At 54.7% G+C, this 56,518-nt stretch carries 57 protein-coding genes (2 of these 57 only partly in view); 27 read left to right on the top strand and 30 right to left on the bottom strand.

All coding sequences use genetic code 11. The features are described 5' to 3' along the window. Window positions 1–1,066 carry the 3' portion of a branched-chain amino acid ABC transporter substrate-binding protein gene (locus ACFPDR_RS08860; protein WP_026482583.1) on the top strand. Its footprint begins 59 nt before the window's first position, so only the last 1,066 of its 1,125 coding nucleotides appear in the window; its start codon lies beyond the left edge, outside the window; its stop codon occupies window positions 1,064–1,066. A gap of 88 nt (window positions 1,067–1,154) precedes the next feature. Here ACFPDR_RS08860 and ACFPDR_RS08855 read toward each other — a convergent pair whose 3' ends face one another. From ACFPDR_RS08855 to ugpB, 4 genes are all read right to left on the bottom strand, one after another. After that, complete coding sequence (locus ACFPDR_RS08855; RefSeq protein WP_021446598.1) at window positions 1,155–2,240, bottom strand: sn-glycerol-3-phosphate import ATP-binding protein UgpC; 1,086 nt, start codon at window positions 2,238–2,240, stop codon at window positions 1,155–1,157. A gap of 20 nt (window positions 2,241–2,260) precedes the next feature. Next, window positions 2,261–3,103 carry a sn-glycerol-3-phosphate ABC transporter permease UgpE gene (ugpE, locus tag ACFPDR_RS08850; protein WP_021446597.1) on the bottom strand — a complete coding sequence of 281 codons (843 nt, stop codon included), beginning with the start codon at window positions 3,101–3,103 and terminating at the stop codon, window positions 2,261–2,263. A gap of 21 nt (window positions 3,104–3,124) precedes the next feature. After that, on the bottom strand, window positions 3,125–4,009 hold the full coding sequence (ugpA, locus tag ACFPDR_RS08845; RefSeq protein WP_088452876.1) for a sn-glycerol-3-phosphate ABC transporter permease UgpA: 885 nt from the start codon (window positions 4,007–4,009) through the stop codon (window positions 3,125–3,127). A gap of 181 nt (window positions 4,010–4,190) precedes the next feature. Continuing rightward, window positions 4,191–5,498: a sn-glycerol-3-phosphate ABC transporter substrate-binding protein UgpB gene (gene ugpB, locus ACFPDR_RS08840; RefSeq protein WP_009453953.1), complete on the bottom strand. Its 1,308-nt coding sequence runs from the start codon at window positions 5,496–5,498 to the stop codon at window positions 4,191–4,193. 178 nt (window positions 5,499–5,676) lie between these two features. Here ugpB and proC point away from each other — a divergent pair, with 178 nt between their 5' ends. The 6 genes from proC (at window position 5,677) to ACFPDR_RS08810 (ending at window position 11,692) form a co-directional block, all read left to right on the top strand. Next, window positions 5,677–6,516, top strand: a complete 840-nt coding sequence (proC, locus tag ACFPDR_RS08835; protein WP_239054260.1) for a pyrroline-5-carboxylate reductase — start codon at window positions 5,677–5,679, stop codon at window positions 6,514–6,516. A 334-nt stretch (window positions 6,517–6,850) separates the two neighbouring features. Next, on the top strand, window positions 6,851–7,972 hold the full coding sequence (locus ACFPDR_RS08830) for a high-affinity branched-chain amino acid ABC transporter substrate-binding protein (protein ID WP_060185068.1): 1,122 nt from the start codon (window positions 6,851–6,853) through the stop codon (window positions 7,970–7,972). Between the two features lie 104 nt (window positions 7,973–8,076). Then, a complete protein-coding gene (gene livH, locus ACFPDR_RS08825; RefSeq protein ID WP_009453959.1) occupies window positions 8,077–9,006 on the top strand; it encodes a high-affinity branched-chain amino acid ABC transporter permease LivH in 930 nt (309 codons plus the stop codon). Beyond that, complete coding sequence (locus ACFPDR_RS08820) at window positions 9,006–10,229, top strand: high-affinity branched-chain amino acid ABC transporter permease LivM (protein WP_021446595.1); 1,224 nt, start codon at window positions 9,006–9,008, stop codon at window positions 10,227–10,229. The genes livH and ACFPDR_RS08820 overlap by 1 nt, the downstream gene beginning before the upstream one ends. Continuing rightward, on the top strand, window positions 10,226–10,990 hold the full coding sequence (gene livG / locus ACFPDR_RS08815; protein WP_035271558.1) for a high-affinity branched-chain amino acid ABC transporter ATP-binding protein LivG: 765 nt from the start codon (window positions 10,226–10,228) through the stop codon (window positions 10,988–10,990). Before ACFPDR_RS08820 ends, livG begins: the two co-directional genes overlap by 4 nt. Beyond that, window positions 10,991–11,692 (top strand): ABC transporter ATP-binding protein, encoded by a 702-nt coding sequence (locus tag ACFPDR_RS08810; RefSeq protein ID WP_060185069.1) that lies wholly within the window; start codon window positions 10,991–10,993, stop codon window positions 11,690–11,692. Window positions 11,693–11,938: 246 nt separating this feature from the next. Here ACFPDR_RS08810 and ACFPDR_RS08805 read toward each other — a convergent pair whose 3' ends face one another. Together ACFPDR_RS08805 and ACFPDR_RS08800 are read right to left on the bottom strand one after the other, a co-directional pair. Further along, window positions 11,939–12,553, bottom strand: coding sequence for a glutathione S-transferase family protein (locus ACFPDR_RS08805; RefSeq protein ID WP_060185070.1), 615 nt, complete (start codon window positions 12,551–12,553; stop codon window positions 11,939–11,941). 60 nt (window positions 12,554–12,613) lie between these two features. Next, window positions 12,614–14,524 (bottom strand): S9 family peptidase, encoded by a 1,911-nt coding sequence (locus ACFPDR_RS08800; RefSeq protein WP_376911010.1) that lies wholly within the window; start codon window positions 14,522–14,524, stop codon window positions 12,614–12,616. A 154-nt stretch (window positions 14,525–14,678) separates the two neighbouring features. Here ACFPDR_RS08800 and ACFPDR_RS08795 point away from each other — a divergent pair, with 154 nt between their 5' ends. The 5 genes from ACFPDR_RS08795 to ACFPDR_RS08775 all read left to right on the top strand — a co-directional run bounded on the left by ACFPDR_RS08795 (window position 14,679) and on the right by ACFPDR_RS08775 (window position 20,257). Beyond that, on the top strand, window positions 14,679–15,650 hold the full coding sequence (locus ACFPDR_RS08795) for a D-2-hydroxyacid dehydrogenase (protein WP_376911008.1): 972 nt from the start codon (window positions 14,679–14,681) through the stop codon (window positions 15,648–15,650). A 3-nt stretch (window positions 15,651–15,653) separates the two neighbouring features. Further along, a complete protein-coding gene (locus tag ACFPDR_RS08790; protein WP_035271564.1) occupies window positions 15,654–16,442 on the top strand; it encodes an SDR family oxidoreductase in 789 nt (262 codons plus the stop codon). Window positions 16,443–16,455: 13 nt separating this feature from the next. Continuing rightward, window positions 16,456–17,499 (top strand): type I glyceraldehyde-3-phosphate dehydrogenase, encoded by a 1,044-nt coding sequence (locus ACFPDR_RS08785; RefSeq protein ID WP_060185072.1) that lies wholly within the window; start codon window positions 16,456–16,458, stop codon window positions 17,497–17,499. 50 nt (window positions 17,500–17,549) lie between these two features. Beyond that, entirely contained in the window at window positions 17,550–18,947 is a 1,398-nt protein-coding gene (gene fumC / locus ACFPDR_RS08780; RefSeq protein ID WP_026482570.1) for a class II fumarate hydratase, read from the top strand. Window positions 18,948–19,075: 128 nt separating this feature from the next. Beyond that, the gene (locus ACFPDR_RS08775; RefSeq protein WP_376911007.1) at window positions 19,076–20,257 is read left to right on the top strand and encodes a PQQ-dependent sugar dehydrogenase; all 1,182 of its coding nucleotides are present in this window, start codon (window positions 19,076–19,078) and stop codon (window positions 20,255–20,257) included. Between the two features lie 4 nt (window positions 20,258–20,261). On the opposite strand, the gene ACFPDR_RS08770 is transcribed toward ACFPDR_RS08775, so the two are convergent. Continuing rightward, window positions 20,262–21,050 (bottom strand): class I SAM-dependent methyltransferase, encoded by a 789-nt coding sequence (locus ACFPDR_RS08770; RefSeq protein WP_376911006.1) that lies wholly within the window; start codon window positions 21,048–21,050, stop codon window positions 20,262–20,264. Window positions 21,051–21,225: 175 nt separating this feature from the next. Then, window positions 21,226–21,651: a universal stress protein gene (locus tag ACFPDR_RS08765; protein ID WP_026482567.1), complete on the bottom strand. Its 426-nt coding sequence runs from the start codon at window positions 21,649–21,651 to the stop codon at window positions 21,226–21,228. 250 nt (window positions 21,652–21,901) lie between these two features. On the opposite strand from ACFPDR_RS08765, the gene ACFPDR_RS08760 reads away from it, so the two are divergent. After that, the gene (locus ACFPDR_RS08760; protein ID WP_376911004.1) at window positions 21,902–22,240 is read left to right on the top strand and encodes a c-type cytochrome; all 339 of its coding nucleotides are present in this window, start codon (window positions 21,902–21,904) and stop codon (window positions 22,238–22,240) included. A gap of 47 nt (window positions 22,241–22,287) precedes the next feature. Here ACFPDR_RS08760 and ACFPDR_RS08755 read toward each other — a convergent pair whose 3' ends face one another. The 8 genes from ACFPDR_RS08755 to ACFPDR_RS08720 form a co-directional block, all read right to left on the bottom strand. Beyond that, window positions 22,288–23,175, bottom strand: coding sequence for an AraC family transcriptional regulator (locus ACFPDR_RS08755; protein WP_060185075.1), 888 nt, complete (start codon window positions 23,173–23,175; stop codon window positions 22,288–22,290). A gap of 147 nt (window positions 23,176–23,322) precedes the next feature. Next, window positions 23,323–24,096 carry an aldolase gene (locus tag ACFPDR_RS08750; protein ID WP_035271570.1) on the bottom strand — a complete coding sequence of 258 codons (774 nt, stop codon included), beginning with the start codon at window positions 24,094–24,096 and terminating at the stop codon, window positions 23,323–23,325. Window positions 24,097–24,170: 74 nt separating this feature from the next. Continuing rightward, entirely contained in the window at window positions 24,171–24,572 is a 402-nt protein-coding gene (locus ACFPDR_RS08745; protein WP_035271572.1) for a RidA family protein, read from the bottom strand. After that, complete coding sequence (locus tag ACFPDR_RS08740; protein ID WP_376911002.1) at window positions 24,550–26,028, bottom strand: aldehyde dehydrogenase family protein; 1,479 nt, start codon at window positions 26,026–26,028, stop codon at window positions 24,550–24,552. Before ACFPDR_RS08740 ends, ACFPDR_RS08745 begins: the two co-directional genes overlap by 23 nt. Then, window positions 26,021–27,544, bottom strand: a complete 1,524-nt coding sequence (locus tag ACFPDR_RS08735) for an FAD-dependent monooxygenase (RefSeq protein WP_081055305.1) — start codon at window positions 27,542–27,544, stop codon at window positions 26,021–26,023. Before ACFPDR_RS08735 ends, ACFPDR_RS08740 begins: the two co-directional genes overlap by 8 nt. A gap of 157 nt (window positions 27,545–27,701) precedes the next feature. Next, on the bottom strand, window positions 27,702–28,919 hold the full coding sequence (locus ACFPDR_RS08730; RefSeq protein WP_353639485.1) for a cyanate transporter: 1,218 nt from the start codon (window positions 28,917–28,919) through the stop codon (window positions 27,702–27,704). 54 nt (window positions 28,920–28,973) lie between these two features. Beyond that, the gene (locus ACFPDR_RS08725) at window positions 28,974–29,648 is read right to left on the bottom strand and encodes an ankyrin repeat domain-containing protein (protein WP_376911001.1); all 675 of its coding nucleotides are present in this window, start codon (window positions 29,646–29,648) and stop codon (window positions 28,974–28,976) included. Window positions 29,649–29,751: 103 nt separating this feature from the next. Continuing rightward, entirely contained in the window at window positions 29,752–30,705 is a 954-nt protein-coding gene (locus ACFPDR_RS08720; protein WP_026482563.1) for a LysR family transcriptional regulator, read from the bottom strand. 139 nt (window positions 30,706–30,844) lie between these two features. On the opposite strand from ACFPDR_RS08720, the gene ACFPDR_RS08715 reads away from it, so the two are divergent. Then, window positions 30,845–31,162, top strand: a complete 318-nt coding sequence (locus tag ACFPDR_RS08715; RefSeq protein WP_026482562.1) for a DUF4148 domain-containing protein — start codon at window positions 30,845–30,847, stop codon at window positions 31,160–31,162. Between the two features lie 15 nt (window positions 31,163–31,177). Here ACFPDR_RS08715 and ACFPDR_RS08710 read toward each other — a convergent pair whose 3' ends face one another. After that, entirely contained in the window at window positions 31,178–31,357 is a 180-nt protein-coding gene (locus ACFPDR_RS08710) for a hypothetical protein (protein WP_021446589.1), read from the bottom strand. Between ACFPDR_RS08710 and ACFPDR_RS08705 the strand changes: the two genes are divergently transcribed. After that, on the top strand, window positions 31,302–33,764 hold the full coding sequence (locus ACFPDR_RS08705; protein ID WP_376911000.1) for a heavy metal translocating P-type ATPase: 2,463 nt from the start codon (window positions 31,302–31,304) through the stop codon (window positions 33,762–33,764). The two genes, ACFPDR_RS08710 and ACFPDR_RS08705, sit on opposite strands and share 56 nt — an antisense overlap. 148 nt (window positions 33,765–33,912) lie before the next feature. Here the strand turns inward: ACFPDR_RS08705 and ACFPDR_RS08700 are convergent, their stop codons facing one another. From ACFPDR_RS08700 to ACFPDR_RS08680, 5 genes are all read right to left on the bottom strand, one after another. Next, window positions 33,913–34,353 carry a YtoQ family protein gene (locus ACFPDR_RS08700; RefSeq protein ID WP_060185080.1) on the bottom strand — a complete coding sequence of 147 codons (441 nt, stop codon included), beginning with the start codon at window positions 34,351–34,353 and terminating at the stop codon, window positions 33,913–33,915. A 170-nt stretch (window positions 34,354–34,523) separates the two neighbouring features. Continuing rightward, complete coding sequence (locus ACFPDR_RS08695) at window positions 34,524–35,492, bottom strand: cyclase family protein (RefSeq protein ID WP_376911061.1); 969 nt, start codon at window positions 35,490–35,492, stop codon at window positions 34,524–34,526. Window positions 35,493–35,594: 102 nt separating this feature from the next. Then, complete coding sequence (locus ACFPDR_RS08690; protein ID WP_239054265.1) at window positions 35,595–36,266, bottom strand: DsbA family oxidoreductase; 672 nt, start codon at window positions 36,264–36,266, stop codon at window positions 35,595–35,597. A 103-nt stretch (window positions 36,267–36,369) separates the two neighbouring features. Further along, a complete protein-coding gene (locus tag ACFPDR_RS08685; protein ID WP_203144630.1) occupies window positions 36,370–37,302 on the bottom strand; it encodes a LysR family transcriptional regulator in 933 nt (310 codons plus the stop codon). 147 nt (window positions 37,303–37,449) lie between these two features. Further along, window positions 37,450–38,649, bottom strand: coding sequence for a tyrosine-type recombinase/integrase (locus tag ACFPDR_RS08680; protein ID WP_239054266.1), 1,200 nt, complete (start codon window positions 38,647–38,649; stop codon window positions 37,450–37,452). A gap of 189 nt (window positions 38,650–38,838) precedes the next feature. Between ACFPDR_RS08680 and ACFPDR_RS08675 the strand changes: the two genes are divergently transcribed. The 4 genes from ACFPDR_RS08675 (at window position 38,839) to ACFPDR_RS08660 (ending at window position 43,908) form a co-directional block, all read left to right on the top strand. Further along, the gene (locus ACFPDR_RS08675; RefSeq protein WP_376910997.1) at window positions 38,839–39,906 is read left to right on the top strand and encodes a DNA-binding protein; all 1,068 of its coding nucleotides are present in this window, start codon (window positions 38,839–38,841) and stop codon (window positions 39,904–39,906) included. A gap of 582 nt (window positions 39,907–40,488) precedes the next feature. Next, window positions 40,489–42,078, top strand: coding sequence for a multicopper oxidase family protein (locus ACFPDR_RS08670; protein WP_376910995.1), 1,590 nt, complete (start codon window positions 40,489–40,491; stop codon window positions 42,076–42,078). Between the two features lie 150 nt (window positions 42,079–42,228). Further along, window positions 42,229–43,431, top strand: a complete 1,203-nt coding sequence (gene purT / locus ACFPDR_RS08665; RefSeq protein WP_115633666.1) for a formate-dependent phosphoribosylglycinamide formyltransferase — start codon at window positions 42,229–42,231, stop codon at window positions 43,429–43,431. Between the two features lie 18 nt (window positions 43,432–43,449). Beyond that, entirely contained in the window at window positions 43,450–43,908 is a 459-nt protein-coding gene (locus tag ACFPDR_RS08660; RefSeq protein ID WP_321386938.1) for a hypothetical protein, read from the top strand. Between the two features lie 74 nt (window positions 43,909–43,982). Here the strand turns inward: ACFPDR_RS08660 and pap are convergent, their stop codons facing one another. From pap to ACFPDR_RS08640, 4 genes are all read right to left on the bottom strand, one after another. Beyond that, complete coding sequence (gene pap / locus ACFPDR_RS08655; protein ID WP_376910994.1) at window positions 43,983–45,512, bottom strand: polyphosphate:AMP phosphotransferase; 1,530 nt, start codon at window positions 45,510–45,512, stop codon at window positions 43,983–43,985. A gap of 239 nt (window positions 45,513–45,751) precedes the next feature. After that, complete coding sequence (locus tag ACFPDR_RS08650; RefSeq protein ID WP_035271677.1) at window positions 45,752–46,513, bottom strand: glucose 1-dehydrogenase; 762 nt, start codon at window positions 46,511–46,513, stop codon at window positions 45,752–45,754. 290 nt (window positions 46,514–46,803) lie between these two features. Beyond that, entirely contained in the window at window positions 46,804–46,983 is a 180-nt protein-coding gene (locus ACFPDR_RS08645; RefSeq protein WP_240688292.1) for a hypothetical protein, read from the bottom strand. A 23-nt stretch (window positions 46,984–47,006) separates the two neighbouring features. Next, window positions 47,007–47,177 (bottom strand): hypothetical protein, encoded by a 171-nt coding sequence (locus tag ACFPDR_RS08640; protein WP_321290717.1) that lies wholly within the window; start codon window positions 47,175–47,177, stop codon window positions 47,007–47,009. Between the two features lie 295 nt (window positions 47,178–47,472). Between ACFPDR_RS08640 and ACFPDR_RS08635 the strand changes: the two genes are divergently transcribed. Both ACFPDR_RS08635 and ACFPDR_RS08630 read left to right on the top strand, forming a co-directional pair. Further along, window positions 47,473–47,913, top strand: coding sequence for an aegerolysin family protein (locus tag ACFPDR_RS08635; protein WP_302356823.1), 441 nt, complete (start codon window positions 47,473–47,475; stop codon window positions 47,911–47,913). Window positions 47,914–47,924: 11 nt separating this feature from the next. Further along, entirely contained in the window at window positions 47,925–50,036 is a 2,112-nt protein-coding gene (locus tag ACFPDR_RS08630) for a hypothetical protein (RefSeq protein WP_376910993.1), read from the top strand. A 154-nt stretch (window positions 50,037–50,190) separates the two neighbouring features. On the opposite strand, the gene ACFPDR_RS08625 is transcribed toward ACFPDR_RS08630, so the two are convergent. Together ACFPDR_RS08625 and ACFPDR_RS08620 are read right to left on the bottom strand one after the other, a co-directional pair. After that, window positions 50,191–50,652, bottom strand: a complete 462-nt coding sequence (locus ACFPDR_RS08625) for a GNAT family N-acetyltransferase (protein WP_251196550.1) — start codon at window positions 50,650–50,652, stop codon at window positions 50,191–50,193. Between the two features lie 73 nt (window positions 50,653–50,725). Beyond that, entirely contained in the window at window positions 50,726–51,850 is a 1,125-nt protein-coding gene (locus ACFPDR_RS08620) for a site-specific integrase (protein WP_115633717.1), read from the bottom strand. A 180-nt stretch (window positions 51,851–52,030) separates the two neighbouring features. Between ACFPDR_RS08620 and ACFPDR_RS08615 the strand changes: the two genes are divergently transcribed. Then, window positions 52,031–52,396 carry an SH3 domain-containing protein gene (locus ACFPDR_RS08615; RefSeq protein ID WP_376910992.1) on the top strand — a complete coding sequence of 122 codons (366 nt, stop codon included), beginning with the start codon at window positions 52,031–52,033 and terminating at the stop codon, window positions 52,394–52,396. Window positions 52,397–52,552: 156 nt separating this feature from the next. On the opposite strand, the gene ACFPDR_RS08610 is transcribed toward ACFPDR_RS08615, so the two are convergent. Continuing rightward, window positions 52,553–53,137 carry a hypothetical protein gene (locus ACFPDR_RS08610; RefSeq protein WP_035271683.1) on the bottom strand — a complete coding sequence of 195 codons (585 nt, stop codon included), beginning with the start codon at window positions 53,135–53,137 and terminating at the stop codon, window positions 52,553–52,555. 215 nt (window positions 53,138–53,352) lie between these two features. Here ACFPDR_RS08610 and ACFPDR_RS08605 point away from each other — a divergent pair, with 215 nt between their 5' ends. The 3 genes from ACFPDR_RS08605 to ACFPDR_RS08595 are packed head-to-tail and all read left to right on the top strand — an operon-like array spanning window position 53,353 to window position 55,108. Next, complete coding sequence (locus ACFPDR_RS08605) at window positions 53,353–53,922, top strand: cytochrome b (RefSeq protein WP_376910990.1); 570 nt, start codon at window positions 53,353–53,355, stop codon at window positions 53,920–53,922. Then, window positions 53,919–54,482: a YceI family protein gene (locus ACFPDR_RS08600; protein ID WP_203144570.1), complete on the top strand. Its 564-nt coding sequence runs from the start codon at window positions 53,919–53,921 to the stop codon at window positions 54,480–54,482. The genes ACFPDR_RS08605 and ACFPDR_RS08600 overlap by 4 nt, the downstream gene beginning before the upstream one ends. Before the next feature lie 53 nt (window positions 54,483–54,535). Continuing rightward, window positions 54,536–55,108, top strand: coding sequence for a YceI family protein (locus tag ACFPDR_RS08595; RefSeq protein ID WP_009454094.1), 573 nt, complete (start codon window positions 54,536–54,538; stop codon window positions 55,106–55,108). A 31-nt stretch (window positions 55,109–55,139) separates the two neighbouring features. Here the strand turns inward: ACFPDR_RS08595 and arsC are convergent, their stop codons facing one another. Continuing rightward, window positions 55,140–55,484: an arsenate reductase (glutaredoxin) gene (arsC, locus tag ACFPDR_RS08590; protein WP_115633723.1), complete on the bottom strand. Its 345-nt coding sequence runs from the start codon at window positions 55,482–55,484 to the stop codon at window positions 55,140–55,142. Between the two features lie 122 nt (window positions 55,485–55,606). On the opposite strand from arsC, the gene ACFPDR_RS08585 reads away from it, so the two are divergent. Together ACFPDR_RS08585 and ACFPDR_RS08580 are read left to right on the top strand one after the other, a co-directional pair. After that, window positions 55,607–56,305, top strand: a complete 699-nt coding sequence (locus tag ACFPDR_RS08585; protein ID WP_266107759.1) for a glutathione S-transferase N-terminal domain-containing protein — start codon at window positions 55,607–55,609, stop codon at window positions 56,303–56,305. 12 nt (window positions 56,306–56,317) lie between these two features. Next, window positions 56,318–56,518 carry the beginning of an RsiV family protein gene (locus ACFPDR_RS08580; RefSeq protein ID WP_035271694.1) on the top strand. 591 nt of this gene lie beyond the right edge of the window, so 201 of the gene's 792 nt are visible here — the first part of the coding sequence; its start codon is at window positions 56,318–56,320; the stop codon falls past the right edge of the window.

Below are 56,518 nucleotides of genomic sequence, written 5' to 3'. Positions count from 1 at the left end.
GTCCGGTGCTGCTCACGCTGACAACATCCGTATTGCACTGGCCGGTCCTTTCACAGGCTCGGTTACCCAATACGGTGACATGGTCAAACAAGGCGTCGATACGGCCATCGAACAGATCAACGCTGCCGGTGGCGTTCTGGGCAAACAGCTCGAACTGGTCACTGTTGACGATGCCTGCGAACCCAAGCAAGGTCCCGTCGCAGCCAACCGTATCGTGAATGACAAGATCCACTATGTTGTCGGTCACGTTTGTTCGGGCGCTACCATCGCGGCCACCGATATCTACAACAACGAAGGCGTGTTGATGGTGACTCCATCGGCAACAGCACCTGCTGTTACCGACGGCAAAGGCTACGAAATGATCCTGCGCACCATTGGTCGCGACGATCAGCAAGGTCCAGCCGCTGCCAAGTTCATCCTGGAACAGATCAAGCCCACGAAAGTTGCCGTCCTGCACGACAAACAGTCCTACGGCCAAGGTATTGCCGCTTCGGTTCGTTCCGAACTGCAAAAAGCCGGTACCGAAGTTGCCCTGTTTGAAGGCATTAACGCGGGCGACAGCGATTACTCCGCCGTCATCACCAAGCTGAAATCCACCGGCGTGGACTTCGTGTACTTTGGTGGCTACCACCCTGAAATGGGCCTGCTGCTGCGTCAAGCCGCCGAGCAAGGCGTGAAAGTCCACTTCATGGGACCGGAAGGCGTGGGTAACCCCGACATTAACGCCATTGCCGGCAAAGCCGTTGAAGGCATGCTGCTGACCTTGCCTGCGGACTTCTCGCAAGATCCGGACAACCAGGCCATCGTCCAGGCTTTCAAGGACAAGAAGCGCGATCCTAGCGGCGCGTTCCAGCTCTCCGCTTACGCAGCCACGATTGCGATTGCCGAAGGCATCAAGGGCGCTGGCGAGGACGATCCAGTCAAAGTGGCCGACTACCTGCACGCCAACAGCGTGAAAACGCCTATCGGTCAAATCAGCTGGAACAAGCAGGGCGACCTGAACGACTTCAAATTTGACGTCTTCAGCTGGCACGCTGACGGTTCCAAAACCGTCTACGGCAAGTAATCCCTGATTCTTGCTCGTAAAAAAACCGGCCTTCGGGCCGGTTTTTTATTATGTATCGCCTTGGAGCACCTTGCTTCAGGCAGGCTGCTCAGGCCTCGATACGCAAACCCGTATCGCGGTCGAACCAATGCAAAGGGTGGGGTGGCATGTAGCCAATCTGGATGGCCTCGCCAATTTGAATTGGATATTCGCGAGTCTGCTCAATCGGGCAGCGCACGATGATGCGATAGTCGCCACAACCCAGATGCAGTAACTGCTCGGAACCCAGAATTTCTACCATTTCCACCTGCGTAGTCACACCGGGCACATGCAGCTGGATGTGTTCTGGTCGTATGCCCAGGAACACCTTGCGGCCACGCACCGCAGCGGGCACCATTTCCGGGCCAAACTGCACGGGCTGGCCATTGTCTTGCGTGATCTGACCTTGTGCATCCACCTCTACTGGCAACAAGTTCATGGGCGGTGAGCCAATGAAAGTGGCCACAAAAACGGAAGCAGGCTTTTCGAATACCTCGGCGGGTGTCCCGATTTGCTCAGGCATGCCCTGATTCATCACAATCATGCGCTCGGCCAAGGTCATGGCTTCAATTTGATCGTGAGTCACATACAGGCTGGTGGTTTTCAGGCGACGATGCAGTTTCTGAATTTCCAGACGCATCTGCACTCGCAGCTTGGCATCCAGATTGGACAGGGGCTCGTCAAACAGAAACACCTTGGGTTCACGCACAATCGCACGGCCCATCGCAACACGCTGACGCTGGCCCCCCGACAGTTGCCCTGGACGGCGTTCCAGCAGGGCACCCAATTCCAAGATCGCAGCGGCGGCATTGACCCTTTGCTTGATTTCATCCTTGGAAAACTTACGGATTTTCAAGCCATACGCCATATTGTCAAAGACTGACATATGGGGGTAGAGCGCGTAGTTCTGGAACACCATGGCAATGTCACGTTCAGCCGGTTCCAGATCATTGACGACCTTGCCGTCGATCAGCACCTGACCTGCCGTGACAGATTCCAGCCCCGCCACCATACGCATCAAGGTCGATTTACCGCATCCAGAGGGGCCCACAATCACCACGAACTCGCCATCCTTCACGTCCACATCAATGCCGTGAATAACGACCGTCCCGTTCGGGTAGGTTTTCTTGACGCCTTCAAATCGTAAGCTAGCCATTCAATAAAGCCTGTAGAGAATTACTTTTCAGAGTCGATGAGACCTTTGACGAACCACTTTTGCATCAGCATCACCACCAGGGCAGGCGGGATCATGGCCAAAAGGGCCGTGGCCATCACCACGTTCCACTCGGTCACGCTGTCACCACCGGAAATCATGCGCCGGATACCAACCACGATCGGGTACATATCCTCTTTGGTGGTAATGATCAGCGGCCACAAATACTGGTTCCAGCCGTAGATAAACTGAATTACAAACAAAGCGGCAATGCTGGTCTTGGACAAGGGCAGCAGAACATCTTTAAAAAACCGCATCGGGCCGGCACCATCAATACGGGCGGCCTCGATCAATTCATCGGGCACCGTCAAAAAGAACTGGCGAAACAGGAAGGTCGCGGTTGCTGAAGCGATCAAGGGCAGGATCAGGCCCCCATAGCTGTCCAGCAACTGCAGGTCCGCCACGACCTTGTACGTGGGCATAATGCGCACTTCCACCGGCAGCATCAGGGTGACGAAAATCATCCAGAAAAACAGCATGCGGAACGGGAAGCGGAAATACACCACGGCAAAGGCCGAGAGCATGGAAATAATGATCTTGCCAACCGCGATGCCCAGCGCCATCACCATGCTGACCAGCAACATGCGTCCCACTGGTGGGGAGTTGGTGGCCGTCCCCTGCAAAGCGGTGATGTAGTTCTCTACCATGTGCGAGCCCGGCCAGAGCGACATGGGCGCACGGGCCACTTCCGCGCTGGTCTGGGTGGAAGCCACAAACGTGATGTACAGGGGCAGAGCAATCACGATCACACCCAGGATCAGGGTCAGATGCGTGAAAAAATCAAGAATAGGGCGTCGTTCAACCATGACTATGTTCCTTGCTGCGCATCAGCTGTACGTCACTTTGCGATCAATATAGCGGAACTGAATCACCGTCAGCGCCACAACCACCACCATCAGCACCACAGACTGGGCTGCCGAAGAACCAATATCCAGGCCACGGAAACCCGTGTTGTAGACCCGGTAAACCAGAATCGAGGTGGCTTCACCCGGCCCGCCCTGACTGACCACGTCAATAATGGCGAAGGTGTCAAAGAAGGCATAAATAATGTTCACGACCAGCAGGAAGAAAGTCGTCGGGGCCAGCAAAGGAAACACAATGCCCCAGAAACGGCGCATGGGACCGGCACCATCCATGGCGGCCGCTTCAATCAGGGAGCGCGGGATGGCTTGCAGGCCAGCCAGGAAAAACAGAAAGTTGTAGGAGATCTGCTTCCAGACCGAAGCAATTACCACCAGCAACATGGCGTCATTGCCATTCAAGCGTGGATTCCACTGAATGCCATGCTCCAGCAGGAACACGGCCACAATCCCTACAGAGGGGGAGAACAGGAACAACCACAACACCCCGGCCACCGCCGTAGCCACGGCATAAGGCCAGATCAGCAAGCTGCGATACAGCAGCGCACCTCGTATCACCCGGTTCGCCATCACGGCCAGAACCAAAGCCACGACCAGCCCCAACACCGACACGGCAAGCGAAAATACCGCCGTCGTCTTGAACGAGGCCATATATTCTGCACTATTGAACAGCTCGGCAAAGTTATCCAAGCCTACAAACTGCGAAGACAGGCCAAAGGGGTCTTCCAAATGAAAAGCCTGCCACAGCGCTTGACCGGCAGGCAGAAAAAAGAAGATCAGAGTAATGGCTAGCTGCGGAGCAAGTAGCAAATAGGGCAGTGTCTTATGACGAAAGACGACACGTTTTTCCATAGGTTTGCGCGCAATGGGAAGGGAGCGCCACCATCAGGGTGACAGACTTCAAGTGAAACGAAAAGCGTATGAGTGGCTTGGACGATAGGGTGACAGCTTACTGGCTTGAAGCCAAGACAGGACACCGTCCGCACACACTCATACGCTGGATTGTAAACCACCCGCCCAAGGCGGGTCGGGCTTACTTCACGCTCTTTTCAAAGCGCTCCAACAGTTCATTGCCACGGCTTTGCATGGCTTTCAGACCTTCTTCAGGGGTGACTTTGCCGGCAAAAATCTGTTCCATCACACCGTCTTCGATGTCACGAATCTGCGGCAAGGAACCCAGACGAATACCACGAGAGTTCTCGGTGGTGCTGGCGTCCAGCTGTTTGACGGCAACGTCTGCACCCACGTTCTTGGCGTAGAAATCGGAGTCCTTGGTCTTTTCAAAGCCCGCTTTGGTCACAGGCACATAACCGGTGTCCTGGTGCCAGGCGGCGGCTTGCTCAGGGCTGGAGATGAAGTGGAAGAATTCAGTCACGCCCTTGTAAACATCATCGGACTTCTTGGCAAAGACCCACAGGGAAGCGCCACCAATAATGGAGTTCTGAGGCGCGCCTTGTACATCGCTGTAGTAGGGCAGGCTGCTGGTGCCAAATTCAAATTCGCCGGTTTTGATGATGTTGGCGCGGTTACCGCTGGAGCCGGTAAACATGCCGCACTTGCCGCTGGTAAACAGGGCATTGGCCGTATCACCACGACCGCCGTAGGAGAAGGAACCATCCTTGGACATATTTGCCAGGAAAGTCATGTGCTTCAGGAACAGTGGGTTATCCAGCTGCAGGCGAGCGCTGGGGCCGCCAAAGCCGTTGTTCTCGCTGGCAAAGGGGATGTTGTGCCAGGCGGCAAAGTTCTCCAGCAGAATCCAGGAGGGCCAGGAAGAGGTGTAGCCACACTCTTGACCGGACTCACGCAGTTTCTTGGCGGCTTCGTGCAGCTCCTGCCAGGTCTTGGGCGGCTTCTCGGCATCCAGGCCAGCTTTCTTGAAGGCGTCCTTGTTGTAGTACAGCACCGGGGTGGAGCTGTTAAAAGGCATGGAAATCAGCTTGCCTTCGTTGGAGGAGTAGTAGCCGGCAACCGCACCCAGAAAGTCATCCGGGTTGATAGGTTTGCCCGCTTTCTCCGACATTTCCTGAACTGGTTGAATGGCGCCCTTGGCGGCCATCATGGTGGCAGTCCCCACCTCGAACACTTGCAAAATATCGGGGGCATTACCGGCACGGAAAGCGGCGACACCGGCGTTCATGGACTCGCCATAGTTGCCTTTATACGAGGCTTTAACCTGGTAGTCCGACTGAGATGCGTTAAAGTCTTTGACTAATGCATTAACCCGTTCGCCCAAGGCTCCTTCCATTGAATGCCAGAACTGAATTTCTGTGGCCGCTTGCGCAGTGCCGATAGAAGCAATCAGACCGGCTAGAGACAGAGCAAATAGTTTTGTTCGCATCAGGCTTTCTCCTGTATAAAAGGTGCCGCTAAGGTGTAGCAGGTTTTAAAACTCAAGCTTATGACTTGTTTATGACGCTCTCGTGAATGTATCCATGACAGCGTTATATAAGCAATGACTAATTACCCTCAAACGCTAAGAAAACGTGTCAGAGGACAGATTTTTAATGGGAGCGATGATGAATCCACACGATACCTCTTTTAAGCTGGCGTTTATCGGCGCGGGCAATATGGCCAGCGCCTTGGCGGCTGGTTTAATTGGGAAACGCTGCGGCGGCTCGGACGTTTTGGCGATTGATATTTACCCGCCCGCCCTGGAGTCGTGGGCCCAGCAGGGAGTACAAACCGCGTATGAACCCGGCCCAGCCTTGTCCAAGCAGCGTATCTGGGTTTTTGCCGTCAAGCCCCAGGTCATGAAAGAGACCGTACTGGCCTGCAAACCCTATCTGCAAGAGGACACCCTGGTGATCAGCGTGGCCGCTGGCATTCCGGCAACCGCTCTGGCCCAATGGCTGGGCGAACCCGGCCAGCCGTACCAGCGTGTAATCCGCTGTATGCCCAATACCCCGGCCTTTATTGGTTGTGGCATTACTGGCCTGATGGCCCTGGAACAAGTGGATGAAAGCGATAAAGCCATTGCGCAGCAATTGTTGAAATCCGTGGGGGAAGTGGTCTGGGTTGAAAATGATGCGGCCATTGATGCCGTCACGGCGGTTTCAGGCAGTGGTCCAGCTTACGTGTTTTTGTTCATCGAAGCTTTGATCAAAGCCGGTATCGAGCAAGGTTTGTCGCCAGAACAGGCCCGCCAGCTGTCCCTGGCAACGCTGCACGGCGCCACCCAGTTGGCCACCTTGTCGCCGGAAGAACCCTCGGTCTTGCGCGAGCGCGTCACCTCCAAAGGGGGGACTACGGCAGCCGCCCTGAATATCTTTAACGAAGGCGGCTTTACACCCCTGGTCCAAAAAGCAGTCAATGCTGCCAAAGTGCGTGCCAGAGAGCTGGCCCAAGAGTTTTCCTGATCCCCGGATTACTCCCTATAGCATCGTCAAAAATTGATATAGCGCAATAAAAAAGCAGTAAAACAAAGAGCAGGGGAGTTCTCAAGGGAGCTCCTCTTTTCTTTTATAAACAAGGCTTTTAGTATGCGAGCGGGTTTTGGAAACACCCTGTTAACAATGCCTCGTTATTTTCAAAATAAATAAGCAGGGCGCTAGGGCTTATACGAAGTGACAAGTTTTAGGCGGCTCCCCCAAAATGGGTTCCCCTGGAGCATAACAATGCCTATCCAGACCCCAGAATAAGCACTTTCTAAAAAGCAATGCCGGGAACCCCCGGCCTCGGGAGACAGCTGCTATGACCCTTACTCGACGCTTTACCCCCGCTCTGACCGCCTTGGCCACCGTACTGGCCATGGGCACCGCCTATGCGGCGGACACCATCAAAATTGGTATCCCTCAACCCATGACTGGTCCCTCCACCCAATATGGTGACCAAATCCAGGCCGGTGCATTGACCGCAATTGACGCGATTAACGCAGCAGGGGGTGTCAAAGGCAAAAAGCTGGAAGCCGTCCTGATTGACGATGCGTGCGAACCCAAACAGGCTGTGCCTGCAGCCAACCGTGTGGTCAACTCCGGCGCGAAATTCGCCGTGGCCCACGCGTGCTCGGGAACCACGGTGCCTGCCGTGAACATTTACGAGCAGGAAGGCATTGTGGCGATTACTCCCGGTGCGACCTCGCCTCTGGTCACCGACACTATCAAGCCCCATTACTTTTTCCGCACCATTGGTCGTGACGACCAGCAAGGCCCCTTTGCGGCCGACTACATTGCTGACGTCCTCAAGCCCAAGAGCATTGCCGTCCTGCACGACAAGCAGACTTATGGCTCCGGGGTTGCCACGCAAGTGCGTGACGCGCTCAAGAAAAAGAACATGAACATTGTCATGTACGAGGGCATTAACGTCGGTGACAGCGATTACTCGGCCGTAATCACCAAGCTCAAGGGCGTGAACCCCGATCTGATTTATTTCGGTGGTTACCACGCCGAGCTGGGCCTGCTGCTGCGTCAGGCGCGTGAACAAGGCATGACCAACACCTTCATGGGTCCGGAAGGCGTTGCCAACCGCGATCTGGTTGCCATTGCCGGTCCGGCAGTGGAAGGCTTGCTGGTGACCTTGCCAACCGACTTCACCAAGATGCCGGCCAACAAGGATGTGATGGAAAACTTCAGCAAATACAAGCGCAATCCTAACGGGGCCTTTACCTTCCCGGCCTACGCGGCCGTGCAAATTATTGCCGATACAATCAACGCGGTAGGCGAGGATTCGACCAAGGGGGCCGACTACATGCACGCAAATGCGTTCGATACCGCCATTGGCAAGGTAGAATACGACGCCAAGGGTGATTTGAAGCATTTCGAATTTGCCGTTTTCAAGTGGGATAAAGAAGGTAACTTTGATCTAGTTGAGAAATAAGACTGGATTATGTGCCCCCGCTCTTTACGAAGAACGGGGGCATTGCTTTTGGATGCCCACAAAGCCTCAGAACAAAACGACGGACTCAACGGAAAAAAACAAGCATGTCTGATTTACTCCCTCAGATCGTGCAGCAGCTGTTCAATGGATTATCCTTGGGCGCTATTTATGCACTGATCGCCATCGGCTACACAATGGTCTATGGCATTATCGGAATGATTAACTTTGCCCACGGCGAGATCTACATGATCGGCGCCTATGTCGGGCTGGTAACCCTGACTGCGATTGGCGTAGGCTCGGGTCTGCCCATCTGGCTGATCATTCTTATCATGTTGCTGGTTGCCATTCTGGTAACCGCCGTTTACGGCTATGCGATTGAAAAAGTCGCCTATGCGCCGCTGCGTGGCAGCCCTCGGCTGGTCCCGCTGATCTCGGCCATTGGTATGTCCATTTTCTTGCAGAACTGGGTTGCCCTGGGCCAGGGCGCACGCGATATGGCAGTGCCCACCTTGCTGTCCGGCTCCTTTCAGTTCAGCCTGGGCGCAGACGGCTTTACCGTCACGGCGCCATACTCACGCGTCATGATCATTGTCGTGACCGTGGTGCTGATGATCATGCTCAGCCTCTATATCAAGTACTCGCGTCTGGGTCGCGCCTCGCGTGCATGTTCACAAGACTTGCGCATGGCCAACCTGCTGGGTATCGACACCAATAAAATCATCTCCTTTACCTTTGTCATCGGCGCCATGCTGGCTGCCGTGGGCGGCGTGCTGATTGCCACCGCCATTGGCAAGCTGAACCCCTTCATCGGCTTTATTGCCGGTATCAAGGCCTTTACGGCAGCCGTGCTGGGCGGTATTGGCAGCATCCCGGGCGCCATGCTGGGCGGTGTCCTGCTGGGTCTGGCAGAAACCTTTGCCGCTGCCTTTATTTCGTCGCAGTACAAGGACATCGTGGCCTTTTTACTGTTGGTCTTTATCCTGCTGTTCCGCCCAACGGGCCTGCTGGGTAAACCCGAGGTGGAGAAAGTCTGATGATGAACCGCTTTAGCAATGCATTTATCGCCGCTGTCTTGGCAGGCATTATTGTGGCTCCCGTCTTTGGCCTGCAAATTGTGCGCGCCGGGATGAACACCCATCTGGAAAGCGATTGGCAGATCATTCTGATCGGTATGGCACTGGTCTTTGTGGTCCAGCTGATCCGTCCTAACGTCAATCGCACCAAGATACGTGAAAGCCGCTGGACGCTGCCCAAACTGAGCATGCAGCACAAGAAGATCCTGCTGTACATCGTGATCGCTTGTGCCGTGGTCTGGCCCTTTTTTGGTGGGCGTGCCCAGGTGGATATTGCCACCCTGGTGCTGATCTACATCATGCTGGGCCTGGGGCTGAATATCGTGGTGGGCTTTGCCGGCCTGCTGGACCTGGGTTTTGTGGGCTTTTACGCCGTGGGCGCCTACACTTACGCCTTGCTCTATCACTACGCAGGCTGGGGCTTCTGGGAAGCACTGCCATTAGCGGGTGGTATGGCGGCCCTGTTCGGCTTTCTGCTGGGTTTCCCCGTGCTGCGCTTGCGTGGCGACTATCTGGCTATCGTCACCCTGGGTTTTGGTGAAATCATTCGCCTCTTGCTCATTAATATGTATGACCTGACCGGCGGCCCGGATGGCATCTCCGGTATCCCCAAGCCAACCGTATTCGGTTTCCCCATGGCACGCCGTGCACCGGAAGGGCAGACCACCTTCCATGACCTGATGGGCTGGACCTTCAGTAACCAGGACGTGGTGGTGTATCTGTACTTGATGGCCCTGGCGCTGGCCCTGATCACCTTGCTGGTCTCCAGCCGTGTGGTGCGCATGCCTATTGGTCGTGCCTGGGAAGCCCTGCGCGAGGACGAGATTGCTTGCCGTTCGCTGGGCCTGAACCCCACTTCCATCAAACTGTCCGCCTTTACCATGGGCGCCATGTTTGCCGGTTTTGGTGGTGCTTTCTTTGCCGCCCGTCAGGGTCTGGTCAACCCAGAGTCCTTCACCTTTATTGAATCCGCCTTGATCCTGGCCATCGTGGTGCTGGGTGGTATGGGTTCACAAATCGGCGTCATTCTGGCTGCTATTGTGCTGACAGTGGTCCCTGAATTGGCCCGAGAGTTCGCGGAGTATCGGATGTTGATTTTTGGTCTGGTCATGGTGGCCATGATGGTTTGGCGTCCACAGGGCCTGCTGCCTGTGCAACGTCCTCATGTGGAGTTGCGTACATGAGCCCATTACTCCGAGTATCCGATCTGTCGATGCGTTTTGGTGGCTTGCTGGCGGTGGATTCCGTCAGCTTCGATGTGGCTAAAGACGAAGTGTTTGCCATCATCGGCCCCAACGGCGCCGGTAAAACCACGGTGTTTAACTGCGTAGGCGGCTTTTACAAGCCCACCTCCGGTTCCGTCACCCTGGAAGACCAGCCCATCCACGGCCTGTCCAGCCACAAGGTGGCACAAAAAGGCCTGGTACGTACCTTCCAGAACGTGCGTCTGTTCAAGAAGCTGACGGTGCTGGAGAACCTGCTGGTTGCCCAGCACAGCCAGCTCAAGGCCGGCTTTTTGTCCGGTCTGCTGAACCTGTCACGCTACAAGCAATCCGAAAAGGAAGCTAAAGAGCGTGCGGTGACATGGCTGGACTTCATGGGCCTGACCGATATGGCCAACCGTGAAGCGGGCAACCTGGCCTACGGCCACCAGCGCCGCCTGGAAATTGCACGTTGCATGATCACCCAGCCGCGCTTGCTGATGCTGGACGAACCTGCGGCGGGCCTGAATCCCCAAGAAAAACGCGATCTGCAAGCCCTGATCGACCAACTGCGCCGCGAATTTGGCGTGGCCGTCCTGCTGATCGAGCACGATATGAGCCTGGTTATGGGCGTATCAGACCGGATCCTGGTTATGGAATATGGCAAACCCATTGCCACCGGCCTGCCTGAAGAAGTGCGCAATGATCCGCGCGTCATCAAAGCCTATCTGGGGGAAGAATAAGTGCTGAAGCTGGACTCCGTATCTACCCATTACGGCGCTATTCAGGCGCTGGATCAAGTTAGCGTGGACGTGAATCAGGGCGAGATCGTCACCCTGATTGGCGCGAACGGCGCTGGCAAAACCACCTTGCTCATGACCGTTTGCGGCTCGCCCCGAGCCAGCTCGGGCAGCATCAGCTTCATGGGCGAGGACATCACCCACGCCGATACGCACCGCATCATGCGCAAAGGCATCGCCATCTCTCCTGAAGGCCGTCGCGTCTTTCCAGACCTGACCGTGTCGGAAAACCTGAAGATGGGCGGTTTCTTTCTGAACCGCAGCGAGATCGACGAAGGAGAGGACCACGTCTACAAACTGTTCCCCCGCCTGAAAGAGCGCGCTACGCAACGAGCAGGAACCATGTCAGGTGGTGAGCAGCAAATGCTGGCCATCGGTCGCGCACTGATGAGCAAACCGTCCTTGCTGCTGCTGGACGAACCTACCTTGGGCCTGGCCCCGCTGATCATCGCCCAGATCTTTGACATCATCCGTACCATTCGCGATGAAGGCGTGACGGTGTTTCTGGTAGAACAAAACGCCAATAAGGCCCTGCAAGTTGCAGACCGTGGCTATGTGCTGGAAACCGGCAAGGTAGTGATGCAGGATACCGGCGCCAATCTGCTGGCAAATCCGGATATTCGGAAGGCGTATTTGGGGGCTTAGACTGCCAGCGAATGCAGCCTCAAAGCGGTAGAGCGTCATCGATTTAAAGCACGCTTTAATTTACGTGCTTGAAAAAAACCTGAATCTCAGCTTTTGCTGGATTCAGGTTTTTTTTATTCGGGTGACAAGTCAGAATAAGGCCATTCGCACCAGAACTAAAAGCTGTCGATATGCTTGCCGGACGCTTCAGGGGAGCAGAACACGACAGCATCCCCTGAAACCTGATATCGCTAGCTGCGAAACGACTTAATCCTTCAACAAGCCTTCGCCGCGCAGTGCCGCCTTCACACCTTCGTTCTGCTCCATGCGAGCAAAGAAAGCGTTCAGGTTCTTCATGCCCGACAGGTCCAGCTTCATCAGAGCAGCCCAGCGCAGTACCACGTACAGGTAAGCATCAGCCACGGACAAGGAGCCCGACAAGGTTTCTTTGCCTTCCAGGTGCTTGTCGATCACGCCCAGTTGCTTAGTCAGCAAGGCAGCGGTTTTGGCCTTGACTTCGGCCTGGGTCGCTTCCTGATCCGCGTAGCGATGCGTACCGAACACCACGCCCACGTTACGGTGGATTTCGGCGTTCAGGAAGGCCAGCCAACGGCGGGCTTCAAAGCGTTGTTCGATGGTGCTGCCAATCAAATTGGCTTGCGGGTTCTTCTCGTTCAGGTATTCCAGAATGGCGATGCTTTGTGTCAGAACCAGATCACCATCGACCAGAACAGGCACAGCGCCGTTGGGGTTCAGTTTCAGGAATTCTTCTTGCTGCAGTTCGTCACGGCTGACGCGCTGGGATTCAAACGGCTTGCCTATCCACTCCAATGCAATGCGGGTCACCAAAGGACAAGCACCAGTCATGTAATACAGTTTCATAAGTTCTCTTTCCAAAAGTGCGATAAACAAATGGCGCGAGCATGTCGCGCCACTCCAAAATCATCGAGGCTGCAGGTGGCGAGCCAGGAAGCGCTCCATACGCTCGTAAAACTCGAACTTGTTCTCGTCGTTATGGAAGCCGTGGCCTTCGTTATCCTTGACCATGTACTCCACATCCACACCACGCGCTTTCAAAGCGGCAACCATCTGATCACTTTCTGCCTTGTTCACCCGTGGGTCGTGTGCGCCCTGGGCGATAAATAAGGGAGTGCGGATCTTGTCGGCATGTAAAACGGGGGAGTTGGCTTCCAGCAGCTCTTTATCCTTTTCCGGATCACCTACCATGGCGTGCATTTTTACCAGCAAAGGCTTCCAGTACGGCGGGATGGTATTCATGAAGGTCAGCAAGTTGGACACGCCCACATAGTCCACTGCTGCGGCGTACAAGTCCGGGGTTTTCACGATACCGGCCAAGGTCGCGTATCCACCGTAGCTGGCGCCGTAAATGGCGATGCGCTTGGGGTCAGCAATCTTTTGATCAATCAGCCACTGAACGCCATCGGTAATGTCGTCCTGCATGCTCAGGCCCCATTGCTTGAAACCCGCTTCCCAGAACTTGCGTCCATAACCGGTCGAACTACGGAAGTTGATTTGCAAGACGGCGTAGCCACGGTTGGCCAGAAACTGCACCTCGGGGTTAAAGCCCCAGTAATCACGCGCCCACGGGCCGCCGTGCGGGTTGATGACCACAGGCAGATTACGGCTGGGGACACCCAAAGGCAGGCTCAGGTAGCCGTGAATCTTCATGCCGTCACGTGCCGTAAATTCGATAGGGTGCATGACCGCCATATCGCTTTCAGGCAAGGCACTGTTGATTACAGCCAGTTTGTGCAAGCTATTGCTGTCCACATCGTAAAGGTAGCGTGAACCTGGATTGCGATCGCTGTAGCTGGCCACAATCATTTTCTTTTCATCGCGTGTGATGGACTGAATGCTGATCTCGTAGCCCGGCAATTGGCGGGCGATGGCGGCGTGGATTTTCTCGCTGTGCTCGTCAAAGAAATGCTGACCGGGTTTGTCGGTGTAATAATCCACCGAAGTCAACACCTGACGCAGGCGAGAATAGCCAGCTCCCATCAGATCGTGATCGGGTAATTCGTAGATTTTTTCTTCTTCATCCGGCTTGGCAGGGTCAATCAAGACCAAGGCCAAGGTGTCACGACCACGGTTGCTCAAGGCGTAGAAGCGCTGATTGTCGGCATGAAAAAAGAGAGGGCTGACTTCCGTGCGGAAGTCCGTTTGCAAAATGCTGCGGAACGGCTCGGAATCGCTGTCGCGATAACGCAGTTCGGAATCCACACCCGAGATCGAAATCGCCATGCGCACCCGACCTTGATGATCTGTGCTCCAGCCCAGTACATCACCGGGGTTCTCGGCCGCCAATGTGCTTTCACCGGTCAGGACATTGACCTTGTAGACGTCGAATACTTCCGGATTACGGCCGTTGTGCGACACCAGAATATGCTCCGGGTCGTCCGGCAAATCGTCCTGCACCCCGGCACGTACGCCTTCCAGCGGCGTCAGGTCCGTGACTTTGCCAGTCAGCACGTTCACAGCCAGAACGTGATAGTTCTCGTCGCCGTTCACGTCCTTGGCATAAATAACGGTTTCATCGCCTTTCCAGAAGTACTCGGCAATATCGCGCTGATATTCGGCGGTGACGCGGCGAGCCTCGCCCACAGGCTCACTGCCTTTTAACTCATGCACAAAGATATTCTGACGGGCGGGGTGGCCGTCGATCTTGACGGGCTCCATAAAGCCGATCATGCGCCCCTGATCCGAAATCCGGAAACCGCTACGCTTGGGATTCTGAAAAAAGTCCCGAATGTCGTACAGTGGGGGAGTGGTGCTCGCGACGTTATCCGGTATCAGGGCGTGGGCGCCCAAAGAGAGCAAGAGGGACAAGAGCATAAGCAATAACCTATAAAACAGGGTTATGAGGGTGAGACCAGGGACAAGCCTGTATCAATCCCATTACTATATCGGATGATGGTCCCAAGCAAAGGCAAGAACCCTCTGAAAATAGGGCCAGAATGCCAGGGGCAGCTCAAGGACAAGGACAGGCATGACTTCTTTGACTCGTATCGTTTTTCTGGATAGGGAAACACTGTCAGACAGCGTAGAGCTGCCGCAGGTTCCCTTTAAGCATGAACTGCAAGTTTACGGACGTACCGCTCCCGATCAAGTGGCCGAACGTATTGCCGATGCCGACATTGTCATCAGCAATAAAGTGGCACTCCGCCGCGAGCATTTGCAGGCCGCGCCCAACTTGAAAATGATCGCATTGGCCGCCACAGGTAGCGACAATATTGATCTGGATGCCGCCCGTGAACGCGGCATTGTGGTCAGCAATATCCGCGACTACGCCGTGCGCAGTGTTCCGGAGCACGTTTTTACGCTGATCTTTGCCCTACGCCGCAATATCTGCGCCTACCGCCAGTCCGTCAAGGAAGGCCGCTGGCAAGAAGCCCAGCAGTTCTGTTATTTCGACTATCCCATCCGTGATCTGGCAGGCTCCACCTTAGGGCTGATTGGCTCTGGATCTCTGGGGCAGGCCGTCGCCACCATGGGTCGAGCCCTGGGCATGAAAGTCATCTTTGCTCAACGCCGTGGCCAGACCATCGTCAGCAATGCGGATGACCGCTTGCCCTTTGAGCAAGTGCTGGAGCAAGCCGACGTCCTCTCCCTGCATTGCCCACTGACTGCTGAAACACAAAACATGCTGGGCATGGCCGAGTTCGAGCGTATGGCCCCACGCCGCCCCTTGCTGATCAATACCGCCCGTGGCGGGCTGATCGACAATCAGGCACTGGAGCACGCCTTGCGGCAGGGCTGGCTGGGTGGTGCAGGCATTGATGTTTGCACGCCCGAGCCGCCACCCGCTGACCATATCCTGATGCGCTTGTTAGACTTACCCAATTACATTTTGACGCCGCATATAGGCTGGGCCAGTCAGGAGGCCATGCAGGCCCTGGCAAACCAGTTGATCGAAAACATTGCTGCTTTCCACCGCGGCCAAGCACGCCATACGCTGTAAATAATGACTGATTTAAGCTCCTACCAAGCCAATTTCTCCCTCGCTGGTCGCTGTGCTCTGGTGACCGGCTCGTCCGCCGGTCTGGGCCTGGAAATCGCCCGTGCCTACGCTGCCCATGGCGCCCATGTGATTTTGCATGGTCGTAAGGCCAGTAAACTCCTGCCTCTTGCCAACGAGCTTGAAGCTGGCGGTGCCCAGGTTGATACCTGGGAACATGATCTGGCCGATCTGGACTCCTTGCCAGACTCCTATCAAGCCCTGTGCCAGCGCGTCGGCACTCCCGATATTCTGGTGAACAATGTGGGCGTGCGACTACGCAGCCGCTTGCAGGATGCCGATTGGGACGATGTGGAGCATTTGCTGAATGTAGACCTGCTGGCTACGCTGAAACTGTCCAAGTACGCGGCCCAAGCCATGCTCGAGGCTCAGACCCGGCACGGCCGTATTGTGACCTTGACCTCCATTGCAGGCCCGCTGGCTCGCCCAGGCGACGCTATTTACCCGGTTGCCAAGCAGGGTCTGGCCGGCATGGTACGAGCACTGGCCGTAGAATTTGGCGGGCAGGGCATTACCAGCAATGGCATCGCCCCCGGCACCTTTGCCACGGAAACCAATGCCGCCCTGGCTCAAGACCCCGTCAAAGGTCCTTTAGTGGTTGGCCGCAACCCCTTGGGACGCTGGGCAAAGCCGGACGAAATCCGCGCTGCCGCTGTGTTTCTGGCCTCTCCGGCTGCTTCCTATGTCAATGGCCATATCGTGGTTGTAGACGGCGGTTTCTCCATTACTTTCTGATTGTTCCCTGACCATGCCGCTACCTCGTCCCATCCGCATCGCGATTAATGGCTATGGCCGCATAGGCCGTTGCCTGCTGCGCGCCATTTACGAATCCCCACGACGCCAGGAATTTGATGTCGTGGTCATTAACGAGCCCGCCACCATAGCCACCATGGCGTATCTGACGCGCTTTGATTCGACCCACGGCGTATTTCCGGCCCAGGTAGAGCACAACGAGCACGAGCTGATTGTGGGGGATAAGGCCATCCGGGTGCTGCATGAAACCGACCCGAAATCCATAGACTGGGCGGCGCTGGATCTGGACATGCTGATCGAATGCAGTGGTGCCTTTGGCAGTCGAGCCCAGCTGCAGCAATTTCTGGACGCCGGTTGCCCGCGTGTGCTGGTATCCAATCCCGGCAATAGTGCCCAGGACGTGGATTTCACCGCTGTGCTGGGTATTAACCATGAACAGTTGCAAGGCGACGAACGGATTGTCTCCAACGCCTCCTGCACCACCAATGCCATCATCCCGGTTCTGGCTGAACTGGATAAGACTTTCGGCATACGCCACGCCTTTTTAAGCACGCTGCACTCGGTCATGAACGATCAACCCATGATCGACGGCTACCACAGCAGCGATCTGGCCCGCACCCGTTCCGCCTTGCAATCCATGATTCCAGTCTCTACCGGGCTGGCAACTGGCGTAGAGCGGCTGTTACCGCAACTAAAAGGCAAAGTTCAGGCCAAATCCATACGCGTCCCTATCTTGAACGTGTCGGCCATTGATCTGATGGTCAACCTGGAACGCGACACCAGCCGGGATGAAATCAACCAGTTGTTCCAGAAAGCGGCGCAGCAATGGCCTGGTATTCTGGACTACTCCGATCAGGCCCATGCCTCGATCGACTTCAATCACAACCCGCACTCCGGTGTGGTGGACGGCTCGCAAACCCGAACCAATGGGGATGGGCTGGTCAATATGCTGGTCTGGTTTGACAACGAATGGGGGTTTTCCAACCGCATGCTTGATATTGCCTGTGTGTGGGCTGCGCGCTTCTTGCGCCAGCCGTGAACACCCCATTTTCAAACTGAACTGTCTTCCGAATTCTTACAGGAGCCATGATGAGTACGACACGTATTGAACAGGATTCCATGGGAACCATTGAGGTTCCCGCCGACCACTATTGGGGCGCGCAGACACAGCGCTCAATCCAGAACTTCCCGATTGGCCGAGACCGCTTCCAGTGGGGCCGCAGCATGATCGAGTCGCTGGGCATCCTGAAAAAATCCACAGCCTTGGCCAACCAGGAACTGGGCGAATTGCCCGACGAGCTGGCCCAGCTGATTGTCAAAGCGGCTGATGAAGTGATTGCAGGCCAGTGGGATACCGAGTTCCCATTGGTCGTGTTCCAGACCGGTTCTGGTACGCAAAGCAATATGAACGTGAACGAGGTGATCTCCAACCGCGCCATTGAGCTGGCTGGTGGCGAGAAGGGCAGCAAAAAGCCCGTCCACCCGAATGACCACGTGAACCGCGGCCAATCCTCCAACGATACTTTCCCCACCGCCATGTACATTGCCGTGGGTCTGGAATGTCAGCGCCGCCTGCGCAAAGACGTAGGCCAGTTGCGCGACACTCTGGCCGCCAAAGCCAAACAATTCAACAGCATTGTGAAAACCGGCCGTACCCACTTGCAAGATGCCACGCCCATCACGCTGGGCCAGGAAATTGGTGCCTGGGTGGCGCAGATTGATTTCGGCCTGCAAACCGTGGACAAGGCTCTGGACGGTATCTACCAACTGGCGATTGGCGGCACCGCCGTGGGTACGGGTCTGAACGCCCACCCTCAGTTTGGCGAACGCACAGCAGCCCATATTGCCAAGATCACAGGCCTGCCATTCCAGGCGGCTGAAAACAAGTTCTTCGCACTGTCGGCTCACGACGCGCTGGTGAATCTGTCCGCCTCCCTGCGTACCCTGGCCGGTGCCTTGATGAAGATGGCCAACGACGTGCGCTGGCTGGCCAGCGGCCCTCGCTGCGGGATTGGCGAGCTGCAAATTCCCGAGAACGAGCCCGGTTCCTCCATCATGCCCGGCAAGGTCAACCCCACTCAGTGCGAAGCGCTGACCATGGTGGCCGTGCAGGTGTACGGTAACGACGCGGCGGTGGGCTTTGCCGGCAGCCAGGGCAATTTCCAGTTGAACGTCTACAAACCTGTGATGGTGCACAATGTGCTGGAAAGCATTGCCCTGATCAGCGACGCATGCCTGGCTTTTGACGAGCATTGCGCTCAAGGTCTGGAGCCTGTCATGGAAAAGATCCAGCACAATCTGGACCAGAACCTGATGCTGGTCACCGCCCTGAACCGTCACATCGGCTACGACAAGGCCGCCTACATCGCCAAGACAGCCCACAAGGAAGGCCTGACCCTGCGTGAGTCCGCCCTGAAATCCGGCTATCTGACTAACGAGCAGTACGATCAGTGGATTGTGCCACTGGATATGACCCACCCAGGCTAAATTCAGCCTCGCTTGTGCTTGAGCGTATTCGCCCCTTCAATGGGGCGAATACGTAAACAGCGTAGCCATTTGTCCCTATGAAAGAGTAGGGGAGTGTTCCAACCCACCTATCTGCCTTTCACTGCCTTATGCGTATAAAGAAAACCTTCAGTTTGTCCTCTGCATTTGCAGCCACCGTGCTGGGCCTGGCCGTAGCCACGGCCTCAGTATCGGCCCAGGCACAATCTGAACCTGTTCCTGCCATCAGCGGACCGGCTGTCTCGGTTGAGACCCTGGTCAGTGGGCTGGAACACCCTTGGGCCATGGCTTTTTTGCCCAACAATGCCGGCATTCTGGTTACCGAGCGCCCAGGCCGCCTGCGTGTTTGGACTCAAGAAAACGGCTTGTCCGAACCGATTGCCGGTGTGCCTAAAGTCCATGCGCAATCCCAGGGGGGCTTGCTGGATGTCGCTCTGGCCCCGGATTTTTTCCGTAGCCGCCGTATTTATCTGGCTTATGCCGAGCGCCGCGACAAACAGAACTCGGCCACCACCGTCGGTTATGGCGTGCTGTCGTCGGACCTGAAACGTATCGACGCCTTCCGCCCGATTTTCCGTCAGGAGCCTGCCTTGTCCACGGGGCAGCACTATGGTGTGCGCATGGCCTTTGATCCCGGTGGACGAGACCTGTATATCGCCCTGGGCGAGAACAATCAGCCAGCCACCGCTCAGCAACTGGATCACCTGCAAGGTAAAGTCGTGCGTATTCGCCCGGATGGCATTGTGCCGCGCGACAATCCTTTCCGCAGTCAACGTGGTGCCAGAGCAGAAATCTGGAGCTATGGCCACCGCAACCCCCAAGGCATGGCCTGGAACCCTTGGACAAACGAGTTGTGGGTGGCTGAACATGGCCCGCAAGGCGGCGATGAACTGAACCGGATTCAAGCCGGCGCCAACTATGGCTGGCCCTTGCGTACCGAAGGGCAAGGCTATGACGGCAAACCCATTCCCACCGCCAGCCCCACACCGCTTGAGGGGCTGACCGAGCCTTTCCACTACTGGTCAGTCTCGCCCGCCATCAGCGGCATGGCTTTCTATAACAATGAACGCGTCCCGGACTGGCAGCACAGCCTATTTGTAGGTGCCTTGAAAGAACAAGCCTTGATTCGTCTGGAATTTGACGAAGAGGACGGCCACATCGTCGGTGAAGAGCGCTTGCTGCAAGACTTGAAGCAGCGTATCCGAGATGTGCGTGTCGGGCCGGATGGCGATGTTTATGTGCTGACCGACGAAAGCAACGGCCAGCTACTGCGCATTCAGCCCAAGTCCTGAAGCTTTAAACAGGTTTGCGACTGCGCGTCGCAATAAAACTGGGCAGGTATTTCTCGATCTCAAAGCGTGGGGCGGGGTGCATTTCTTCGATGTAATCGACCAGATACAAACCCGCTTCCAGCTGCCCGCCGATCTGCTGGGCCAAGGAGTGCCCAAAAATCAAAGGCTCCATGCGTGCCTGCTTGGCTTGCCGTGCTTCGGTGTCCAGGCTGCTCAAATCCGAGTAAGGCACGGTGAATTTGGGGCGAATCAAACCTTGCTGGGCGTAACTAGGATCCCGATCCGCAATAAACACAGCCGGATTAAAGAAGCTGGACAGCAAATGCCCACCCGGACGCAGAACACGAGCGCATTCTTTCCAGACCAGGCTGATATCAGGCACATACTGGTTAGAGACCGGGTGCAAGATCAGATCAAAACTCTCGGTCCCAAAGCGCGACAAATCGCACATATCACCTTGTTCGATCTGCAAGGACAAGCCATCACGCTCGGCCACCATACGGTCTTTATCCAACTGTCCGGCCGACAGATCAAACACCGTTACCGAGGCCCCGGCAGCGGCCAGAATGGGGGCTTGCTGCCCACCCGCACTGGCCAGGCACAGAACGGATTTGCCTTGAACATCACCTAACCAATCCGCAGGAACAGGCGAGGGCAGCAAATGCACTTGCCATTGCCCGCGACGGGCTTGTTCAACCTGCTCGCTGCTGACAGGCAAGGACCAGGGGCTTTCTGTTTGCGCTTGTTTGTCCCAGGCGCGGGCATTGTGATCGAGTAAAGAGGGATCTGACATAAGTAGTTCTTTTATAGTCACTATCACTGTATTGAAACACAGCCCTATCTTGCCCAGCGGCGAACTGGCGATTTTTTTATACCCTCAAGCTCTAAAAAAAACGCCAATCCTCGGTTTAAGACTATAAAAAAGGCCGTCTCAAGGACGGCCTGTACAGACTGAACAGTCAGCTCAATTACTTGATCAAGGTTACTGGCACATTCACCAGGCTCAGCACCTTGGTCGTGACCGAACCCAGAACCAGGCCGGGCAGGGCGCTCAGGCCGCGCGTACCCATCACAATGTGATCGATCTGGTTCTTCTCTACATAGTCTTTGATCGTTTGGGCAGCATTACCGGCAATAATGCTTTCCTTGATTTTCAGAGGAGAGCCGGCGAGCACGGAACGAGCAGGCAGGAGCGCATTGCTGCCTTCGTCCTGGTAGTAAGCCTGCAGCACATCTTCCGAGAAAAAGCGTTTGACGTTACCCGACACGATCGGAGTAGGAACAGCCAGCACGTGCAAAGTGGCTTCTGGTTTGCCCGTTAGGATGTCCACGGCGGTTTTCAAAGCACGAGTGGAAGCATCAGACCCATCGACAGGAACGAGAACATTAAGCATGAAGACCTCTTGTAGTGTGTGAACTGTTTAAGTATGAAGCAATAACTTCTACTAGGACATTACAGAATAAGCGCGCAGACCAGCTTGATCAGTATCAAGCCCCACCGCTATTTGCTAAAGGCTGTTCTATCATAACCGTATGATCTCGGTGTGGATGCCACATCACCCCGTTTATGTGCGGAAAAAAACAAGCGCCACATCCCTTCGTCCCACCATTCCTTGTGCCCGTTTTTCTTAGGAGATATCCCTCATGAGCTTGAAGCAGCTACTGGTCTGTACGGCCTTGTTCAGTGCCGGTTTCAGCGCCCAGGCAGCCGAAGCCGGCTTTGACTCGGTCAAGGATGTGCTGACCAGAAATGCTTGTTTGTCCTGTCATACGGTAGACAGAAAAGTGGTCGGTCCCGCCTATAAGGACATAGCCAAACTGCGCAAGGACGATCCAGCCAACGCTGAAGTCATTGCCCAGCATATCCGTCAAGGCAGCAAGGGCGTCTATGGACCGCTGCCCATGCCTGCGAATGCAGCCATTTCTGATGCCGACATCAAGGCGGTGGTGGATTGGATCATGGCGGGTGCGCCAAAACAGTAAGCAGTGTGTTTACACAATGGGAAACGGTCATCCAGGGATGGCCGTTTTTATTGGCTGCTCATCTGTGCCATCGGGACATGAATTTTAGAAAAAACATCTTCAACACGCCCATCCATATGAATGCACGGCTGCTCGTTCGACTCGACAGGCAAGGTTTGGGTCTGAGCAAAAAAGCGGGCAGGGGTGGTGCCCACCGTACGACGAAACATGGTGATAAAGGCACTCAAGCTTTCATAGCCCAAATCTTGAGCGGTTGCGGTCACCGATGTTCCGTTCGCCAGTTTCTGCAGGGCAATGGAACTATCCCATTGTTGCAGCCAGCGCCCAAAAGACATGCCTGTTTCGCGTAAAAATAGCCGTCCCAAGGTACGCGTACTGACTCCAATCAAGGCCCCCCATTGCTCCATGCTCAACTTCAGGCCGGGGTTTTGTGCCAAATGATCGATCAGCCTTTTCAAACGACGGTCCCCAGGCATGGGTAAATGCAGGGATTTTTGAGGGCTCAGGGCCAATTCATCCATCAGCACCGCAATCAAACGAGCATGGCGCAGCTCGCTCCCCGGCAGGTGCTCGCCAGACTGTACCAGTCTCAGAATCAACTCCCGCAACAAGGGACGGGTGAACAGAATCCCACATGCTTCCAGATGGGCAGGGGGCTGAGCCTCAATGTACAGATTCGCGATACTGGCTTGCTGGGTAGCTCGAGCAAAATGCATCACATCAGCCGGTATCCAGATCGCGCACTGAGGGGGCACCGCCCACACCCCTTGTTCGGTCTGTACAGACATGAATCCTTTCAGAACGTACAGTAGCTGGTGTTTGCGATGCTTGTGAGGCTCAGTGTCTCCCACAAAGGCCAGCTCTACCTGTAACCCCGTCACAGGTAAAGCGACCTGATCCAGATAGGCCTGGACAGTAACAATGGCATCTTTCATTCAAGGGTCGCAGGCGTGCTTGAAACAGCTGAAGCTACGCCCTTAAAAAAGCCGAAAAAAACACCGTAACACAGCGCTGGGCTGCAAAATTGCGGCTAACAGCCAGTTTCTATCGCATTCCGGCCAAAATAAAGTCGAATCTTGTGCCTACAAGAGCACGCCGCCGTCTGCCCGTAGCACGCGCCGCGCAAAATTTGCAAAGCTCAGCGCCAATACCTTGGGTTTAAGCAAGAAATCCCGAGACTCTCGTGCCAGCTCTGGCTTAATGTGCCTGATGGTACCCATGGCCCTGGCGTTCAATTGCATTTGTGCCGCGTGCTCCATCCACACCGCTAACAGGCACGCTTCCTCAATACTGCGTCCAGCCGTCAACAAACCATGATGGGCCAGCAAAATGGCATGTCGGTTGCCCATTGCTTGCGAAATGATCTGCCCCTCTTCATCCCCAATGGGCAAGCCAGGCCAATCCGGAAGAAACGCACAGTTTTCGAAAAGAGGAGTGGCGTCCATATGAGCCACGGCCAATGGCTCTCCCGTCATGGATAAAGCAGCACATGCCGGCGGATGTGTATGGACAATCGCTTGAACATCAGGGCGGTTGGCATAGATCCAGGCATGAAAACGTACCCCAGGATTGGGCATGGCGCTCCGTCCCCGAGGCTGTAGCTGTTGATCGACCTGCACCAAGGAACTGGCACAAGCTTCGTCAAAGCCAATCCCAAAACCCAGCGTCAACATATCCGTGCTATCCGGTGACAAGCGAGCCGTAATTTGCCCCGCCAAACCGCGCCAATGCCCCTCATCAAAAAGAATGCGACACGCCAGGGCCAACTTCTCCCGCTGAGTCCATGAGCCGGTATTCAACTCTCCCATTTCCTGGTTCACCTGGGCGGCAATCTGATTTTTCTCTTGAATTTTCATAGTCCATATCTTGTTGTACAGGCCAAAATAGCAGGACGGCTACCCGTGACAGGCAGCCGGTCAAACCATGCACCTTAAATCGTTGCCACCACCTGAACTTCCACCAAAAACCCCTCGGCAAACAGCGACTGCACGCCCACAAGCGTACTGGTTGGCGGGATGGAGCCTGCCGGCCTTGCCTGAGTCAAGGCTTGAACCAGCTGCGCTGTATGTTCAGTGCAATCACCAACGATATAGATCGTCTCGCTGATCACCTCGGAACGGCAGGTACCTGCAGCCTGGAGCACGATATCGATATTGCTGTAGGCACGCTCGAACTGGGCAAAGAGATCACCGGCTACCAAATGGCCATTTTCATCCCAGGATAGCTGTCCCGAGGTATAGACCAAACCAGCCTTATTCAGAACAATGCCGTGAGACACCACCCCAGGCAGCTTGGGCAAATTGTCAGGGTTAATTGCTTGTTTGTTCTGCATTCATATGCTCCTTTTGCGGGTCTTGGGCTGCTATGCCCAGGCCCGGATTGATATTGATAACCTTGGCCTGGGTAAACTCCAGCAGTCCCTCCGCGCCCAATTCAATGCCAAAGCCTGACTGCTTACTGCCGCACTGAGGGATATGCGGCCCCAAGTCAATGTGCTGATTGATCCAAACCGTACCCGCTTGCAACTGATCGGCCACTCCTCTGGCTCGCTCCAGATCGGACGCCCATACCGAGGCGCCCAGGCCATAAGGGCTGCGATTAGCCATGGCAATCGCTTGCTCCACGTTGCTGTAGCGAATGACAGGCAAGACCGGGCCAAACTGTTCCTCATCCACCAGACGAGTACCGTCTTCAATGTCCAGCACCAGAGTAGGGGGCAGAAAGTAACCGGCCCCCTCCGGCACCGTACCCGCACTTAGAACCCGCCCATGCTGTCGGGCGTCCTCCAGGAGGGACTTCACCTTCTGAAACTGCTGCTGGTTCTGCAAGGGTCCCAGCGTTGTCTGTGAATCCAGACCATCTCCCAGTACCAGGCGCTGACAATGACTCCATAGCTCATGACTCAAGGCCTCGGAGAGCGAATCAGGAACATAGAGACGTTTCAAGGCGATGCAGGCCTGCCCACTGTTAAAGAAAGCGGCTCGCACAATACCGGGGGCGATCTGCTTGGGGTCCGCATCATCAAGCACAATCCCGGGGTCATTGCCTCCTAGTTCCAAGGTCAAACGTTTCAAGGATTTGGCTGCATTAGCCATGACCTTGTAGCCAGTTGCGGTAGAACCCGTAAAAGAGATCTTGGCGACCTGAGGATGGCTGCTCAACGCATCGCCCAGATCGTTGTGATCCGTGACGATGTTCACAACCCCCGCAGGCAAGGCATCGACAATAAGCTCACCCAGTTTCAAGGTGGTCAGCGGCGTGGTCGCCGCCGGTTTGATAACCACCGTATTACCCGCCAACAAGGCGTGAGGCACTTTGAAGGCCAACAGCATCAAGGGGAAATTCCAGGGCGTAATCACGGCCACTACGCCCAAAGGCTGGCGTTGCAGATAAGCGTGTCTGATCGTGCTCTCTTCCAAGGTCTGCGTCTCTATGCGGCACTGAGCGACATACCGAAAAAACGCGGCAGTGCCTTGCACTTCAGCCTGAGCATCCCGCAAGGGTTTGCCTTGTTCCTGGGTCAGGAGATGCGCCAATTCCAGGCAGTGTTCCTCAATAAGATCGGCAATCCTCAAAATCAAGGCGCGCCGTGTCTGCATCGTGGTTCGGGACCAAACAGGAAAACTGCGGCTGGCCGCGTTGATCGCCTGTTCCATTTGCCGGAGCGAGGCACGTGGACTATGAGCAAAAGGCTGCCCCGTACTGGGGTTGATGACAGCCATGGTTTGTTCGCCATCCACCAAGGCACCGTCAATCAACATTCTGAACGTGGATGTTTGACTATTCATCGGCCAGCCTCTCGGTGGTTTCCAGCGCATGAGACGCAGTCTGAAAAGGCGTTAAAGCGTGTCGCATTGCCAAACGCAGGCGAGTGGCGTCTTGCTCATTGCTGGCCCAGGCGATATAGCCATCAGGCCGAATCAGCACAGCAGTCACGTGCTCCCAACCCTCACTGCGAACGGCCAGTGAGCTCCGATACAACACAGCCTTCAGGCCCTCCGGGCATTCCAGCTCATCGTTGTCATGCCCACTCACCTCCAGCATCACGTAGTGCCCCTGTTCCAGGAGGCCAAAAAGACTTTGTCCACCAACCAGATCCTGATCCGCTGCACGCCGTCCCACCAAGGCATGGTCACCCGGCACGGTTGATGGATACAGCACACTCAGGCCAGACAGCCTCTCGGCCAATGTTTTCTCCAAGGCAGGGGACTGCTTGATGAGCTTGTTCAAAAAGGAACGTAATTCCATACCCTCAACAGAGAAACAGCTCATCAAGGCAGTCTGTGCCTGGGTGTGCTCCAGCAAATCCTGGCCAACGGGGTAACGCTCCTGATGGTAGCTATCAAGCAAAGAGTGCGGCATCCACCCGTTGATCACGGCAGCCAGCTTCCAGCCCAGATTCATGGCATCCTGAATCCCGATATTCAGCCCCACACCCCCGGCTGGCATATGCTGGTGGGCGGCGTCACCCGCCAAGAAAACCCGATTTTTACGGTAGCTCTCGGCCTGGCGGCTGGTATTGCTATAGCGAGACAGCCAGGATGGGCTGTGCAATCCAAAATCGGTTCCAAAGACGGCCCGGACTTTTTCGCGTAGCTCTTCCAAAGGCAAATCACCCGGCCATGGACGATTCACGTCGTCCGGCGACAGCCCGACCAAACGATGCTGGCCATCCGGCAACTTCGCAACCATGGCCGTCCCATTCAGCCCCCACTCACCAATCATGACGCCCTCGGGCGGGTCGGTCAGCATGGCGTCTCCCAGCCAGCCCAAGACCGTGGCATCTGTTCCAGGAAACGCAATCCCGGCCTGTTGACGCACTGTGCTGCGCGTCCCATCGCAGCCCACCAGCCATTGCGCTGTAGCGACATACTGCTCTAGCTGGCTGTTTTCAATCCAAACCGAGACTCCCTCCGGGTTCTGTTCAAAGCGGCATACTTTCTCGGACCGGCGGATATCCGCGCCCAAGGAGCGCGCACGCTCCTGCAAGATAGCGGTAATGCGCGCCTGGGGAATAGCCAGCGTATAGTCAAAGCGAGTGTCCAACTGCTTGAAGTCCAGACGATGCTCAAAGACGGCAAAATGTCCGCTAGGAATACGCACCGCCTGCGCCAGCATCTCGTGGTGTGCGCCACGCATGGCAAAGACTTCAATGGTTCGCGGATGAATCGTCAAAGCCCGAGATTGAGGGCTGATAGTGGCAGTTTGTTCAATCAGCAAGGTCTGCACACCCGCAAGCTGTAACTCGCAGGCCAGCCAGCAGCCAACCGGGCCGGCGCCCGAAATAATGACTTGATGTTCCACTGATGTCTCCTCGTTTTTTATGTAATCGTGGAGACATCATTGTTGAGGAAAGGCTGTCCGTCGGGATGCGCATAACGGACGAGTTCTAGCCTGAAACGGCCAAAAAAAACCTGGCTTGTCGCAAAGCCAGGCTATTTCTACCGATACGAGCTGCTACTCAGGATGCGTCATTTCGCTTCATCTTTTGGGCGTATCGCGCAGGCTGAAAGCTCCAGGCCATGATGGCCACCAATACCGCCATTGCCGCATGCAACATCCAGCCTGCCTGAAAGCCATTACTCATTTCACGCAACTGTACGCTGATCATGGGAAAGAGGGCGGCAATCGGAAAGCCACCGCCTTGCATCAAGGCACTCAAGGTCCCGGCACGGGCTGCATCCGGAAAGTGGTCCAGAGCCACCAACAGCAGCAAGGAAAAGCAGCCGCCCAAGCCGATGCCGATAATAATCGCCCACAGATAGGGGGCCATATCGGGAATATAGGCAAAGGCCAGGAAGCCCACGAACTGACACGCCAGCGCCAGCCATACCCACATGCGGCGATCTTTATTCTTGGCCGCCAAGGTAGGCAAGCCAAAGGCGGCAATGGCTTGTGCCACCGACAGGACCGCCACCAGGCTACCGCTGGCTTCAGCCGTCCAGCCCCGGTCTTGATAGAACGTCGCCAGCCAGGTCACCAAAGAGGCATAGCCGCCATTGATCAGGCCAAAACACACAATCAAGGTCCAGGTGCGAGGACGAGCCAGCAAGGACAAGGACGGAGGCGACAAATTCGCGCCCGGAGCTTCACGCGGCACCACTTTCCAGGCAATCCACAAGGCCACGCTGATCGGCAAGGCCCAGAAAGCCAGCGCGATACGCCAGCTGTCCGTCAAGGAGCTGACCCACGGCGTAATCTGCGCACCCAAAGCACCCCCACCCATCAAGGTCGCGGAGTAAACCCCGGTGACCTGAGCGATATGGCGCGGAAACTGTTCCTTGATCAAACCGGGCATCCCCGCTTGCAGCAAGGACACGCCCAAACCACAGATCAGCGCTGTTGCAATCAGGCTGGCCCCATTAGGCACAAACCAGCGCAGCACACAGCCCAGACACAGCAAGAGCAAGGATGTAATCAAGACATGGCGCAGTGCCAGGACGCGCCGCAAGGAGGGCATGCAGAAAGCGCCCAGTCCCATCACCATCATGGGCAGCAAAGTCAGCCAGGCCAGGCTGCTCAAGGGCATGTTCAACCCTTGGGCCACCTGTCGTGCCAAGGTGCCGCTGGAGGTCAGAAAAGGACGCAGGTTCAAGCCGACCAGAATGACGAAAGCCAGCCACAAAGCTGGGCTGGCTTGAACACCCGTCGACGACGGGGCAGTCTGAGTAGAAGACATAAAATCGTTATTGTTGTGATTGGAAGAAAAATGCAGCCGCCGAGTCGGCGACGTTTAAGGATTCGCGCCGGCCAGCTCCAGAATTTCGGCCATCTCTGTCTGGCTGCGCTGGCGAGCCAGGCTCAAGGGACGCACTCCCTGACGATCCGGCAGGTTCACATCCGCTCCGGCCTTGATCAGCAAACGCAGCACTTCCTGGTGTTCCGGCCCGCCATCAGAGAGCACAATCGCCTCATGCAAAGCAGTCCAGCCCAAGTAATTCACATGGTTAGGGTCGACCCCCGCCGCCAGTAAAAGGCGCACAACATCGACATAACCGTGCTCAGCCGCTGGAATCAGCGCCGTACCACCATAGCGGTTCACGCTACGCAGATCGGCTCCGTTCTCCAGAGTCATGCGCAGGATTTCCAGACGACCTTGTGCACCCGCGACCAAGTAAGGGCTGTCGTGAATGGAGTCGGCCTGATTTACATCCGCACCGGCACGTATCAACTGCCGGGCAATATCAATATGGTTTAACCAGGTTGCACGTAACAAGGGGCTTTGCCCTTGATCGTCGCTGACACTGACGCTGGCGCGAGCCCGCTTTTCTGAAAGAATCTCGCGCACTTTGGCGCTATCGCCTTGCTCTACCGCTTCCAGCAATACTGTTTGTGACCACACACTGCCACTCCCCAAGGCCAAACTCATCACCATTCCAGCCAGCAAGCTTTGCAGTACTACTTTCATGCGCTTCCCCCCGTCATGGCATTGGCCCCAGAGGACCAAACGTTTATAAATAGCATAGATAGGCCTTGGGCAACACCGATTCATAAGCATACTGCTTATTTTCTTACGGATAAGCTTGACCGGCTGCGGCCACATCCAATTCGGGCTGAGACATCAATCTATCCAGCTCGCTACGCAGATAATTAAGGAACACGCGAGTCTTTTGCGGCATCAGACGCGAGGGGAGCAAAGCCAGAATAGGGAAAGGCGCAAACTCCCAATCCGGCAAAACACGCTCCAGGTGCGCGCAATCCGGATCCAATTTTCGTTCCAGCAAGGAAGAGGCGGTAATACCCAGGTCATGCACGGCCAGTTTGCGCATCATGATGGCGTTATTGACGGTAATGGAACCTTCCACAATCGCGTCATAGCGCTCCTGATTCGGCCCACGCAAGGACCAGACTCGATCCGAGCTGGCAGGGCGGGCACAAATACAAGTATGGCCTGCCAGTTCAGAAGGATGCTTGGGTCGCCCTTTGCGGTCCAGATAGTTGCGGGTGGCATACAGCCCCAGACGAATCTGTCCTAACATGGTGGCCACCGCGCTGGAGTCAGGCTGAGCACCCACACGGATGACGCAATCGTAGTTGTCGGCCTGCAAATCAATAGGCCGTATGGTCAGGTCAAACTCCAGCTCAATATCCGGGTACTGTTGATTAAAGCCCCGGATAATGGCGGGCATCAGCACAATGCTGAAACTGGCAGGCATGGAAACCCGTAAACGTCCTTTGGGGGTCTGAGCCACATCCAGCAATTGTTCATGAGCCAGACGAGCCTGTTCGACGACAGCCAGGCAGCGCTCGAAATACACTTGTCCCGCGTCGGTCACATCTACATTGCGCGTACTGCGTTTGAGCAGGGCCACACCCACTTCTTTTTCCAATTCGCGGATACGGCGTGACACGGTGGAAACCGGCATTCCCAGGGCTTGGGCAGCACGGCTAAAGTGGCGGGCACGAGCCACTTCCACGAAGATCGCGATGTCGTTGAGCAGGGGACCGGCGATAATGGTACTCATTTGAATTGTTCCATGAATGGAAATACGTTTGCAATATTAAGGGTTTTTACTAGGTTTAGAAAGGCTCATACTCCATCTAACGATTCGCTAAACACAACAGCGAACCACCGAAAAACACACCGTAGATTTGGAGTAAATAATGAAAAACATCGCACGCGCAACTATCGCCAGCCTGATTCTTGGTGCCACCGCTTTGAGCGGCACTGCCATGGCAGCTACCAACAATGTCGCTACCGGCGAAAACCTGAACTACCCAGCAATTGAATCGACCGACGCTCCTTTGAGCCGTCAGCAAGTCGTTCAAGAACTGGCTGCTGCTCAAGAGCAAGGCTACATTAGCACGGGTTCCATGGGCGACTACCCACGTATCGATACCCGCTCCGAGCTGAGCCGTGATCAGGTTGCCGCAGAAGCCAAAGACTGGAACAACAACAACGGCACCTTTGTTGCTTACTAAGCTGCTGATTGATCCCTAATTAGTCGTAGTTCCCCCTTGAAACGCCTCTTCGGAGGCGTTTTTTTTATCAGCTGTTGACCTTCCCATCGGGTCAAGCCCTAAAGTGGCTTCATTGACGATCCATTGAAGGGTGATTTCGATGACAAGCAGCGCTTCAAACAAGGGCTCACGCCTGACTTTAGATGTGGAAGGCATGACATGTGCTTCCTGCGTCAGTCGGGTTGAAAAGATTATTGGCAAAGTCCCCGGTGTGCAATCGGCCCAGGTAAATCTGGCCACCAACAAGGCCACCGTGGAATTTGAGGGTGCCGCCCCGGTCGACGCCATTATGCAGGCAGTGGAAAAGGGTGGTTACAAAATTTCCCAACAAGACATTGTGCTGGACGTGCAGGACATGACCTGCGCCTCCTGCGTGGGTCGCGTTGAAAAGGCCTTGCTGAAAGTGCCGGGCGTACAAAAAGCCTCGGTCAATCTGGCAACCGCCAAAGCGCATGTGCAAGTGGCGCAGGGTGTGAAAGCTCCTGAGCTGATTCAGGCGGTGAGCAAAGCCGGCTATCCTGCCAGCCTTGCCGAAGCGGCTGTCACAAATGACCAGTTCGAGCGTGCCGAACAAACCTACGAAACGCTGCGCAAGCGTTTCTGGCTGGCGACGGTGCTGGCCTTGCCCGTTTTCATTCTGGAAATGGGCGGCCATATGGTGCCTGCTTTCCATCATTGGGTAGCCAGCACCATAGGTACACAGAACAGCTGGCTGATCCAGTTCGTGCTGACCACGCTGGTTTTGCTGTTCCCAGGCCGCGAGTTCTACACCAAAGGGATTCCTGTTCTCTTGCGTGGTGGCCCGGACATGAACTCGCTGGTCGCTGTGGGGACCCTGGCGGCCTACAGCTTCTCGCTGGTGGCTACCTTTGCGCCACAGTGGCTGCCTTCCGAATCCGTCTACGTGTACTTTGAAGCTGCCGCTGTCATCGTCGCCCTGATTTTACTGGGCCGTGTCATGGAAGCGCGCGCCAAAGGTCGTACGTCTGAAGCCATTCAACGCCTGCTCAGCCTGCAGCCGCCTACCGCTCGTGTACGTCGCGACGGTCAGGAAATTGAGCTGCCCCTGGCAGATCTGCATGCGGGCGATGTCGTGCTGGTTCGTCCCGGCGAGCGTATCCCCGTTGATGGAGATGTTCTTGCCGGTCAGAGCTATGTGGATGAATCCATGGTGACAGGCGAATCCATTGCCGTGTCCAAATCCCAGGGCGATAAAGTCATTGGTGGCACAGTGAACCAAAAAGGTTCGCTGGAATTTGAGGCTACCGCCGTGGGGCAGGACACCGTACTGGCCAATATTGTGTCCATGGTTGAGCAGGCCCAAGGCTCCAAGCTGCCTATTCAAGCCGTGGTCGACAAAATCACGCTGTGGTTTGTGCCCGCCGTCATGACACTGGCCGTCTTGACCGCCATTGTCTGGCTGATTTTTGGCCCATCGCCCGCATTGAGCTTTGCACTGGTCAATGCCGTCGCTGTGCTGATTATTGCTTGCCCATGTGCCATGGGTCTGGCCACACCAACCTCCATCATGGTGGGGACGGGCCGAGCCGCACAGGCTGGCGTGCTGTTCCGTAAAGGGGACTCTCTGCAAGCACTGCGCGATGTAAAAGTCGTGGCCGTGGATAAAACAGGCACCCTGACCAAGGGCGCGCCAGAACTGACCGATTTTGTCTGCGCACCCGGAGAGAACCAGGATCAGGCTTTGGCAGCGATTGCCGCTCTGGAAAACTACTCCGAGCATCCGATTGCCCAAGCCATTGTCAGCGCCGCCAAGGAAAAGCAAATCACCTTGCCCAAGGCTGAGCAGTTTGAATCTCTGACAGGCCTGGGTGTCACCGCCCAAATCGGAGCTGACCAATGGCATGTGGGTGCAGATCGCCTGATGACGCAATTAGGGGCGGACCTGACAGCCTTTACCGAGCAAGCCCAGACGCTGGCGCAGGACGGCAAAACCCCCATGTACGCCGCCCGCAACAAGCAGGTCATTGCCTTGCTGGCCGTGGCTGACCCCATCAAGGAAACCACGCCGCGCGCCATCGAGCAGTTGCATGCCCGTGGCATCAAGGTCGTCATGATTACCGGCGATAATCGCCACACGGCGAATGCTATTGCCCGCCGTCTCAATATTGATGAAGTGGTGGCGGAAGTCATGCCTGAAGGCAAGGTGCAAGCGGTTCAGGCCTTGCGCGATACCCATCAGCATCTGGCCTATGTCGGCGATGGCATCAACGATGCACCCGCTCTGGCTGTAGCAGACGTGGGGATTGCGATTGGCACCGGAACGGACATTGCCATTGAAGCGGCTGATGTAGTCTTGATGTCGGGCGATATGCAAGGCGTGGTCACCGCGATAGCCTTGTCCCACGCCACCATGCGCAATATCCGTCAAAACCTGTTCTGGGCCTTTGCCTATAACGTGGCACTGATTCCGGTAGCAGCAGGCGTGCTCTATCCCTTTAACGGCACCTTACTCTCGCCCATGTTTGCCGCTGGCGCCATGGCCTTGTCCAGTGTCTTTGTGGTCAGCAATGCCTTGCGTTTGCGGCGGGTGAAGCTGAACTAAGGTACCCGCACAACACGTTTCACTACAGCGCAGTAGAACCCGGTGTAAACCAAGGGGTTCTTTCAAGCAGAGAAACAAATGCCGCCCAACCGGGGCGGCATTTTTTAGCAAAGCGATATTGCCAAACTCATGATCCGGCCTTCACCGATCAGGCTTTCAGCGTATAACGCAAAATCTCCACGATTTGCTCGGGGCTAGTTGCCCAGGCCTGCGCACTGGCATCCACTTCTTTCAAGGGATGGATGATGTCTTCGGCGTGCAACGTCACGTACGGTTTGCCCAGGGCGGCACAGAAACCGGCATCAAAGGCAGCATTCCACTGTTTGTACTTATCTCCAAAACGCACCACGACCAGATCCGCCTGTTCAATCAGGGTTCTGGTGCGGATGGCATTGATTTTGGAGGATTTGTGATCACGCCAGAAACCTTCGCTGGCCGGTCCCAGGTGATCGCCGGCGGCATCGCTGGCATCGTGATCGGTAACAGGGCTGGTAAAGGTAATATCCAATCCAGCGGCCTTTGCACCTTGAGCAATCTGCTCGCGCCAATCCGTGTGAATTTCGCCGGACAGATAAACGGTGTAAGTCATTACATACTCCATAAAGAAAAGCCGGACGCCTCTTTAACAGGCGCCCGGCGCATTCAAACCCACCCAACAGTAGCATATTGAGCGGCACCTAACAGCAGGCAAACGCGATAGCCCTTATTCGCAAACGCATCAAGGGCTAAAGAAACGGGTTTCTTTATGAAGCCTGTGGATCAGCGAATCGGGATGGCAACCGGACGCAGCGGAGCCGCATCACCGCCCCGGATCTTGAGCGGACCGCCAATAAAGGCAAACTCATAGACCTTGTCCTTGGACAGTTCATCCAGGGCAATCAACTCAATGATCGGTGCGCCTTGTTGAGCCAATAGATAGGTATGCAAGGGGACGTAGTCATCAGGCACCTCGGAAGGGAAGGTTTCAAAGCTCAAATTGTCCGCACCCACAATCATCGCACCGCCTTCCTCCACCAGATAACGAGCAGCATCCAGACCCATGCCGGGCGGCGCGTTCATGTAGGCTTTGGGATCATTAAAGAGCTTCATGCGGCCCGTACGGATCAGGACAATATCGCCTTCTTTCAGCACCGTTTTCTGACGGGCCAGTGCGTCCCTCAAGTCCTGGCGTGTGATGCGGTATTGGTCGGGCAGCATGTCTACGCCTTTGGCGGCGGCCACATCAATCAAGACGCCACGGGCGATCAAGGGCGGGAATTTCTCGATGCCAGTACGGTTCCAGCCACGGTCACCCAGATGCTCATCAGCCTTGAAACCATTCCAGATCTTTCCATGAATGCCGAAGTGATTCAGGGCATCGATATGGGTGCCCGTATGGCTGTACATGGAAAAAGCCGTGCCTGTGTAGCTACGAACCGCGTTCATCTCATCGCCAACTCCCATCGGGTCATCCACTGCGGTACCACGGGGGGTATGGGTCATCCAGAACTGATAGTGCGGGTCTCCCGCGTCCTGCCAGCTGGGCATGCCCAGGTAGTAGTCGGTTGCCAGGTCATAGACTTTGCTGCCATCCAGACGGGACAAGATGGCAGCCCGGGAAGCAGGGGTGATCAGGTTCAAGCGACCAATTTCATCGTCCGGCCCCCAGGGGCTGATGCCCACTTCCTGAGCACTAAGGGGCAAAGGGTTGCTCGCTGGGTGAGTGGAATGAGCCAGAGAGACGCTCATGCTGCTTGCACCAACCAGCAGTAAACCGAGAAGACGGTGAGAAAAACGAATCGACATGGATGTCCTTTTATGAAGCGTAGATAAGAAAGAAAGGGGCAGCGCTTACAGCAAAGCGCGCAAACGGCTTTTGAGCATTTCGGCGGATTGGGTCTGCAAACGGGCCAACACTTGGCCGGTCTCGCGTGAGGAGACTAATAAAGTGGGGATGGACTGGATCCCTAGCCGTACCGCTTCGGCGCGATCGGTTTGAACTCGCTGCTGCGCGATATCGCTATCCATAGCATTCAGAAAGGCCTCACCATCAAAGCCTTGCGCAATGGCGACCTCCAGCAGCGTGTCCATATCGCCGATATTGCGACTTTCTGCCAGATGCGCACGCTGCACCGCATCGAAGTAATCCCAATGGGCGTTGTCGCCAGAAAGTAGCTGCGCCGCCTGACAGGCCCGAGCGGACAACATTCCATGGGGATAGTCGAAGTTCTGTGCTCGCATGCCCTCGATATTGATGGACTGCGTATCGTCGTGTTGGGCGCAGACGGCCCAGTGGCCCAGGATTTCACGTTTGGCGCGCTCCATGGAGCCGAAGGCTTGCAGCATCTGCTCGCGGCTGTCTTGCAGAACAAAGGTATGGTGGCGGACCTGGATGCCCAGTTCGGCGGCAACTTGCCGCAAGCGTGGCGACATGACATAACACCATCCGCAGACGGCGTCATGGAAGAAATCAATAATCAGGGGGGAGACACGCGGCTGGGTCGGGTGTGTTTGATCGTGCATTGTGATGTCCTTGTAAGATGGTCATCACAATAGCGTTCCCCGGAGCGGAGAATAAGCACGTGGCGGTGCAGACAGTTTTTACTTCGAGTTCATAAAGGTCTGTTTACAGGGCGTTGGACATGGCATGGGGCAGTTGGTCGGCTAGATAATCCACGAAGGCTTTGACCTTGGGTTGCAGGTGGCGATTGGTCGGATACACGGCGTAGATATGGCGGGGCTCATTCACGAACTCGGGCAAAACGCGTTGCAACTGCCCGCAAGCAATTGCTGGATCTGCCAGAAAGGAAGGCAGGGCGCCAATACCCAAACCGGCAATCAGAAAGTCGCGCAGCATCAGGCTGTTATTCACTTGACTATGCTCACCTGAAAACAGCAAAGCCGTACCACTGGGGGGGTGCTGTTGAGGATTGCTGTCGAAATCACTATCAAAAGCAAGGCCCTGGGTATGTGCCAGGCTATAGCTGATCATTTTGTGATTGCGCAAATCCTGCAAGGTCTGAGGCAGGCCATGCTGCTTCAAATAGGTGGGGGCGGCGCATAATTTTTGCTCGATGGTGGCGAGGCGACGAGCAATCAGGGTGGAATCATCCAGGCTGCTACGCAAACGCACCGAGACATCAAAACCGTGAGCCACGGCATCCACGATCCGGTCTTCCATCACCAGCTCCAGCTTCAGTTCCGGATACTTGTGTAGAAAATCCGTCATCAATGGCGACAGGACGCTAAGTGCAAACGACAAGGGGGCATTCACGCGCAAGGTCCCCGTCACGCGCTGGGACTGCTGTTTGACCGAGCGCTCCAAAGCGTCCAGCTCATCCAGTATCCGACAGCATTCGGCATAGTAGCTGCGGCCAGTCTCCGTCAGACTCATGCTGCGCGTAGTGCGCTGGATCAGCACCGTATCCAGATGCGCTTCCAAGGTACGCAGTTGCTTGCTCAAACCCGCTGCGGATATCCCCAGATCCTCCGCGGCTTTGGCAAGTCCGCCCAGCTCCACAATGCGCCGGAAGGTGCGCATGACATTAAAAGTGTCCATAAGGGATAGGTACTCCAACAATCAGCTATAGCAAGGCTTGGGCGGGAAACATGCCTGAAAACAGGAACGCAGCCCCCTCAGGAATCGTATCCTACCGCATTGCCGCGGGCTGTCTGCGTCTGATTTTCTTGTCTCGAAGCGAATCCCTTATTTCCAACCCAGGCTGTGGGATTGCTCCAGAGCCTGGTGACGCTGATCATCATCCGCATGCAGATAGATATTGGTCGTAGCGATAGACTCATGGCCCAAAGTGTCACGGATGATACGTAGATCCACCCCTTGATCAGCCAGGTGAGAACCCGCCGAGTGACGCAGCCAGTGAGCCGAGGCCTGCTCCAGAGTACGGGCCTGGGACTCCTGATCGGGATGCAGACTCCGTAAATGATCCGCACTACCTTGAAAAACCTGTTTGACCAGAACATGCGCCATGGCCCGCGTCAAATGCTTGTCGCTGGCACCGGCGGACATTAATAAAGGATAGGGCTCCAAAGCCTGGGGCGGTCCTTCCAGCCCATGCGCTTGTCGGTAGCGCATCAATTCGCCGTACAGCTCTTGCGTTAAAGGCACACGACGCCATTTGTCGCCCTTGCCGTGGATATGCAGCCACCATTGAGCCGTCGTTCCCGCATCAACACGTTCCTGAACATCGGCCATACGCGCCTGAACCAGTTCGGAAATGCGCAGGGCGCCGCCATAAAGAATGGAAAAGAGCCAACGTACGCGGGCTTTATAGCGCAACTCGCTCTGCGTATCTTCAGGAAGGGCCTGGATGTAATCCTGTACCCAACGCCATTGCAACCGGGTCAAGTACCGTTGCTGGGGGGCGGTGGTTTTCTTTTGACGTCGGCCCTGATGAGACAAGGCCAAAGGATTGCCCGCCAAATACCCCGCCTGTACCAGCCAGCTAAATAAAGAGTTCAGAATCAATAACGCCTGATTCCGGCTGCTTTCAGACAAGGGCCCCGCAAATGGCCGCCATGCCGCATGGTGACGGGCAGGGCGGGAGCGCCCTTGAACCACCCAGCGATGAGCGGGTTGAGGGTCCGCCAGAAACAAACGATAGGCCAGGATGTCTTCCAGGCTAAGCGAGGACAAGTCCTTGCGACGCTCCAATACCGCCCATAACAAGAGGCGCTCCGCCTCCTTGCGGTAGTTCGCATAGGTGCGTGGACTATCTATATAGCGCGCCAACCAGGCCCGCAATGCCTCTATATCTGTTTGCGCCTCAATCTGTGCACGTCCGCCGATAGACCGGTTGGCCCCTTGCCGCCCGTCAAAACGAGCCAGCAATTGAGCAATATCGTCCGATCCCAGGTCGGTTGAGGGCGAAGTGTTGGCTATTTCCATGAATAAGCAGAAAAACGAAGGCGATAAGAGAGCAGGGAAGGGCTTTCAAACCCGTGCCTGTGCCAATCAGCCTGTTTAGGGCCACATATTTGACATTATAGAGATAATGTCAAATTATAGAATCCAATTTGTTGATAATTTTATATATTACGTTGTATTATTAATTAAATTATTAACAAAGGTGGAAAAATGGAGCAAAACCAGCCAAACGAGGGGCAAATCCTGGCCGATGTTGCCCAATTACGTGATCGCTTCAGCCATACGCAGACTTTGTACAAAGAAGTGGCCGCACTCCTGTTTTTCCGCTATGGCGTCACACCTACGGCCAACAAGCTGTACCAATTGGTGCGCAAAGGCAGCATGAGCGCTCCGGCTCAGGCACTACAGACGTTCTGGGAAGATTTGCGGGATAAAAGTCGAGTTCGGCTGGATGTGGCCGACATGCCCGAAGAACTACAAGCCCTGACGGGGGAGCTGCTGGGTCGTATCTGGCAAGAAGCGATGGGGCACTCGAAGCAGCAGATGCTGCATTACCAGACTCAGGCTGATGAACACGTCGCACAGGCTCAAGCCCAAACCCTGGAGGCCCAACAGGCACTGAAAGTAGAGCAGGGCGCCTTGAAAAATGCCCAAGCCCATATAGAAAAGCTGAAAGAGGAACTACAGGCAGCCAGTCAGGTACAAGCAGCTCTGAAACAAGACTTGCTGCACGCCAAACAACGTCAAAACGAGCTGGAAACCGAAAAACAATTGGTTCAACAAGAACTGCGCCGCCAAGGTGAGCAATTCACCCAGGACTTGGAGCGGCTGCAAAAGGCTATTGAGCTGACCGAAGAACGCGCCCAGGCCAACGAGCGCCGTGCTTTACTGGAAATCGACAAGGAACGCTCCATTCAAACGCGACTGCGTCAGCAAATAGAAGAGGCCGAGCAAGCAAACAAGGCCCAGCGTCAAGCTCACGAACAGGAGCTGAACAAACAGCAGGATCAAATGCAGAAACTGCGCCAGGAGTTGGGGCAAGAGCAGGGCGAGCGCCGCGCGATGCAAGCGGCTATGGATATCAGCCATAACTTGGCCAAAGAGATGCAGGGGCAATTGCAAATGTTGCGTACTCGCGCTGCTTTGCTGGAGCGGGAGAATGAAGAGGCGCGCAAAACAGCCCAACGACTCAGCCAGGAACTGGAACAAGCCCAAAGCCAGCCTGTACGCCCCCTACGGTTGAAGCGACGCCAGATCAAGAACGATCCTGAACAATAAAATCTATTTAGCAGCCTATGCCAGCCATCCGTAAGGTTGATTTGCTGCACTTTCAATCGCCTGGATAGACCACTGCGTGTAACGGTCTGTTTTAGCGTAAACGATGCACAGAAGGCTTATGCTAAGCTTTTGCCCATGCTGCGCGCACCCATTTCATCTCGCAAAACAATAGGCTGGCTTTTATTAGTCGGCCTGCTTGTTTTTTTTGCCAGCATGAGTGTGAGTAGCAGCTTTGCCGCTCACGCCACGATTCAAAATACGGATCGCAGCACTGTTCAAGCGCAACATGCCTCGTCGGGGCAATCTCACCATAGTGCTCCCAACCATTGCAGCACTCCAATGAAAAGTGGTTGCTGCGCTTGTCTGGCGACGCAGGCTCCACCACCTGAAGCGGTGGCATTACAGCCCGTTTTCCCTCCCGTCCCCCTGCATCAAAACTACGTCTCCCGGCTGATTGGCCCCGCCCAGCCACCTCCGCGCTCGTCCTGATCATCTCGTTTTAATTGCCGCCCAAGCGCTAAAAGCCTGTGCTGATCCAGCCTGGGTGGTACGTGTGTATTGATGATTGATAGGGATAAACCCATGAAACGACGCGATTTTTTTAAACTGACTTTGGGTGCCAGCCTCTTGAGTAGCCTGCCTATGCGAAGCTGGGGGCAGGGCATGATGGGGCACCACGGCTCCATGTCTGAAGGTATGCCCGGTCACGGCATGAGCACCCGCCCAGGCCTGATGCCCATAGAAAAAATGCCGGCTGGCCAGGCTCTGCAAGCTCTACCTGTACTTAAAAACAGTAGTCAGAAAAAAGGGCTTTTCCAGGCCAAAATTACTGCTGCTGCCCATCAACGCGTTCTGGCAGATGGAAAAAGCACCGAACTCTGGCTTTACAACGGCCAAGCTCCCGGCCCGCTGATCGAACTGTATGAGGGCGACCAAGTAGAAATCGAGTTTGAAAACCAGCTGGATCAGGCCACTACCATCCACTGGCACGGTTTGCCGGTTCCCTCTGATCAGGACGGCAACCCACAAGACGCGGTGATGCCAGGACAAAGCCGCTACTACCGCTTTACCTTGCCCGAAGGCTGCGCCGGTACGTACTGGTATCACCCACACCCTCATGGCAAAAGCGGTGAGCAAGTCGCCCACGGATTGGGCGGGACAATTATTGTCCGCTCTCCCAAAGACCCATTGAAAGACTACACGGAGCAACACTGGGCCATTAGCGATCTGCGGCTGGACATTAATGGCCATATTCCGGCCAACACAGGTCCTGACTGGATGAACGGCAGGGAAGGGCAGTTCGTGCTGCTGAATGGTCAACGCCAACCCCTTATCCAGGCCAGCACAGCAGAACGCATCCGTGTCTGGAACTCGTGTTCTGCCCGTTATTTGAAGCTGCACATCCCCGGCGCTCGGCTGGTTCAAGTCGGTACAGATGGCGGACTGTTAGAGCAAGCCTTGGCAGCGGCCGAGTCGATTTTGATGGCCCCGGCCGAACGGGTGGAGTTCTTTATCCAGGTGGATAAAGATCTGGATAGCAGCTTGCAAGCACTGTATTACGATCGGCAAAAAATGATGGTGCAGGAAAGTCCCGAAACCCTGACGCTGGCAACACTGAAAATCCACCATCAGGAAATCGAACTGCCCAAGCAATTACGCGCAATCCCTGCCATTCCAGCAGCCGCCAGTACCGCAAAAGTCGTGTTCAGCGAAGTCATGCCCATGAACCATGACATGCAGTCTGGGCACGGTTCTGGTATGACAAACTCATCCGGGATGAACCACCAGGGTATTGCAGGCATGGATAACGATATGATGCCCGGCATGGCTGCCATGCGTTCCATGTTCCGTATCAACAATCAGGTCTACGACATGGACCGCATCGACCTGCGTTGCCCAACAGGGCAGTGGCAGTACTGGGATGTGATTAACGATTCCCATATGGACCATCCTTTCCATCTGCACGGCACACAGTTTCAGGTATTGGCGCGCCAAACCGGGATGCAGTCCGTACCGGAGGCGTTCCGGGCCTGGCGCGACACGGTCAATCTGCGGCCCAATGAGACGGTCCGGCTAGCATTCCGCCAGGAATTGCCCGGCCTGCGCATGTTCCACTGCCACATTCTGGAGCACGAGGACCTGGGCATGATGGCGCAGCTAATGGTGGAGTAGCCTGACCGCTGATGTAGAACCTTGAAAACATCCGCCCTGCAAGCCTGTGTGCCAGCAGGGCGGACAAAGCAGTCCTGCCTGAAAAAAACCCGGCGTCGCCTGCATTACAATACCGCTTTTGAATTTCTCATTTTCAGCGGAGCACGCGCCATGAGCCTGTTGGGCACCCCTTTATCGTCGTCGTCGGACAAAATCATGCTCTTGGGCTCGGGAGAGCTGGGCAAAGAAGTACTGATTGCGCTGCAACGCCTGGGGGTAGAAACCATAGCGGTGGACCGCTACGAGAACGCACCTGGCCAGCAGGTCGCCCATCACTCGCGCACCATCACCATGAGTGATGCCGAACAATTGCGCGCCCTGATCGAAGAAGAAAAGCCCACCCTGGTTGTGCCCGAGATTGAAGCCATTGCCACCGGCGTGCTGGAAGAACTGGAAGCCCAAGGCAAGGTACGCGTCATTCCGACGGCCCGTGCCGCTCGCCTGACCATGGACCGCGAAGGCATCCGCCGCCTGGCCGCTGAAACCCTGGGTGTTCCTACCAGCCCCTACCAGTTCTGCGAATCGCTGGAAGAGCTGCAAGCCGCTATCGACGACAAGATTGGCTACCCTTGCGTCGTCAAACCCTTGATGAGCAGCTCGGGCAAGGGTCAAAGCAAGATCAGCGGCCCGGACGATGTTGCCAAAGCCTGGGACTACGCCATGGCGGGTGGCCGCGTCAGCCAATGCCGCGTCATTGTTGAAGGCTTTATCGACTTCGACTACGAAATCACCTTATTGACTGTCCGTGCCGTAGGCGCAGACGGCCAAATCGAAACCCAGTTCTGCGATCCCATCGGCCACAAGCAGGTAGATGGCGACTACGTAGAAAGCTGGCAGCCCCAGCCCATGAGTCCCGCAGCTCTGCAAAGCGCACGCGATATTGCCCAAGCCGTTACCCAGAACCTGGGCGGCCAGGGCTTGTTTGGCGTTGAGCTGTTCGTGAAGGGCGATCAGGTCTGGTTCAGTGAAGTCAGCCCCCGTCCACACGACACCGGCATGGTCACCATGGCCACCCAATGGCAGTCCGAATTTGAGCTGCATGCACGCGCCATTCTGGGCCTGCCTGTGAATACCGCCTTGCGTATGCCCGGCGCCAGCGCCGTGATCTACGGCGGAGTAGATGCAAAAGACGTGAATTTCCTGAATGTGGCTGAAGCCTTGCGCATCCCGCAAACCGATATCCGTCTGTTCGGCAAACCCGAGAGCTTTGAAAAGCGCCGCATGGGTGTCGCCCTGGCCGCAGACGCTGATCTGGAAACGGCCCGTGCAAACGCCCGCCAGGCCGCTGTCACCGTAAAAGTCCAAGCCCGCTAAAACAAGGAGTTTTCCACTATGCCCATCATCGTCGTCCTGCTGTTCCTGGGGATTATTGCGGCGCTTGTGTATGGTGGAATGCAGATCTTTAGCCTGGTCAGTGCCAGTGCCGGTGTCATCGCCGCGATCTTGAGCCTGCTGATCGCGGCGGCCATTCTGGTGGCCCCCTTTATCGTATGGCGACGCCGTTATCTGGCCATTCACGGCAAAAAGCAGCAAGGCCAGCGTATTCTGGAACTGGCTTTACCCGACGGTTCAATACGCCTGGATGCCCTGCAAAAACGCGGTCAGATTCAAACGGGGCAGGGAACACGAGCGTTTATTTTTGCGGATATAGACTCGGTCGAGCTGCAGGGCAGGGGATTGACGCTGACTTTGCGTAACCCAACGCAAAGTTGGGAAATCCAACCTACCCATACCGCAGAAGCCAAACGTTGGCGCAAAATCCTTAGCCTGGCAGCACGGCAGGATTTATAAGGCTCATCGTCAAAGCAAATCGGCAATACGCCTAACCGAAGTAAAGCCTTGTCGGTAAAAAAGCACGTGCATCCTTATACCTGCTCACTGACCTGATCAGACAAGGCCGGCTCATTCAGGCTGATCATGTGCTCATCCAAAGACTCCAGCGTCCCGACGACCGTACGCAGAACCTGAATACGGGCGGCTTTTTTGTCCTTGCTGGGCACAATATGCCAAGGTGCCATGTGAGTATCGGTCTGGGCGAACATTTCCTCCGCAGCGCGTTGATACGCCGTCCATTTCTCCCGGTTACGCCAATCGTCTTCCGTAATCTTGTAATTCTTGAAGGGCGTTTCCTCGCGGGCCTTGAAGCGTTTGAGCTGCTCGTCCTTATCAATATCCAGCCAGAACTTGATCACAGCCGTACCGTTGGCCAGCAACTGTGCCTCAAATTCGTTGATTTCCTCGTAAGAGCGATGCCAAGCGGCGCGGGAAATCAATTTTTCCACTCGCTCCACCAGCACACGGCCATACCAGGATCGATCAAAAATCGAAATTTCCCCCAGACGCGGCAGTTTGCGCCAGAAACGCCATAGATAAGGGCGTGCCAGCTCCACAGCATTAGGGGCAGAAATAGGGTGGATATCGTAAGTGCGCACGTCCAGGGCTTCGGTCAAACGGCGGATAGTGCCGCCTTTACCCGCTGCATCCCGCCCCTCAAACACCAGTACCAAAGAGTGCTTGCGGAAAGCTTTGCTACGTACCGCGCAGGATAAACGGCCCTGCCAATGCAAAAGCTCGGCGTCGTAATCCTGCACAGATTCTTCAGGAGGAGGGGACTGAAGCGAAGCAGTCGGGACGTTCAAGCGAAACGGGAAGGCATGCGGCTCTTTCACCTGACGCGGGACAATAGGCTTGTCCATGGCCTGCAACACCACCTTGGCCAAAGACACATCACGCAGGTTCTTATCTGCGCTAGGGATAACAACCCAAGGGGCGTAATTCCGATGAGTCAAATTGATAGTTTGCGTCGCGGCATTGCGCAAGCGATTGAATTGCTTGTGAACTTTCAGGTCAGCCTTGCTGACACGCCAGGCAGTACTAGGATCAGACATCAAGGTAGCGCATCGATCCAATTGAGCCTGCGCAGAAAGATGGAACCACAGCTTCAAAACCTGCACGCCTTGATAAGCCAACTGCGCTTCAAAACGATTAATCAGATGGGTATACAAAGCAATCTTGGCCGGATCCGGTTCTTTACGGCCCAGTTCTTTCATCAAAGGCGCGTACCAGGAACCAAACACCAAACCCGTCTGACCACGAGCGGGCAAGCTATTCCAATAACGCCACATCAAAGGGCGCATGGCTTCCTCTTCACTTAACTTGCCGAACGCCAGAGTGTGCACATGGCGAGGGTCCAGCCACGTGTTCAAGGTATTGATAGCAGAGCCTTTACCCACACCGTCCATACCTGCCACCACGATCAGCAGGGTTTGATCTGCCTTATCCAGACGTTCGTACTGCTTGGACAGCAAGGCTTCACGCAGGATTTCAATCTGCGCCTTGGCCAAGTCATCACTCAAGCTGGGATCGCGTTCGGCAAACTGTAGTACATGGCCCATGGTGCTTTGCTCCGGTTTACATAGCTGCTCACTATAACCATGCAAGGGAAGACTTAACTACCTTCAGAGCAAAAATAATCCGGAAGAAGAGAGAGGAGTGACAAGCGATAAAAACAGGTGCTTAAGGGAATGGGGCTAAAGTCTATCGATTACTGACTTTACATAATATACATTATGCGATTTTTATAATTATCCAGAACATCGTATTTCAAGGCCCAAAACCTCGTCACCCTCAATGGCTACTTGCCACCGCTCGCATCCAGGAATGTTCCCGTGATAAAGGACGCCTCAGAGCTGGCTAGCCATAAAATTGCACGCGCCACTTCCTCTGCTTGGCCACCACGGCCCATCGGGATGCTGTCCTTTAATCGGTCTACACGGTCTGGCTCGCCGCCACTGGCATGCATCTCGGTATAAATATGCCCAGGCCGAACACAATTAACACGAATCCCTTCTCGGGCGACCTCTTTAGCAAAACCTGTTGTGAAAGTCTCCAAAGCTCCTTTCGAAGCGGCGTAATCCACATATTCGTTTGGACTGCCAAGCTTGGCCGCTATAGAGGAAACATTGATGACAGAACCGCCTTTCCCACCATGGCGATAAGCCATGCGTTTGGCCGCCTGTTGCGCACAAAGCATGGGACCAATCGTGTTGACCGCAAAAGTGTGTTGTATACGCTCGAAGCTGAGATCTTCCAGACGAGACTGCTGAAACAACACGCCTGCGTTATTTACCAAAACATCAATCCGCCCAAACCTTTGGTCAACCTGCTCAAAGAGTTGAGTAATCTGCTCCGGGTCCGCGCAATCCGCCTTGAAAGCAACAGCTTGACGACCTGTCGCCTCTACTTCAGCGACCACTGACAAGGCATCAGATTCACTGGCGACATAGCTAAGAACAACGTTATAGCCCTGCTTCGCCGCCAGACGCGCCGTCGCAGCACCTATCCCTCGACTCCCGCCGGTAATCAATATGACTGGATAATTTGACGCTACACCCATCTGCCTATCTCCAACATACAGTTTGAGAAAACATCATAAGGCTAAAAACCAAGCTCAGGGCTAGCTGTCCATTTTTCCAGACAGCATAAAGGACGAGGTAATCCCGACCTTTATGCTGCAAGATGCCAGGGGCAAAGCCGGTCTAGTCTTCATGAAAGTATTCGAGTTTGTGATTCCAAGCGCCGGATTCAGTACAGGGTTGCCTATCGGCAAATGCCCTTTGAGTTTGAAGGACGGCAAATTGACCAAAGAAATAGCCAGCTTGGCATTGATACGAGCCGTATCCGAGCTTAGCTGCACAAGGTGGCACTTGCGCGCACACGGCATTGTTCGATAGTCCACTGAATTATCAAACGGGCCAATCCCCTACTACGAGCTGCGCTAGCCATATGCACAGACTCAATCTCTCCACTCCACTCCTCCGGGTGCGACAAATCTGGCATATACGTGATCTGCAAAGCATCTGCCACCGCACCATCAAGCTCAACAACCGTCAGATACTGATTGTGGTTACCTCTATCGCCGCAAAGGCTTCCAGAGAGGACTGAGCCAAAGGCAGGCCGATGTTCACCAGCTTCTCGCCCAGATTATCGTCGGCCAGCATGGCTACGATGGCTTGCTCAGCTGCTTGGTCCGATCGCACCAATGCGTGACGTGCTTTCACTACGTTGTCCCATTCCACCAGGTCAGACCTACAGTGGGCCAACGCCATGACTGAAGGGGCAGAAAACAGTTTTCGTACTAATCAAGAAAAATTCAGACAATTTATTCATATAAAAACATCGTAATTACGATATTAATTTAAATTAGGGTGCGAATAATAAAGAAGATAGAAAAGCAGCTATTTTTTTATTTAAATTAAATTGTATTAAAACAATTCAGCTGCTATTCTCTGCTTGCACATAAGTGCAAAACAATGTAGTTAGGCGCAACTTAATTAACAAGCTGAGGACTTAACCATGACTGCTAAAGATATTGCAACTGAAGAAAGCAAGGTTCGGGCTTATGCACAATGGATAGAAATCACCATCTTCGTTGTTAACTCAAACTTCAAAATAGAAGGCGCTTATCTGAAGTGGGGAAAGTTTCATGTCCCTGGAAATAAGGATAAGGAAATAAGTCCTAGCCAAATCAATGGCACCATTATTAAAGACGAAGACTCATACACCATTGCCTCTTGCGGACGTGAAAATGCTTCATCTGGAACGGAAGGAGGCTTTTCTTTATACGATGGTGATAAATTAGTTTTCGATTATTACTGGGATTGCCCCTGGAGTGGTTCCAACAGTGATGAACTCACCGTAAAGGATAAAGAAAACTACACAGTGAGCAAAAAAGGTGGCGGCAGCCCAAGCGGCGCAACAGGCAACATCTTCATTACTGTTGTCAAAAAATCCTAAGGGAGAAAATCATGGGCATAGAAGCTAAATCCATCAACCCATTACTGGGAATCACAGTTGGATCTACTGTTCTTGGGAATGATTTCAAACCTTCAGTTCTGATAAATCCAATTACCAGAATGATTACCCAAAAAGAAATTGAAATGGGTATGAGTGGTAAAAGCCAATATGTCTATACTGACTCCTTGAACGAGGGAACCATTGGCTTTTCAGGAGCCTATGGCCCCTCGGGGATCGCCAAGTTTACGTCAGCAGTTGCGGTATCCGTCAGCAATGCGACTGCTTCGGAGTACAAATCCATAAAAGTCTCCTACAATATTTCCATGATCTCGGGAATCGAATATATAGACTTCGACAACCTGACAGTGGAAGATGTATTAAATTCATTAAGCGCCGGACCTAAAAATCTTTCGTTAAAGGTTTTAGAGAAATTTATTGCTGCCCGTGACTGCACTGGATCGTCTACAGAAAAAGACGAGCTCATGAAAGAATGGGTCAAATCTCTGCAGAACTTCATTTCATCCTACGGGGATGGCCTGGTCGTTGGAGCCATCTGGGGTGGAATGGGCTCTGTTTCTACGGAGATGACGAGCAAAAAATCAGAAGACAGCTGGAAGTATGGAGAAACGGCTGAATTCAGCTATTCAGGGATAGGAAGTTCCGTATCCATAGCGCAAACCTATAATGGCTCTCAAAAAGATCAAAGCTCTGAAGTTGAGGTATCTTGCAAGGCTCTCGCCAGTGGGGGTTGCGTTGAAAGCCAGGTAAATTCCTGGTTTGATGTTGTTGCCAACAAGTCCTTTGCCGAGATTTCAGGAATTAGCCTGCTGGATAAAGCGCCTATGCAAAGTTCAGTAAGCCCTCCTCCAAAAATCCCTGATTTTCTCAAACCAGAAAAAAATGAAGAGGTAACGGAAAAGCTGGATACCATTAAAAAGCTGGGCGATTCTGAAGAGTTCTCGCTCGCGTCCGGATATGAAGAAGCCAAAAAAACGAACCCGAATTTAACGTTTGAAGAATTCAAATCAACAGTTCGGGACAAGAACAATATTGATGGCTTAAACGACCTGGCCTCAAAAGTACAGGAAAACTCATTGGACGTGTTAGCAGAAGGAAGCGTCTCCAGAAGGAAGAAGAACATCTCGCTTCAAGGGGTCAGAGCAAGCAGTTTGGATTCAAGCTCAGACTACGCCGTTCTAGGCGCCTGGATAGCAAACTGGTCAGATATTTTCCCATGGATGTCGATGGGATACATGAACGAAATCAACGATGCTGAAGTGGCCGAGTACATCCTGAAAATTCGTTGCATGATGCAAGATTTGTCCACCTTGAACACTATTTACAATACCTTTAACGCTTGCAATATCAAGCTGGATTTCTGCCATCTTAATTCAGCGTCTCAAGTAGCCGATTCGTTCAAAATTGCACAGGGTGTATTGAGCGACAACGTAGAGAGTGACGATGCGGTGGAAATCGCATTCAACTCCTTAAGCGATGAAGCCAAGAAGATTTATACCGCCTGGAACGAAATTGGTTTCTTGCGTAACGCGGAGCTTGGTCTGGGCCTGCTCATTGGGGACCAGTCAGTAAGCAGTGAAATTATCGACGTTAAGCCGATACCGTATCCCGAGGTGACCTACAAGGCTGCTTATTGCAGCTATGGGAGCAACAATCCGACTGCGTTTAGCTCGTTCATAAAAATGCTCCCATTCATTGATACGAATGGTGATATTTATGCCTTCGGGCCGTCCCTGATGCTATTGCGAAAAGCCTTGCCTGAAAAAATGATTTTCACTAAAGGCGGCGAAATGGCAAGGAAGCTAACGGCTGATAAAGACAAAGGGATTCTGACTAACGACAGTGTCAGGTTGATACCTATTCCATACTCTGCCGCCAAGGGAGTTCAATGGCGGGGGCAAGGCCAGGGCCGGAGTCTTGCGTCAAGCCAATCTCTACAAGATCAATTTGCCGCCTTGGAAAAAGAACTGGGCAATCTCAACATTTGCACCTTAAGCAGCGATTCCTGGTCTAAGGATTGGACTTATACCGTTCCCTACACTCTGAGAAAAATAAGCACTACCTATATCGGAACCGTTGAGAAAATCAACAGTATATTTGGATAACTTGGCCTGAAACTCAGGCAATCCCCTTAACAGTCTCTCCCATGAAAGGCTCTTCAGGCATCAATCATGTCTGGGGAGCTTTTCCATTAATGCGGTGCTTATAGTTCTTGTTCTATGACCGCTCTTGGCCCAGATCCATCCTGAAGAAAGAATCCTACAGCGTCATCTTGAAACCCTTGTGGCTGGCCTTGAAACCCAGTTGCTCATAAAACCGATGTGCATCGATACGAGCCATATCCGAGGTAAGCTGCACAAGGTGGCAATTGCGTGCACGGCATTGTTCGATGGCCCACTGAATCATCAAACGCCCCAAACCCGTACCACGGGCTGCGCTGGCAATACGTACAGACTCAATCTCCCCACGCCACGCGCCCTGGTGCGACAGGCCTGGCATATACGTGATCTGCAAAGTGCCCACAACCGTGCCATCCAGCTCTACAACGGCCAGATACTGATTGGGGTCCGCTTCTATCGCCTCAAAAGCGTCCAGATAGGACTGAGCCAAAGGCAGGCTGGTGTTTTCCCGTTTCTGGCCCAAAATATCGTCGGCCAACATGGCTACGATGGCCTCCAGATCCGCTGCCACAGCACGACGAAAAACAGGTGTCGACGTCACTTCAAACTCCTCAATAAAGCGAAATGGATCTGAAATTATGCCTCCCGGAGCTGACGAAACCGTGACTAGCCCTTCATTCCGATTGCGTATTCTCGGTAATTGCGGGATCGGCCGGAGTCTTTTGCGCTTCCAGCCATGCTAGCCAGGACGCCTGCAGGCGCCAGGCACTGGCTGCACCGGGGGCATAACCCATAATTTCTTCGATCTCAGGCAAGGAAAAACCTCGTTCGATCAAGCCCGCCCCAAAGGTATTGCGCAGACGCTGAGGCGTCATCACCAGATCCATCTGCTTGATGCCCCATTTGCTGACAATGCGAGCCAGCGTGGCCGGATTCATTTGTGCCTGGGGTCGGGCAGCGCTGATCTGACGAGAGCCGGGGAAAACGCGGCTGTCCTTGGCCCAAGCTGAAGCGTCCTCTGCACCACTGAAAATCAGCCAGCTACGCAATATGGTTTCGCACCAGATGGGGGCTACGACCTCGCGCTTGGCCGCTCCAGTCAATTTCAGCAGGATAGTTCCATCGCGCCATTGCGTGGTGTGCTCCTCATCTGCTTCGTCCGACTCCACCGGGTCGGCCCTGCGTTGGGCCACTCCGATAGCTGAAGGGTGCAACTGCCCCAACTCCACCGGCCGCAAGCCTGTGCCCAGCATCACAGCCACAATCGTCATATCTCGATATTCACGCCAACGGGCGGCAATGGTCATATCACTGGCCAACTCCAGGACACGCCGTCGATTTTGCAATGCCTTGATGGTGGCAGAGCATTGATCTACAGAAAGAAATTGGGTGGCCTGGTTGTCAGGGGCCTGGCGCCAGCTTTCCTTGAAGGGGTCGTTGATGGCGGGGCCCAGTGCAGGATTTTCGGAGCGTCCATCCTGGCGACATAGTTCTTCATAAGCACGGGCGATTACTTGTTGATAGCGTTCACGCTGCGGGCGGCGCACTTCGTCCAGATTGCTCAAAAAGTTCCGTATATCCACAGGCTTGATCTGGGTGTACTGCTTTTTATGATCCTGAAGTGCCTGCAAGAAGCGCCGCCACAAGGTGCGATACACCCGCTGCGTGCTGGGTGCCATGGGTGGGCGTTGATGCTGCAACCAGGTATCAAACAAGGCCTCCGCCGAAATGTCGGCGGCCTGCGAGCCTAAAATAGGCAGATCAAACTGCCCTTCTTCTCTTGTAGACCGTTTTTTCATTTCGCACCCATCTTTTCCGTTAATTGCATTTTATTGGGGAATCAGTCTGTATGGCAAGGTCTAACTCGACGCTAAGGGGAAGCGAATAAAGGAGAAACAGGAAGGTTCTTGGAAAGCATATTCGTCTTATGCTAATGCGTACAATGCTACAGCCTGACAACCTTTGCGAGCTACGCCACGATGAAGTACCTGGTCACCACCCCACATCGCTCTGAGTATCCAAATCCCTTAGTCCTGAAAAAAGGTGACTTTCTTATAGTTGGGGAACGGTATCAAGGCCTGGAAGACTGGGATAACTGGATTTACTGCTCTACTCAGGAACACCCTGGAGGATGGGTGCCCGAACAAATTATCGAGCGCCTGCCCGATGCTGGGACCGGTCGCGCCCTGCAAGACTACAGCGCGCTGGAAATGAATGTGGATGAAGGCGATCGGGTTCAAGGAGAGAAAATCCTGAATGGCTGGTGCTGGTGCCAGCGCCCCCAGGATGGCGCCCTGGGCTGGGTGCCTATCAGCCACCTCTCTCCCCTGCTTGCTGAAACCTGATTGCTGGCAGCGAGACTGGCAGCAACAGCAGCACCAGGGCAACGCTTGGCATCAATACAAGTGACAACGGCCGCATCGTTACGGCTACTTGCCAAGCACAGTTCGCTGCTTGCGTCCCAAGCTCTCAATCATGCAAAGCTGCACTATTGAACCGGGCTATCTGTACAGATTCTGATGAACCCAGCCCTTATTGGTCAGAATCATTCGTGCCTGCCCCTCGACTTCCTGGGCCGTCAACGCGCGCAGATCCTCGTAGGTATCCTGAACCGCGCTATCTTTGATCCAGCCCGCCGCATCGGCCAGATGATAGACATAACTCACCTGACTGACGGTAAACCCGCCTGCGCTGGCCGGTTCGGTAAAGTAGTTGATACGGTCCAGAACCAGGCGGCCCGTACAAAATGCATCATGCTCGCCCTGCGACTGTTCGGAGCTGGAACGACGCAAATAGGTGTCTGCATTGGCATCCAGCTCGTAGCGCGGTGCCTCTTCCTTTCCTACCTGACGCAACAAACCTACCTTGGCCAAGGCAGCCAGACGAGCTCGATCTTCCACAATCAAGGGGGAATCGTGCTCGGCCTGATAGGGATACACACGTCCAGGCACTCCTACACACAAGCCGTCTCGCGTATCCAGATAGCTCTGGATTGCCGTGCTGAAATTTTCCTCATTGGCCTTTTTCGAGTCCTGGCATCCTGCCAACAAACCGGCTACCACGACGACCAACGCTGTTTTCCACATAGAGACTTCCTTGCTTGCGAGCTGAAAAAAGGAGTTTAGCCCGCCCCCACCCCACCCTGAAAGCCTTGTCACACGCTGCAAGAAAATAGTCATCTTGCAAGAGATGCACGACCAATACCCCCCAATATTGCATTACTGCATTGCAAAATCTGGTCTTTTACGATGCTTACAAACAGGTTAAAGTTTCTTGGCTTCGTAAATGAAAGGCATTATCAATGAGCATCACCCCTGTTCCAGTGGATCGCCAACGCTACACCCGAATCGCACGCATCTTGCATTGGCTGATGGCACTGGCCCTGACCGCCCTGGTGACCGTGGGCTACACCATGAAAACCTTGCCCCTGTCCCCTCTGAAACTGCAAGTCTATTCCTGGCACAAATGGGCCGGTATTTCCCTGCTGGTACTGGTGATCCTGCGCCTGCTCTGGCGTTTGTTCAACCGCCCCCCTGCTCTACCCCATGGCATGTCTGCTTTCAGCCGGGCTCTGGCCCACTGTGGTCATGCCGCTTTATACCTGCTGATGATTGGTATTCCCCTGACAGGCTGGCTGATGAGTTCTGCCAAAGGCTTTCAGACGGTGTGGTTTGGCGTGATCCCCCTGCCCGATCTGGTTTCCAAAGATAAACCTTTGGGCGAGCTGCTGGTCCAAGTCCACATCTTTTTGAATTACGCCCTGATTGCCATGGTCAGCCTGCATGTTCTGGCGGCCTTGAAGCATCAGTTCATAGACCGTGACGGCTTGCTTGGCCGCATCACCTTTACTTTAGGCAAAGCCAAATCATGAAAAAATCTGTCTTCGTGTCCCTGCTGATCGGCTCTCTGGGCCTGAGCACCAGTCTGGCCGTCAATGCCAAGAACTACCAGGCTCTGGACACCCAAAATAGCGAAATCGGCTTTCAGTATTCCCAGATGGGTGTGAAGCTGGATGGTCAGTTCCGTAAATTTGAAGGCGAACTGAACTTCAACCCCGACGCCCTGGATCAGTCCAAGGTGGTCTTGAAGGTCGCCCTGGATAGCGTTGATACCGGCTCAGAAGAAGCCGATGATGAATTGCAAGACGTGCGCTGGTTCGATATTGACGCGCATCCCCAGGCCGTTTTCAGCTCCAGGAGTTTCCGCGCTGTCAGCGACCAGCAATATGAAGTGCAAGGCACGCTGCAGATCAAAGGCCGTGAGCAACCCGTCACTGTCATGGCGACCATGGCTCCCGAAGGCGACAAAGCCACTTTTAGCGGTGCCTTTGAAATCAAGCGTGGCGATTTTTCCATCGGTGAAGGCTCCTGGTCCAGCTACGACATCGTGGCCAACGAGATCACCGTCAACTTCAAGATTGATGCCAAGTAAGCAGACGCATCAGCGCCCCCTCCCTCTCCCTGCATAACAAGGATTACACCCTCATGATCAAGCCAGTGATTGCCCTGTCCGCCAGTTTTCTATTTGCTTTTGCCGCTCAGGCAGCGCCGGTGACCTATCAGGTTGAACCCAGCCACACCTTCGTGCACTTCAGCTACAAGCACTTGGGCCTGAGCACGCAAAGCCAGCGCTTTGACAAGGCACAAGGCACCGTTACCCTGGACCAGGAAGCCAAGACCGGCAGCATCGACATGAAAGTCGACACCCGTTCCGTCAGCACCGGCTTTCCCCTGTTCAACGAACACATCCAGGGCAAGGATCACTTCGACACCGAGCAGTTCCCCGAAGCAACTTTTGTGTCCAAGGACATTCAGTTCGACGGTGACAAGCCTGTGTCCGCCAAGGGCGATCTGACCATCAAGGGCATTACCAAGCCCGTGACCATGACCATTGAGTCCTTCCTGACCATGCCCAAGCACCCCATGATGAACAAACCCGCCCTGGGCGCGGACGGCAAGATCGAGATCAAGCGCAGTGAATTTGGCATGGCCGCCAACGTGCCTTACGTCGGTGATGAAGTCACTATCCGTATTGCGCTGGAAGCCATTGCCCAGTAATAGCGAAGCACTCGCTACTCAGGAAGTCTGTTTAAAGGATTTCCTGAACCACTTCCAGGGGACGCGCCAGACGCGTCCCTTTTTCTGTCACCACGATAGGACGGTTCAACAAAATGGGATGGGCTTCAATGGCGGCCAGCAAGTCTTCGTCGCTCAGATCGGGGTTGCCCAGGTTCAGCTCGCTGTAAACAGCCTCTTTGCTGCGCATGGCCTCGCGTACCGTCAAGCCCGTTGCCGCAATCAGAGTTTTGAGTTCGCTGCGCGACAAGGGTGTTTTCAGGTACTCAATGATCTCAGGTTCCAGACCTTTTTCACGCATCATGGCCAGGGCATTACGCGAAGTGCTGCAGCGCGGATTATGATAGATTTTGCTCATGACAGTCTTTGACTTCCTATAAACCGTATTCAGGCGAACAATAGTAGCCCAGCGCCGCCGGATACGTCATCTGGGTAGCTTGCTGCAGACAGGCCAGCGTCTTCACTTAGCCAGGAGAACACATGATCGACCTGTATTACTGGACCACTCCCAACGGACATAAAGTCACGATGTTTCTGGAAGAGTCCGGTCTGCCTTACACCATCCACCCCATCAATATTGGCCAAGGCGATCAATTCAAACCTGAATTCCTGCGTATCGCCCCCAATAATCGCATTCCCGCCATTGTGGACCAGGCTCCGCAAGACGGTGGCGAACCTATCTCCCTGTTCGAGTCCGGCGCCATTCTGCAATATCTGGCAGAAAAAACCGGCCAGTTCCTGTCGACCGATTTGCGAGTACGTACCGAAACCTTACAGTGGCTGTACTGGCAAATGGGTGGCCTGGGCCCCATGGCAGGCCAGAATCACCACTTCAATGTCTATGCACCCGTCAAAATCGAGTACGCGATCGACCGCTATGTGCGTGAGACTGGCCGTCTCTACGGCGTGCTGAACAAACATCTGGAGCAGCGCGACTTTATTGCTGGGGACTACTCCATTGCCGATATGGCCAGCTACCCCTGGATTGTCTCCCACCAGCGCCAAAGCCAGAATCTGGACGACTTCCCGCATCTGAAGCGTTGGTTTGAGCGTATTGGCGCGCGTCCCGCAACTGAGCGTGCCTATGCCTTGGTCGAACAGATCAACCCCGGCTCGCCCGTCCATGACGACAAGGCCCGTCAAATCCTCTTTGGCCAAGATTCCAAAACCATCCGATAGGACTACGATCCCATGACCTTACAGCGCCCCTATCAGCTGCTGCTTATTGGCCTGACAGCCATGGCTCTGTCTGCGTGTTCCAGCACGCCCAGCAATATCTCCCTGATTCCAACGCAAACCCAGGATCAGACTGAAAAAGATGGCGTTTTTACCCAGCCCTTGGACTACAAGCATGTCAAGCCAGGCTGTACCGGTGAATGCCCGCGCCTGGAA

The organism is Alcaligenes sp. GCM10023179 (assembly GCF_042653705.1).
Classification (GTDB): Bacteria; Pseudomonadota; Gammaproteobacteria; order Burkholderiales; family Burkholderiaceae_B; genus Alcaligenes; species Alcaligenes phenolicus.
The sequence above is the reverse complement of the archived record's forward strand: the minus strand, read 5'-3'. Positions and strand labels throughout refer to the sequence as shown.

Coding starts and splice junctions, on each gene's coding strand:
- ACFPDR_RS08855 (WP_021446598.1), bottom strand. CDS start 2,240: ATGGCTAGCTTACGATTTGAAGGCGTCAAGAAAACCTACCCGAACGGG.
- ugpE (WP_021446597.1), bottom strand. CDS start 3,103: ATGGTTGAACGACGCCCTATTCTTGATTTTTTCACGCATCTGACCCTG.
- ugpA (WP_088452876.1), bottom strand. CDS start 4,009: ATGGAAAAACGTGTCGTCTTTCGTCATAAGACACTGCCCTATTTGCTA.
- ugpB (WP_009453953.1), bottom strand. CDS start 5,498: ATGCGAACAAAACTATTTGCTCTGTCTCTAGCCGGTCTGATTGCTTCT.
- proC (WP_239054260.1), top strand. CDS start 5,677: ATGAATCCACACGATACCTCTTTTAAGCTGGCGTTTATCGGCGCGGGC.
- ACFPDR_RS08830 (WP_060185068.1), top strand. CDS start 6,851: ATGACCCTTACTCGACGCTTTACCCCCGCTCTGACCGCCTTGGCCACC.
- livH (WP_009453959.1), top strand. CDS start 8,077: ATGTCTGATTTACTCCCTCAGATCGTGCAGCAGCTGTTCAATGGATTA.
- ACFPDR_RS08820 (WP_021446595.1), top strand. CDS start 9,006: ATGATGAACCGCTTTAGCAATGCATTTATCGCCGCTGTCTTGGCAGGC.
- livG (WP_035271558.1), top strand. CDS start 10,226: ATGAGCCCATTACTCCGAGTATCCGATCTGTCGATGCGTTTTGGTGGC.
- ACFPDR_RS08805 (WP_060185070.1), bottom strand. CDS start 12,553: ATGAAACTGTATTACATGACTGGTGCTTGTCCTTTGGTGACCCGCATT.
- ACFPDR_RS08800 (WP_376911010.1), bottom strand. CDS start 14,524: ATGCTCTTGTCCCTCTTGCTCTCTTTGGGCGCCCACGCCCTGATACCG.
- ACFPDR_RS08795 (WP_376911008.1), top strand. CDS start 14,679: ATGACTTCTTTGACTCGTATCGTTTTTCTGGATAGGGAAACACTGTCA.
- ACFPDR_RS08790 (WP_035271564.1), top strand. CDS start 15,654: ATGACTGATTTAAGCTCCTACCAAGCCAATTTCTCCCTCGCTGGTCGC.
- ACFPDR_RS08785 (WP_060185072.1), top strand. CDS start 16,456: ATGCCGCTACCTCGTCCCATCCGCATCGCGATTAATGGCTATGGCCGC.
- fumC (WP_026482570.1), top strand. CDS start 17,550: ATGAGTACGACACGTATTGAACAGGATTCCATGGGAACCATTGAGGTT.
- ACFPDR_RS08775 (WP_376911007.1), top strand. CDS start 19,076: ATGCGTATAAAGAAAACCTTCAGTTTGTCCTCTGCATTTGCAGCCACC.
- ACFPDR_RS08770 (WP_376911006.1), bottom strand. CDS start 21,050: ATGTCAGATCCCTCTTTACTCGATCACAATGCCCGCGCCTGGGACAAA.
- ACFPDR_RS08765 (WP_026482567.1), bottom strand. CDS start 21,651: ATGCTTAATGTTCTCGTTCCTGTCGATGGGTCTGATGCTTCCACTCGT.
- ACFPDR_RS08760 (WP_376911004.1), top strand. CDS start 21,902: ATGAGCTTGAAGCAGCTACTGGTCTGTACGGCCTTGTTCAGTGCCGGT.
- ACFPDR_RS08755 (WP_060185075.1), bottom strand. CDS start 23,175: ATGAAAGATGCCATTGTTACTGTCCAGGCCTATCTGGATCAGGTCGCT.
- ACFPDR_RS08750 (WP_035271570.1), bottom strand. CDS start 24,096: ATGAAAATTCAAGAGAAAAATCAGATTGCCGCCCAGGTGAACCAGGAA.
- ACFPDR_RS08745 (WP_035271572.1), bottom strand. CDS start 24,572: ATGCAGAACAAACAAGCAATTAACCCTGACAATTTGCCCAAGCTGCCT.
- ACFPDR_RS08740 (WP_376911002.1), bottom strand. CDS start 26,028: ATGAATAGTCAAACATCCACGTTCAGAATGTTGATTGACGGTGCCTTG.
- ACFPDR_RS08730 (WP_353639485.1), bottom strand. CDS start 28,919: ATGTCTTCTACTCAGACTGCCCCGTCGTCGACGGGTGTTCAAGCCAGC.
- ACFPDR_RS08725 (WP_376911001.1), bottom strand. CDS start 29,648: ATGAAAGTAGTACTGCAAAGCTTGCTGGCTGGAATGGTGATGAGTTTG.
- ACFPDR_RS08720 (WP_026482563.1), bottom strand. CDS start 30,705: ATGAGTACCATTATCGCCGGTCCCCTGCTCAACGACATCGCGATCTTC.
- ACFPDR_RS08715 (WP_026482562.1), top strand. CDS start 30,845: ATGAAAAACATCGCACGCGCAACTATCGCCAGCCTGATTCTTGGTGCC.
- ACFPDR_RS08705 (WP_376911000.1), top strand. CDS start 31,302: ATGACAAGCAGCGCTTCAAACAAGGGCTCACGCCTGACTTTAGATGTG.
- ACFPDR_RS08710 (WP_021446589.1), bottom strand. CDS start 31,357: ATGCCTTCCACATCTAAAGTCAGGCGTGAGCCCTTGTTTGAAGCGCTG.
- ACFPDR_RS08700 (WP_060185080.1), bottom strand. CDS start 34,353: ATGACTTACACCGTTTATCTGTCCGGCGAAATTCACACGGATTGGCGC.
- ACFPDR_RS08695 (WP_376911061.1), bottom strand. CDS start 35,492: ATGAGCGTCTCTCTGGCTCATTCCACTCACCCAGCGAGCAACCCTTTG.
- ACFPDR_RS08690 (WP_239054265.1), bottom strand. CDS start 36,266: ATGCACGATCAAACACACCCGACCCAGCCGCGTGTCTCCCCCCTGATT.
- ACFPDR_RS08685 (WP_203144630.1), bottom strand. CDS start 37,302: ATGGACACTTTTAATGTCATGCGCACCTTCCGGCGCATTGTGGAGCTG.
- ACFPDR_RS08680 (WP_239054266.1), bottom strand. CDS start 38,649: ATGGAAATAGCCAACACTTCGCCCTCAACCGACCTGGGATCGGACGAT.
- ACFPDR_RS08675 (WP_376910997.1), top strand. CDS start 38,839: ATGGAGCAAAACCAGCCAAACGAGGGGCAAATCCTGGCCGATGTTGCC.
- ACFPDR_RS08670 (WP_376910995.1), top strand. CDS start 40,489: ATGAAACGACGCGATTTTTTTAAACTGACTTTGGGTGCCAGCCTCTTG.
- purT (WP_115633666.1), top strand. CDS start 42,229: ATGAGCCTGTTGGGCACCCCTTTATCGTCGTCGTCGGACAAAATCATG.
- ACFPDR_RS08660 (WP_321386938.1), top strand. CDS start 43,450: ATGCCCATCATCGTCGTCCTGCTGTTCCTGGGGATTATTGCGGCGCTT.
- pap (WP_376910994.1), bottom strand. CDS start 45,512: ATGGGCCATGTACTACAGTTTGCCGAACGCGATCCCAGCTTGAGTGAT.
- ACFPDR_RS08650 (WP_035271677.1), bottom strand. CDS start 46,513: ATGGGTGTAGCGTCAAATTATCCAGTCATATTGATTACCGGCGGGAGT.
- ACFPDR_RS08635 (WP_302356823.1), top strand. CDS start 47,473: ATGACTGCTAAAGATATTGCAACTGAAGAAAGCAAGGTTCGGGCTTAT.
- ACFPDR_RS08630 (WP_376910993.1), top strand. CDS start 47,925: ATGGGCATAGAAGCTAAATCCATCAACCCATTACTGGGAATCACAGTT.
- ACFPDR_RS08620 (WP_115633717.1), bottom strand. CDS start 51,850: ATGAAAAAACGGTCTACAAGAGAAGAAGGGCAGTTTGATCTGCCTATT.
- ACFPDR_RS08615 (WP_376910992.1), top strand. CDS start 52,031: ATGAAGTACCTGGTCACCACCCCACATCGCTCTGAGTATCCAAATCCC.
- ACFPDR_RS08610 (WP_035271683.1), bottom strand. CDS start 53,137: ATGTGGAAAACAGCGTTGGTCGTCGTGGTAGCCGGTTTGTTGGCAGGA.
- ACFPDR_RS08605 (WP_376910990.1), top strand. CDS start 53,353: ATGAGCATCACCCCTGTTCCAGTGGATCGCCAACGCTACACCCGAATC.
- ACFPDR_RS08600 (WP_203144570.1), top strand. CDS start 53,919: ATGAAAAAATCTGTCTTCGTGTCCCTGCTGATCGGCTCTCTGGGCCTG.
- ACFPDR_RS08595 (WP_009454094.1), top strand. CDS start 54,536: ATGATCAAGCCAGTGATTGCCCTGTCCGCCAGTTTTCTATTTGCTTTT.
- arsC (WP_115633723.1), bottom strand. CDS start 55,484: ATGAGCAAAATCTATCATAATCCGCGCTGCAGCACTTCGCGTAATGCC.
- ACFPDR_RS08585 (WP_266107759.1), top strand. CDS start 55,607: ATGATCGACCTGTATTACTGGACCACTCCCAACGGACATAAAGTCACG.